This is a genomic window from Streptomyces sp. NPDC058678, assembly GCF_042714835.1.
GTDB lineage: Bacteria > Actinomycetota > Actinomycetes > Streptomycetales > Streptomycetaceae > Streptomyces.
Genome location: NZ_JBHXSG010000068.1, coordinates 1 through 46042 on the forward strand (window position 1 = coordinate 1; position 46042 = coordinate 46042).

At 69.1% G+C, this 46042-nt stretch carries 35 protein-coding genes and 2 pseudogenes; 6 read left to right on the forward strand and 31 right to left on the reverse strand.

What is annotated here, in order from left to right; genetic code table 11:
• Positions 1–50: 50 nt before the first annotated feature.
• From ACFWWR_RS39690 to ACFWWR_RS39700, 3 genes and pseudogenes are all read right to left on the reverse strand, one after another.
• Positions 51–1232, reverse strand: coding sequence for a sulfate adenylyltransferase subunit 1 (locus ACFWWR_RS39690; protein ID WP_384308632.1), 1182 nt, complete (start codon positions 1230–1232; stop codon positions 51–53).
• Positions 1233–1234: 2 nt separating this feature from the next.
• Positions 1235–2173 carry a sulfate adenylyltransferase subunit CysD gene (gene cysD / locus ACFWWR_RS39695; RefSeq protein WP_384308634.1) on the reverse strand — a complete coding sequence of 313 codons (939 nt, stop codon included), beginning with the start codon at positions 2171–2173 and terminating at the stop codon, positions 1235–1237.
• 117 nt (positions 2174–2290) lie between these two features.
• A pseudogene (locus tag ACFWWR_RS39700) lies at positions 2291–2687 on the reverse strand (phosphoadenosine phosphosulfate reductase family protein); the annotation flags it as partial.
• A 47-nt stretch (positions 2688–2734) separates the two neighbouring features.
• Here ACFWWR_RS39700 and ACFWWR_RS39705 point away from each other — a divergent pair.
• Complete coding sequence (locus tag ACFWWR_RS39705; protein ID WP_384308636.1) at positions 2735–3307, forward strand: GNAT family N-acetyltransferase; 573 nt, start codon at positions 2735–2737, stop codon at positions 3305–3307.
• Positions 3308–3312: 5 nt separating this feature from the next.
• Here ACFWWR_RS39705 and ACFWWR_RS39710 read toward each other — a convergent pair whose 3' ends face one another.
• The 13 genes from ACFWWR_RS39710 to ACFWWR_RS39770 are packed head-to-tail and all read right to left on the reverse strand — an operon-like array spanning position 3313 to position 16896.
• Complete coding sequence (locus ACFWWR_RS39710) at positions 3313–3681, reverse strand: hypothetical protein (RefSeq protein WP_384308639.1); 369 nt, start codon at positions 3679–3681, stop codon at positions 3313–3315.
• Positions 3678–5039, reverse strand: a complete 1362-nt coding sequence (locus ACFWWR_RS39715) for an alkaline phosphatase family protein (RefSeq protein ID WP_384308642.1) — start codon at positions 5037–5039, stop codon at positions 3678–3680. Before ACFWWR_RS39715 ends, ACFWWR_RS39710 begins: the two co-directional genes overlap by 4 nt.
• Positions 5021–6052, reverse strand: coding sequence for a hypothetical protein (locus ACFWWR_RS39720; RefSeq protein WP_384308644.1), 1032 nt, complete (start codon positions 6050–6052; stop codon positions 5021–5023). The genes ACFWWR_RS39715 and ACFWWR_RS39720 overlap by 19 nt, the downstream gene beginning before the upstream one ends.
• Positions 6049–6615, reverse strand: coding sequence for a hypothetical protein (locus ACFWWR_RS39725; RefSeq protein WP_384308646.1), 567 nt, complete (start codon positions 6613–6615; stop codon positions 6049–6051). The genes ACFWWR_RS39720 and ACFWWR_RS39725 overlap by 4 nt, the downstream gene beginning before the upstream one ends.
• On the reverse strand, positions 6612–7559 hold the full coding sequence (locus ACFWWR_RS39730) for a hypothetical protein (RefSeq protein ID WP_384308648.1): 948 nt from the start codon (positions 7557–7559) through the stop codon (positions 6612–6614). The genes ACFWWR_RS39725 and ACFWWR_RS39730 overlap by 4 nt, the downstream gene beginning before the upstream one ends.
• The gene (locus ACFWWR_RS39735) at positions 7556–8749 is read right to left on the reverse strand and encodes a metallopeptidase TldD-related protein (RefSeq protein ID WP_384308651.1); all 1194 of its coding nucleotides are present in this window, start codon (positions 8747–8749) and stop codon (positions 7556–7558) included. The genes ACFWWR_RS39730 and ACFWWR_RS39735 overlap by 4 nt, the downstream gene beginning before the upstream one ends.
• A 12-nt stretch (positions 8750–8761) precedes the next feature.
• Positions 8762–10000: a diaminopimelate decarboxylase family protein gene (locus ACFWWR_RS39740; RefSeq protein WP_384308653.1), complete on the reverse strand. Its 1239-nt coding sequence runs from the start codon at positions 9998–10000 to the stop codon at positions 8762–8764.
• Between the two features lie 11 nt (positions 10001–10011).
• On the reverse strand, positions 10012–11334 hold the full coding sequence (locus tag ACFWWR_RS39745) for a radical SAM protein (protein ID WP_384308655.1): 1323 nt from the start codon (positions 11332–11334) through the stop codon (positions 10012–10014).
• Positions 11335–11336: 2 nt separating this feature from the next.
• Positions 11337–12284, reverse strand: coding sequence for a transketolase family protein (locus tag ACFWWR_RS39750; protein ID WP_384308657.1), 948 nt, complete (start codon positions 12282–12284; stop codon positions 11337–11339).
• The gene (locus ACFWWR_RS39755) at positions 12281–13117 is read right to left on the reverse strand and encodes a transketolase (protein ID WP_384308660.1); all 837 of its coding nucleotides are present in this window, start codon (positions 13115–13117) and stop codon (positions 12281–12283) included. Before ACFWWR_RS39755 ends, ACFWWR_RS39750 begins: the two co-directional genes overlap by 4 nt.
• Before the next feature lie 13 nt (positions 13118–13130).
• Complete coding sequence (locus ACFWWR_RS39760) at positions 13131–14507, reverse strand: DegT/DnrJ/EryC1/StrS family aminotransferase (RefSeq protein WP_384308662.1); 1377 nt, start codon at positions 14505–14507, stop codon at positions 13131–13133.
• Entirely contained in the window at positions 14504–16384 is a 1881-nt protein-coding gene (locus ACFWWR_RS39765) for an alkaline phosphatase family protein (RefSeq protein ID WP_384308664.1), read from the reverse strand. Before ACFWWR_RS39765 ends, ACFWWR_RS39760 begins: the two co-directional genes overlap by 4 nt.
• Before the next feature lie 32 nt (positions 16385–16416).
• Complete coding sequence (locus ACFWWR_RS39770) at positions 16417–16896, reverse strand: nuclear transport factor 2 family protein (protein WP_384308667.1); 480 nt, start codon at positions 16894–16896, stop codon at positions 16417–16419.
• Positions 16897–17108: 212 nt separating this feature from the next.
• Here ACFWWR_RS39770 and ACFWWR_RS39775 point away from each other — a divergent pair, with 212 nt between their 5' ends.
• Together ACFWWR_RS39775 and ACFWWR_RS39780 are read left to right on the forward strand one after the other, a co-directional pair.
• Positions 17109–19781, forward strand: coding sequence for a radical SAM protein (locus tag ACFWWR_RS39775; protein WP_384308670.1), 2673 nt, complete (start codon positions 17109–17111; stop codon positions 19779–19781).
• A 66-nt stretch (positions 19782–19847) separates the two neighbouring features.
• Positions 19848–20321 (forward strand): annotated as a pseudogene (locus ACFWWR_RS39780) (hypothetical protein); the annotation flags it as partial.
• Here the strand turns inward: ACFWWR_RS39780 and ACFWWR_RS39785 are convergent.
• The 15 genes from ACFWWR_RS39785 to ACFWWR_RS39855 all read right to left on the reverse strand — a co-directional run bounded on the left by ACFWWR_RS39785 (position 20278) and on the right by ACFWWR_RS39855 (position 43595).
• Complete coding sequence (locus tag ACFWWR_RS39785) at positions 20278–21603, reverse strand: hypothetical protein (RefSeq protein ID WP_384308672.1); 1326 nt, start codon at positions 21601–21603, stop codon at positions 20278–20280. The pseudogene ACFWWR_RS39780 and the gene ACFWWR_RS39785 overlap by 44 nt on opposite strands.
• Positions 21600–22283, reverse strand: coding sequence for a hypothetical protein (locus ACFWWR_RS39790; RefSeq protein WP_384308675.1), 684 nt, complete (start codon positions 22281–22283; stop codon positions 21600–21602). Before ACFWWR_RS39790 ends, ACFWWR_RS39785 begins: the two co-directional genes overlap by 4 nt.
• A gap of 351 nt (positions 22284–22634) precedes the next feature.
• Positions 22635–22982 (reverse strand): helix-turn-helix domain-containing protein, encoded by a 348-nt coding sequence (locus tag ACFWWR_RS39795; RefSeq protein ID WP_384308677.1) that lies wholly within the window; start codon positions 22980–22982, stop codon positions 22635–22637.
• The gene (locus ACFWWR_RS39800; protein WP_384308712.1) at positions 22979–24106 is read right to left on the reverse strand and encodes a tyrosine-type recombinase/integrase; all 1128 of its coding nucleotides are present in this window, start codon (positions 24104–24106) and stop codon (positions 22979–22981) included. The genes ACFWWR_RS39795 and ACFWWR_RS39800 overlap by 4 nt, the downstream gene beginning before the upstream one ends.
• Positions 24107–24280: 174 nt before the next feature.
• Positions 24281–24721: a hypothetical protein gene (locus ACFWWR_RS39805; RefSeq protein WP_384308680.1), complete on the reverse strand. Its 441-nt coding sequence runs from the start codon at positions 24719–24721 to the stop codon at positions 24281–24283.
• A 264-nt stretch (positions 24722–24985) separates the two neighbouring features.
• Positions 24986–26677, reverse strand: coding sequence for a hypothetical protein (locus tag ACFWWR_RS39810; RefSeq protein ID WP_384308682.1), 1692 nt, complete (start codon positions 26675–26677; stop codon positions 24986–24988).
• Positions 26678–26686: 9 nt separating this feature from the next.
• Positions 26687–31009, reverse strand: a complete 4323-nt coding sequence (locus ACFWWR_RS39815; protein WP_384308684.1) for a hypothetical protein — start codon at positions 31007–31009, stop codon at positions 26687–26689.
• Positions 31006–33597 carry a hypothetical protein gene (locus ACFWWR_RS39820; protein WP_384308686.1) on the reverse strand — a complete coding sequence of 864 codons (2592 nt, stop codon included), beginning with the start codon at positions 33595–33597 and terminating at the stop codon, positions 31006–31008. Before ACFWWR_RS39820 ends, ACFWWR_RS39815 begins: the two co-directional genes overlap by 4 nt.
• Positions 33598–36924 (reverse strand): DUF6603 domain-containing protein, encoded by a 3327-nt coding sequence (locus ACFWWR_RS39825; RefSeq protein WP_384308688.1) that lies wholly within the window; start codon positions 36922–36924, stop codon positions 33598–33600. It lies immediately after the preceding gene.
• An 8-nt stretch (positions 36925–36932) separates the two neighbouring features.
• On the reverse strand, positions 36933–39611 hold the full coding sequence (locus ACFWWR_RS39830) for a hypothetical protein (protein ID WP_384308690.1): 2679 nt from the start codon (positions 39609–39611) through the stop codon (positions 36933–36935).
• 219 nt (positions 39612–39830) lie between these two features.
• Positions 39831–40409: a DUF4164 family protein gene (locus ACFWWR_RS39835; protein ID WP_384308692.1), complete on the reverse strand. Its 579-nt coding sequence runs from the start codon at positions 40407–40409 to the stop codon at positions 39831–39833.
• Positions 40402–40872 carry a hypothetical protein gene (locus tag ACFWWR_RS39840; protein WP_384308695.1) on the reverse strand — a complete coding sequence of 157 codons (471 nt, stop codon included), beginning with the start codon at positions 40870–40872 and terminating at the stop codon, positions 40402–40404. The genes ACFWWR_RS39835 and ACFWWR_RS39840 overlap by 8 nt, the downstream gene beginning before the upstream one ends.
• Positions 40873–40955: 83 nt before the next feature.
• Positions 40956–41570 (reverse strand): hypothetical protein, encoded by a 615-nt coding sequence (locus ACFWWR_RS39845; protein WP_384308698.1) that lies wholly within the window; start codon positions 41568–41570, stop codon positions 40956–40958.
• 73 nt (positions 41571–41643) lie between these two features.
• Entirely contained in the window at positions 41644–43008 is a 1365-nt protein-coding gene (locus ACFWWR_RS39850; protein WP_384308700.1) for a hypothetical protein, read from the reverse strand.
• Between the two features lie 203 nt (positions 43009–43211).
• A complete protein-coding gene (locus ACFWWR_RS39855; RefSeq protein WP_384308703.1) occupies positions 43212–43595 on the reverse strand; it encodes a DoxX family protein in 384 nt (127 codons plus the stop codon).
• A 171-nt stretch (positions 43596–43766) separates the two neighbouring features.
• On the opposite strand from ACFWWR_RS39855, the gene ACFWWR_RS39860 reads away from it, so the two are divergent.
• The 3 genes from ACFWWR_RS39860 to ACFWWR_RS39870 all read left to right on the forward strand — a co-directional run.
• Positions 43767–44240, forward strand: coding sequence for a carboxymuconolactone decarboxylase family protein (locus ACFWWR_RS39860; protein ID WP_384308705.1), 474 nt, complete (start codon positions 43767–43769; stop codon positions 44238–44240).
• A gap of 178 nt (positions 44241–44418) precedes the next feature.
• Positions 44419–45339 carry an RNA polymerase sigma-70 factor gene (locus ACFWWR_RS39865; protein WP_384308707.1) on the forward strand — a complete coding sequence of 307 codons (921 nt, stop codon included), beginning with the start codon at positions 44419–44421 and terminating at the stop codon, positions 45337–45339.
• A gap of 155 nt (positions 45340–45494) precedes the next feature.
• On the forward strand, positions 45495–46042 hold a 548-nt coding region (locus tag ACFWWR_RS39870), incomplete at its 3' end, for an SDR family oxidoreductase (RefSeq protein WP_384308710.1).

Sequence of the window (46042 nt, forward strand, 5' to 3'; positions counted from 1 at the left end):
GTGCGGTGAAGATTCGACACCTCCACCACACACGGAGGCCTTCGCCATGTTCAAGCCCGGTCAGCGTTAACAACGCTCGTGATCAATACAGCTAGCTCCCCGGTGCCCCGCTTCTCCAGGGTGTCGATGTCCACTCGGTACGGGATCTCCTTCACCAGGGCGCGCACGGTGCGGGTGGTGTGCTTCAACAGCACCCGGTCGCCCGGCCGCAGCGGGCGCTCGTGTAGGTGGCAGACGGTGGCCCTGACGTCCTTTGTGAGGGTCGGCAGGGGCCCGGCGGCGAGCAGGGCGCCGCGGGAGATGTCGATGTCGTCGGTGAGGCGTACAGTGATCGACTGTGGGGCCCAGGCGATGTCCGTCTGCTCGCCGAGGACGTCGATCCCGGCCACCGTGGAGGTCAGTTCGGAGGGCAGTACGGTGACGGTGTCGCCTGTACGCAGCACTCCAGAGGCGAGCTGTCCAGCGTAGCCGCGGTACTCCCCGGACTGGAGCCGAATGACGCACTGCACCGGGAAGCGCGCCGGTTCGGCGGACGGGTCGGAGCCGACCGGCACGGTCTCCAAGTGCTGCAGCAGGGTGGGCCCCCCATACCAGTCCATGTTGGCCGAGGGCTCCACCACGTTGTCCCCAGCCAGCGCCGAGATGGGGATGGCGGTGACGTTCGGCACACCCAGGGTGGCCGAGTACGCGCTGAACTCCTCGGCTATCGCGGCGAAGACCGGTTCGGCGTAGTCCACCAGGTCCATCTTATTGCCCGCCAGTACCACATGCGGCACCCGCAGCAGGGCGGCGACGGCGGCGTGGCGGCGGGTCTGCTCGACTACGCCATTGCGGGCGTCGACCAGCACCACGGCCAGTTCGGCGGTGGAGGCGCCGGTGACCATGTTGCGGGTGTACTGCACGTGGCCGGGGGTGTCGGCGAGGATGAACCGCCTCCCGGGGGTGGCGAAGTAGCGGAAGGCGACGTCGATAGTGATGCCCTGCTCGCGTTCGGCGCGCAGGCCGTCGGTGAGGAGGGCCAAGTCGAGGGTGTCCTGACCGCGGCGGAGTGAGGCGTGCTCGACGGCCTCCAGCTGGTCGGCGAGCACCGACTTGGTGTCGTGCAGCAGCCGCCCGACCAGGGTGGACTTGCCGTCGTCTACGCTGCCGGCGGTGGCGAAGCGCAGCAGCGAGGTGGCGGCCGCGGCGTCCCGGCCCGCAGGTGTGGCGACGTGGTGTAGATCGGTCGACATACTTAGAAGTACCCCTCGCGCTTGCGGTCTTCCATGGCGGCCTCGGAGAGCTTGTCGTCGGCCCGGGTGGCGCCGCGCTCGGTGAGACGGCTGGCGGCGACCTCGGCGATGACGGCGGCCACGGTTGCAGCGTCGGACTGCACGGCGCCGGTGCAGGACATGTCTCCCACCGTGCGGTACCGGACGAGTCGGCGCTCCACGGTCTCGCCGTCCTCGGGCCCGCCCCAGTCGCCAGCGGTCAGCCACATGCCGTTGCGCTGGAAGACCTCGCGCTCATGGGCGAAGTAGATCTCCGGCAGCTCGATGCCCTCGCGCTCGATGTACTGCCAGACCTCCAGCTCGGTCCAGTTGGACAGCGGGAACACCCGGACGTGCTCGCCGGGGGCGTGCTGACCGTTGTACAGCTGCCAGAGCTCGGGGCGCTGGCAGCGCGGGTCCCACTGGGAGAACTCGTCGCGCAGCGAGAAGACCCGCTCCTTGGCTCGAGCCTTCTCCTCGTCGCGTCGGCCGCCGCCGAAGACGGCGTCGAAGGCGCTGTTCCGGATGGCATCGGTCAGCGGCACGGTCTGCAGCGGGTTGCGGGTGCCGTCGGGGCGCTCGCGCAGCTTGCCGGCGTTGATGTACTCCTGCACCGAGGCGACGTGGAGTTGCAGCCCGCACGTCGCCGCAATTTGGTCGCGGTAGGCGATGACCTCGGGGAAGTTGTGCCCGGTGTCCACGTGAAGCAGGCCGAAGGGCACCGGCGCGGGCCAGAAGGCCTTTAGGGCCAGGTGCAACATGACGATGGAGTCCTTGCCGCCAGAGAACAGCAGCACCTGCCGCTCGAACTCGCCCGCCACCTCGCGGAAAATGTGCACCGACTCCGCCTCGAGGGCGTCTAGGTGGGAGAGAGTGTAGAGGTTCTTGGTGCGGTCGATGAGCGTCTTGTCCGCTGCCGTCATGCCAGTCCCCATTGCGTGGTCTCGACCCGGTGCGCCTCGGTGCGCGGCCGCTTGCCGAGCCCTCGACGGTGGTGGTCACGTCGGTCGCTCCAGGGTGGTGACTCGGAAGAGGGTCGGTCAGGTGTGTAGTCCGCAACCGATCTTGCCGGTGCCCACCGAGCGGCCAACCCGGCGTCCTCGCCCTCGGCGACCCGGCAGGTGCAGGGGGCCAGTCGATCGAGGTGTAGCCGTTTCACAGCAGCGGGTTCAGCAGCACCCTGTGCTGGGCGTCGTATGCGTCGACGTCGTTCTGCCTCCAGCGGGCGATCGGCGTGATCTTCGCCTTGCGGCGCTTGGCGTCTCAGCCGACGACCGGGGGGTTCGCCCGGGTGGGGGACTCGTCGTGGCACAGTCTGATGCCCCAGGCGTCGTACGCCATTAGCCCGCGCTGCAGCGGTTCGACCTTCAGAAGCGAGCAGAACAGGTCCGGGTCGCGGTCGTGGAGACTGTGCCCGTGCTCTGCGTTCTGCTCGGCTCACAGCACTTCCGGAGAATTCCTTGCCCGGCCGGTATCCTGGCGGTGTGGACGACAGGCACGGCACGCTGCTGCCACTAACTCCTGGCCGATGGCAAGATCTTGAGGAACTTTTCGGACCACGTGGGGCCTGCGGCGGCTGCTGGTGCATGTGGTGGCGCCTTTCCCGGTCGGTGTACAACGCCGCGAAAGGCGACGCGAACCGTGCTGCGCTGCGTGCGATCGTCGATGGTGGCGACGTGCCCGGTATTCTGATGTACGACGATGGACAGCCCATCGGCTGGTGCTCGGTGGCCCCGCGCGAGTCCTTTCCGGTGCTTGCCCGGTCCCGCGCACTCCCGCTTATCGATGACGCCGGCCAGTGGTCAGTGGTGTGTCTGTTCGTTCGCCGGGATCGACGGCGCTCCGGAACTAGCGTCGCCCTGCTCCGGGCCGCCGCCGAGTACGCTGCTGCGCAGGGGGCCACCATTCTGGAGGGCTACCCGGTTGAGCCGAAGCAGGAAGCGATGCCGGACGCCTTCGCGTGGACCGGAACGGTGTCGGCGTTTCGCTCGGCTGGCTTCACCGAGGCGGCGCGCGGCCCAACCGGGCGGCCCATCATGCGGCGATCGTTGGCATAGGGGGCTCATGAATAGCCCAGCTCCTGCAGCCGTGCGGTCACTGTCTCCAGCTCCTCCTGGGTGTAGACCTCGCCCGGGTCGGTGAGCCAGCCCATGGTCTCGAGCTCGTCGACAGTGGTTGCGGCGGATGGCTGGGAGGCCACAACCCGTGGGAGCTCCTGGCGCAGGTCGGCGAGCAGGAGGTCGACCCGCTCGGGCGCACTATGGACAACGGTAGAGATGCCAGCCTGGGCCAGGGCGGAGCAGGCCGCCACTGCGGCCTCGGCTGGGTCGATTAGCAGAACACATGGTGTGTCCCGGCTGCGCAGTTCATCCCGCAGTCGCAGAGACGGCTCCACACCGTCTCCGCCAGTCACCACTGTGAACGGCGTCACGAGGATCTCCTCTCGATGAGTGACCGACCAACCATGCTCGGCGGAATCGGCACGCCCAGCAGGTCGAGGATGGTAGGCGCGATGTCGTAGATGTCAGCCCCGTTCGGCGGCACCTGCGCGTTCCCGCCGTGGATCACCACCACGCCGTCCATCGAGTGGTTGGCAATGTCAGTACCGAGGTCGTTGTCGGTGGTGAAGACTCCGCCCTCGGCTAGTGTGCCGATCGACCGGCAGGCCAGGTCGTCGAACAGCACCAGCAGGTCGGGCGGCACGCCGTGCTGCGCCCTGTAGACCTCCGCGGGTGTACGGGCGGTGGTCTGGAGCCGCTCACCGTCACTGTCTCGGATCTCGCTGAGCCCGTCGCGGAGTTCGTCCAGCAGGGCGGGCACCGCGCTCTCGGGCACGGTGCCGAACGGCTCGCGGCCTTTGATATTGAGGCAGAGCCGGGCGTAGTAGCCGCCCTCACCCCACGCCACGGTCTGGTCCCAGTCGATGGCGTCTGGAGTCACGGTGCCGGCTGGGGTGCCGGGCAACAGCCGGAGGTAGCCCTGGTCGACCAGCCACTGGTTGACCCGTACGCCGCCGCGCATGCGCCGGGCGCCGTGGTCGGAGGCGATGATCACTGCGGTGTCCGGTGGCAGCACCGAGAGCAGCAGCCCCAGTTCGTAGTCCAAGACCTTGTAGTAGCCCAGGAGCAGACTGGTGATCTCGTTCGACTCGGTGAAGCTCGGAGGCCACAACCGGTGGTGCAGGCGGTCGGTGCCGATCTCGTGCAGGGCGAAGAAGTCCCACGGCTCGGCGGCCAGGGCGCGGGCCAGCCGGAATCGCTCACGGGTCATGGCGGTCACGTCGGCGACAAGGGAGGGCAGGGCGCGGTGCCGGAAGTCGGTGACATCGAACCGATAGTCCGGTGCAAGGTCGAGTACGCGCGTCCGGGCCGGGCTGGGGTGGGTGAACGCCGCGTCCCGGCCGGGCGCCAGGAAGTCCGACACCACCAGGCCGTCGATGGGAGGCGGCGGGTAGGTGCCGGGGACGCCGATGACCACCGAGCGGCCGCCAGCACGCCCGATGAGGTCCCACACGCGCGGTGCTCGAATGTCCCGGCTGGTTGCCATGCGTAGGCCGGTGTAGCCGTGGTCGGCCCGGTTGCGGAACCCGTAGATGCCAAGTTGCCCCGGGTCCTGGCTGCTGAGCATGCAGCTCCAAGCAGGCACCGTGATCGGCGGCAGGCATGACCAGAGAATCCCGTGCGCGCCGGTGCGGCACAGCTCGTCGATCACTGGCAGGTCTGCCCGCCACGGCCCGAACAGCAGGGCGGGCGGCACGCCGTCCAGCCCGATCAGCGCGACGCGGTCCATTGCGCCACCTCCTTCGCGGTGTTTGCCAGGTTGGCCTCGGTGATCGCGGAGAGCAACCGCTTCTCGTTGGCCAGCGTTTCGCGGCAGTGATAGAGCACGTAGGCGTCGTATGGGACACGGGCCGTGCGCAGCGATTTGACCTGCACGTCCCGGGCCGCCTGCAGGTGCTGGAGCCCCTCCTGGTAGCGCTCGACCTCGGCGGTGAGGGCGGGTCGGCCAGCGAGCGCGACGGCGTTGCGTAGCAGCACGCACAGGTAGCGGCGGCTGCTCAGTTCGGCGCGCAGCACCAGCGCCAGGGTGCGCCGCGGAATCACCCGCCAGACCTTGTCACCTCCCAGAGCGAGCAGTTGGACCAACTCGCGGAGTGCGGCTAGGCCGAAGTGCGCGTCCGTGGTGCGCTCGGTTCTGACGACCTCTGTGACCAGCAACTCGATGACGTCCTGTGCCCAACGCTGTGGGTCGGCGACCCGGAACGGCTCGACTGTGACCGTGAACCACTGAGCCGGTGCTTGCACGCCGGAGTAGACCGGCTCCAGTACCGGATTCGCCACCGCGTCCGAGTAGCGGGCGGCGTTGAGGGCGCGGCGGTGCAGCACGCCGCAGTAGGACGGCTCCCAGCAGTCCTCTACCTGTACGTGGTCGGAGTCGAGCGGCTCGACGATGATCGTCCGTGAGCTGTGCACCCGGCCGAAGGCGGGCCGGTACGGCAGGTGGTAGCTGTCGACTACGGCGATCACCGGCTCCCTGGTTTCTTGCAGGTAGACGTCCATGGCTGTGCCGGACGGATCATCGTGACGCTTGATGGCCAGCCCGCCGCGGCGGCGGAGTAGACCGAGAAGGTCGCCGTCCGGCTGCAGTGGGAAGCTGTACTCGGTGAGGTCGGTGCGCCCTCCGATAGGCAGTCCGAAACCCCAGCGCAGGCCGAGTCGCATCTGATGGGAGCGGGGGCTGCGGCGCCCGGCGAGCACCTCGATGTTGCGGTACAGCGTGCTGACGCTGGGCGTCCAGGTCATGGCTCCACCTCGGCCAGTAGGGAGATGGCGAAAACGTGCACCAGCGGGTTGACCAGCAGCTCGAGCGCGGTTATCGGCAAGCCCGGCAGCGGCAGCACCCGGCTCCACAGCACAGGAAGCAACCTGGCGAGCTCGTAGCCGCCGGGATAGTGCAGATGGCTGCAACGCAGCTGGTCGGCGGTCACCGGCGCGTCCGGGCGGACCAGCCAGCCTGGGACCGCCACCGGTACAGTTGCCACGTCGCCACCTGCCAAATGCACGCGTATGGACAGCTTCTGCGGCCCCAGCTCGCCTGTGGCGAGAAGAGCCAGCGCGTCGACCGGTCGGCTGGGCGGACCGCAGGCGATCATCTGGCCGAGTGCCTCAAGGTGGTCGGGTTGCTGCGGCGCCTTTTCGACCAGGGCATAGAACACGCCGCCGACGTTGACTTGCCCACCGAACGGCAGTTCCTCGGCAGGGAAGCTGTTGCCCCACGCGTTTAGTTCGCCCTGGGCCCGTTCGGTGTCGTAGGTGGCGCCTACGCGATCCACTGCGCTAGCCAGGTCGACACGGTGGTTGATCATCTCAGCCCCTTGCCGACGCCCAGGTCGCTGGCCGGTCTCCTGAGCAGTAGGCCGGGCGCCCAGCCGAACGACTCCCCGTCCACGGAGTCGCGGTCCAACGCCACCCGTGGCTGCTCCATCTGCCCCACGGCCGCGCCGAACATCTCGGCGGCGCCGATCTCAACGGGCAGCGGCTGGGCGATCCACCAGCGGCCACCATCCCGTTCGATGGACAGTGATGCCTGCCAGCAGTGCCCCTCGGTGTCCAGACTGACCAGTGACTCGATCCAAACCGCAGATGAGATAGCCGGTGCCGGCGGCAGAGCTGCACGCACCTTGTACTGACCGCGGCTCGTCCTGGTGGTGCGCATCGGCCGCAACCAGTGTTCGATGTGCGCGGTCCACCACGTGATCGCAGCGTCGTCCAGCCCCTCGGGCACATCGTGTGGCGGGTAGGGGGAGTGAACGCCGGCGTGCACCGAGAGCCAATCGGGGAGCGCCGCTCCGGCGTCATCGGCCAGTTCGAGCATACCGGCGGCGAGTGAAAGCACGGCAGATGGCCCGAGCACAATCGGCAACCGCAGGTCGAGGTCGTCTGGCGAGTTTGTGCCGCACCAGGGGCTGGCCAGCTCCGGGGCAAGTTCCTCGGCCAACGTGATCACCACGTCGGCGCAGGTGGCGAGCGAGTATGGGCGTTCGAGCACCCCAGCCGGCGTCTCGGTGCGTACGACGCCGACTTCGGATCGTGCGCTCTCACACAGCATCCGGGGCACCTGGGCGAGCAGCTCGTCGTGCAACCTTGCTGCTGAGGTGTCAAGGTCGCGGTCGGCAGTTGCTTCAGGCGCGGTGATCCGCACGGTCAGGCCGTCGGCGTCGGTGTCGATCCGGCAACCCCACTGGTGCTGCTCCGGCGTCGCCTCACCGATGCGCCGCACCCGGTTGACCTCCCGCCACATCGTGCTCATTCCCGGGCCCCCAGGCTGAGCGTGGACAGACGCATCGCTGGCGCGATGGTGCCGACGTCGAACAGCAACTGGCGGTCCTTGCCACACATGGCATTCGGGTTGCGCTCAGCATGGTCACCCAGCTCGACGAGGTGGGTGAACAGGTCCAGTCGGCCATCAACCTGGCCGCCGGTGAAGTATCGACCAGTCCGCCTACCCCGCTCGATGTGCTCGCCGAGCACAATGCTGGCCGAAACCTGGATTCCCTGCCGGTAGCCGTCAGCCAACCGATGGATGTACACACCGGAGCCGAGGTCGTCCACTAGTGTCTCCTCCGTCCGCTGGCCCGGCGCACACACCAAAGTGGACATGCGCGGGATCGGCACGTCCCAGACCTGTGCCGCCCTGCCGTTGCCGGTGGACGCAGTGGCCGCGGCGCGGGCGGTCGACCGGCTGTGCAACTGCGCGATCAGCACGCCTTGCCGCACCAGTTCGGTCGGCCCGAGGCTGAGCACGCCCTCGTCGTCGTGTTGGTGGTAGCCGCCGGGACCGCCGTCCGGTTCGGGCCTGTCCGCGACCGACAGGCACTCTCCAGCGATGCGGGTGAACAGCCGGTGCACTGCGGGCGCCCCGACATGCAGTGCTTCGGCGTAGTGGCCGACCGCCTCATGCAGCAGGACGGCGGCCGCCTGCGGGCGCAACACCGCAGGGGGGCGGCCGCGCACAGGCTCGGTCGCTGCCGCGAGCGCGCAGCACATCCAGGCGATGCTCTCAGCGAACTGACGGTCTCGGAGCACGTCCAGTCCGCTTCCGCGGCCGCTCACCCCAATCGGCAACGTCCGGCCGTTGTCTGTGACGGCCTGTCCAGTGAGGGCGAACACGGTGCGCACTCGCTGGGCGGCCGCGCCGGCCCCAGCCCGCACAATGCGGCCGGTGGCCACGGTCTGGTGCCGCAGTGTGACCGCCCCTCCGATCCAGGCGGTGAAGTCCAGCAGGAGCCTCTCAATCACCTCCCGGTCGGCCGGCCATGGCGGCTCGGGCACAGCTAGTCCGCCGCCCGTGCGGCCGGTCCCGGCGAACAGCCGGCTGCCGTCGCCGAGGTCGTCCCGGCCGCCGGTGAACTCGCACCGCTCGTGTCGCACCGACACCTCGCCCAGCCGGCTGACGAGAACACCCAGTGAGCGGACGTGCTCCCTGCGGCGCAGCTCCATCGGACGCTTCCTTCAGCTCGTGGTCACTGCCGTCTTGGCCAGCAGATCCACCTCGGCGGTGGCTGAGACGGCCGAGGAGGGCCCGTCGAGGATCACTTCGAGTGGCGCGTCCTTGCCGAGGAATCGTGTCACCATCGAGCGGCAGTAGGCACCAGCGTGGCCGAACACCAGGGTGTCGCCAATCTGCGGCAGCGGTAGCCGGATGCCCCTGGCCAAAAAGTCTTGTGAGTAGGTGGAGCTGCCGCAGACGTAGACCGGCCGCTCATCCGGCGGATCCAGGGGGTCGCGTCCGACGATGCCGCACGGATGCTCGGCCCGGTCCGGGTACATCAGGGGCCGCGGGAATACCGCCACAGACGCGTTGGTGCCGACGAAGACCCGGTCTGCGCGCTCCTTGACGTCCACGACGGTAACGAAGAAGTGCCCGCAGTTCGCGGCCAGGTAACGGCCTGGCTCAAGCACAAATTCCACTGCCCGCCCGACCCGCCGCTCCAACCGCTCCAGGTGGGCCCGTACCCCGCGGGTATAGGTGTCGAAGTCGAATTCCGGCTTGTCCGGCATGGCCACCCCGAACCCGCCGCCAGCGTCCAGGAACGCGATGTCCGGCAGCGTGGCGGCCGCCTCGGCCAGCCGCTCGATGCCGTCGATCAACGGGGCCGCCGGGAGGTTGGTGCCGAAATAGGAATGCACGCCCGCGATCAGCAAGCCGTGCTCGCGCGCGGCGGCAACCGCAGCGGGCAGCTCATCGGGCCGCACCCCGAAGCGGTAACCGGGGTCGTCGCGGAGGGTCGCGCCGTCGATGAACCCGACGCTCACCCGCAGCCCGATTTCATGCCCCGGTCCGGCGACCACGCCGAACCGGCCTACCTGCGCCACCGAGTCGAGCACCACGCGCACACCGAGGTCGGCGCAGTGGCGCATCTCCTCATCGACCATGTTGCTGGAGGCGTAAAGCACCCGGTCCGGCGGCACCCCGGCGTTCAGCGCCGTCTGAAGGTGGCTGCGGGAGTTGACGAACACGCCGTGCCCCGCATCGCGCACGCAGCCGATCACCTGGGGGTGATCATTGGCCATGCTGGCGAAGTAGACCCGCTTGCGCGGCAGCGGGAGTGCGCTGATCTCAGCGCACCGGGCGCGTAGCGCAGCCAAGTCGTACACGTAGGTGGGCCGGCCTTTGCCGGTGCCAGCGGCGACCACATGAGCGGGCAGCCGACCCACTCCGGTCGAAACACCGTCGGAGAGCATACTCATCAAAATTCCTTTCAGCGCGCCTGCTCGATGTGCGACCCGTGGTCACCGACGGGGACCTGCGGCTCGGCCATCACCCGCTCGCGGAACAACTCCTCCCGCCGGAGCACCGACCGGCGCTGAAACTCCGTAGCGCCGCAGCCATCGAAGGTGTTGTTGTAGACGCTCGAGTTGCCCGGGCAGCGGCTGGTGCAGAAGTACTTGTCCTCGTTGATCGGGCAGCCCTGGCAAGTCCCGGTGAAATTGTCCCAAGTGATCTGTCGGATCTCCCAGTCCTCGGAGTCCCAAATGTCCTTGAAGGAGCGCATCATCACGTTGCCCGCGCCCAGCACCTTGTTGCCCGAGCAGGTGCTGCACGGGAAGACGTCACCGCCGGAGTTGACATAGGCCAGGCCCCGGCCGCTCATGCAGCGACGTGTGGCGAACACCATGGTGAGCAGGAAGTTGAACACCTTTCCGGAACAGAGTCCGAGGCTGCGGTCCTTGATTCGCTCCCACTGCTCCTCAGCGATCCAAAATTCGGCGGCCAGATCCACGTCAGCGGTGGTGTTGGCTAGCTCGCGGTACAGTGCGCCCCGGCCCATGGGAACGAACGGCACACTGCGCAGACTTACGTCGTTGTCGATGGCCCAGTTGACGATCGTCTGCAGGTCGCGCACGTTGTCATGTGTTGTGGTGGTCATGATGCTGGTGTTGAAGCCCTTGTCCCGAATCTCCAGCAACCTCTTGGTCACATAGGAGAAGTCGCTCTCGCCTCGGTACTTGCCCTGGTCGTGGATACCGTCCAGGCTGACGCTGATGATCACGTCGTCCTGGGGAATCTTGGCGAGGACCTTGTCCGTTAGAGGGACCGCGTTGGAGGCGATGCCGACCACGAAGCCGAGTTCGTGCGCATGGTTCACGATGTCCAAAAAGTTTGGATGGATTCCCGGTTCGCCGCCAGTGATCACGACCGAGAAGACGCCCATTTCGGCCCATTCGTTGAGCAATTTATGGATGCGGGCGGTGGACAACTCCATGCTGCGGGCTTTGCCTCCCTCCACGAAACAGTGCGGGCAGCGCAAGTTGCACTTGCGGGTGATCTCCAGCCACGCCATGCATGGCGCGGTGAAGTGGAAGTTGCGCGGCACTTGGAGCGTGGTGAGCGCGTGCGCGGCGCACTCGTCGGCGGACAGGCCCGCCTGCACCAGCGGGAGGACGTCATCGCCGTACATCCCGACGTGGCCGTCGGGGAAGGCCGCCAGATAGCCGAAGTCCTCCTTGCGGTAGCGCACGAAGGGCCGCGTCTTGTCGGGCAGCGGCGTGGCGCCTCTGTAAGGCACGAGGTGCTGGAACATTGCTACCCAACCTCCGATGTTCGTTCGTCCAGGACTTGTTCAATGCGAGCGGCGAGCTGCGGACCGGCAAGACCACAGTGCGTCAGAAGCCAGTCGGAGTCGCCAGCTGGCAAGAACTCCTTGGGCAGGGTGAATCTGTGCACGGGCAGGCCGAACGGGCTGACCGCAGCCGCCACGACGTCGGCGAGGCCACCGTGCGGCGCGTGGTTCTCAATGACCGCGACCATCCCGCTGCGCGCCGCCGATTGGAGGACCGGCTCGAGGTTCGCCGGCGCCAGGACGGCGACGCCGATCAGGTCGACGTGGGTGCCGGTGTCGCCGAGCAGCCGCGCGGCGTGCAGCGCCTCGGCGAGCATGGTACCGGCGGCGACGACGGTGCACGCTGGCCGCGCTGGTGCCTGGCGCACCAGCACGCTGCCGCGGTTCAGCGGCGCGCCGGCGAGGTCACGCGGCATGCCGTGCCGGCGCAGGCGCACGTAGGCCGGACCGTCGTAGGCGATCACCTCAGCCATCAGATGCCTGGTCTGTGTCTGGTCGGCCGGTTCCACTACGAGCATGCCGGGCAGGTTGAGGATGCCGGCCAGATCGTCGTAGCTGGTGTGTGAGGGGCCGTTGCGGCCGTCCCACAGGCCGCAGTGTCCAGCGATCAGCTTGACGCTGCGGCCCGGCCAGGCCACCGAGACGGCCACCTGGTCGTGCGCTCGCCTGACTAGGAAGTTTGCGAAGCTGTGCAGCAGTGGCACGTACCCCTCGTGCGCGAGGCCAGAAGCGACGCCGACCGCGTTTTGCTCGGCGATGCCCAGGTTGAAGTACCGGTCCGGGTAGGCGGCGCGGAAGTCGGCGGTCTCCATGGAGGTCCCCAGGCCCGCATCGAGAACGACCAGATCCGGCGTGCCCTGGCCCAGTTCTACTAGCAGTTGGCCATAACTCTGGCTCGGCGGGCGGATCACTGGGCCGTCTTGCGGTGGAGGAAGCGCAGCATGGCTAGGTCCTCGGCGCCCAACGGCGGTGGATAGTGGCTCTCGGCGCGGTGTTCGAGGAACGGCACGCCACGCCCCTTGACCGTACGGGCGTGGATTAGTTTCGGTCCGCCCGGCTCCGCGAGCAGCTTAGTGAGCGTCTCCGTGGCGGCCTCGCAGTCGTGGCCGTCACAGCTCGCAGTGAGCCAGCCCATCCGCGCCCAGGCGTCCGGCAGGTCGGAGACATCCAAAATGTCCGGAGTGGGGCCGTCCTGCTGCATCCGATTGTCGTCGAGCAGCACCACTAGGTTGTCCAGGCGTAGGGCGGCGGCCGAGCGAGCGGCCTCCCAGACCTGACCCTCGTTGCACTCGCCGTCTCCGAGCAAGACGAACACGGTCGCCTGGCGACGGCGCAGCCGTGCGCCGAGTGCCATGCCGACGCCGATGGAGAAGCCTTGACCAAGTGAGCCGGTGGAGGCGTCTACCGCGTCCAGCAGCCGCTCGTTAGGGTGCGGCTCGGCGGCAGCACCACTCTGGCCGAACCCGTCGAGCACTGGCTGCGGCAGTCGGCCCAGCTCGACGAGCGCGCAGTACAGGCTGAGTGCGGCGTGCCCCTTGGAGAGCACGAACCGGTCGCCGTCGCCTGCGCCCGGGGCTGAGCGCCAGCGGTAGTGCCCGCCAAGCACCACGCTGAGCAGTTCGACGATGGACAGCGAGCTGCCCAGATGACCGGCACCGGCTCGCCGGTGGGTGGTCAGGATTCGCCAGCGGATGCGCTCGGCTAGTGAACGAAGGTCAGTCGCGTTCAAGTCCGTGGTTGTCATTGCGTCATGGCCCCTAGAACAATCTGGCCGGGTTGTCCCAGGGAGCCCTGGCATCTAGTTCTGCGGCGAACAACTCGAACGAACGCAGGTTCGCTGCCACCTTTTCAAAGCACTCGACGTACCGTGCGACCGCCTCGGGGTTGGCCACGGCCGCCTGGGTGGGGGCCCCGACGACCAGGGAGCCGCGGATCGCGTCCAGCGCGCCGGGATAGTCGTGGATGTCGTAGTGCAAATCGCCGCGGCCGTGGCAGGTCCACGGGCAGCCACGGCCGTAGCCGACGCGCCGCTGCATCAGGGCGTGGCCGGGCAGCGGCACGTTCTGGAACTCCACCAGCGGCACCCCTTCGGCGGCGAACACCTGCTTGAGCGCCTCGCGTGCCTGGTCCCGGTCGATGGACAGTCCCGCGGCCTCGGGATCGAACCGGAAACGGTACATGTGGTACACGTGCTCGACGTCCGGGATGGCCTCGGGCGGGCTGAAGCCGGGCAGGCCTGCGAGCGTCCGGTCGAGCACTGCGGCGCCCTCCCGGCGCAGCGTGTTCAACTCGTCTAGCTGGAACAGTTGCTGGCTCGCCATCACTGCGGCGAGTAGGCTGATCCTGTAGTTCCAGCCCATCGTCTCGTGCACCAGTGTGTAGTCATCGTCTACTGCAACCGCCTCGCCGAAGCATTTCAGCTGCACTGCGCGATTGCGCAACTCCCGGTCCCCTGTGATGACGATCCCGCCCTCGCCGCCGGCCGGAAGGTTCTTGCCGGCCATCAGGCTTGCGGCGCCAGCCGCGCCGATGCTGCCCACCGGCCGGCCGTGATATGTAGCACCGACCGCTTGCGCGAAGTCCTCGATGATCGGAATGCCACGCGGCTCGGTTACCGCACGGATTGCGTCCAGGTCAGCAGGCAGGCCGTGCAGGTGCACCACGAGCACGGCCTTGGTTCGCTCGGTCAGCGCCGCCTGGATCGAGTTTGCGGTCACGTTGTAGGTCAGTGGATCCACGTCGGCGAAGACCGGGATGCCTTGCTGGTGGATCACGGCGGCGACCGAGGCGATGAAGCTCAGCGCTGGCACGACCACCTCGTCGCCCGGCTCGACACCAACACCAGCGAGTGCGCAATGCAGTGCGGCCGTACCGCTGTTGGTGGCGAGTGCATAGCGCACCCGGTGGTAGGCCGCCATCTCGCTTTCGAACTCACGGACGGTGCGCAGCGCCGCCATCTCTGTCAGCAGACCGCTGCGGAGTTGGGCGAGTACGCGGCTGATGACGTCCTCGGAGATTCGCGGCCACACAGACCTCAGGGTGTAACCGCGCGGCACGATAGGCTCGCCGCCAGTTACGGCGAGCCGAGTGGCGACCGTGGACTGGGGGGCAGGGGTGTGAAGACGGGCGGTCATGCCTCCGTCCCCCCTACCGGCCCCGCATTCACCCGGTCGTTGGTGCTAGCTTCCCGGAGGATTGCGGTGATCGGGTGGCCTTGGTTATGCATGGGCGCGGGGATGCCGAGCGCGAGCGCGGCGGTCGGTGCTACATCGATCACCCGCTCGGTGCGCTGGTGGCGGTAGCCGCTCCGGAAACTTGGCCCGGCTGCAAGCAGGCGTGTCTGGATTCTCCTGTCGTAGGGCCAGAAGTGGTCGTGACCACCGGTGAACTCGCGCATCAGTCTGGTGGGGGCGAACGTCGGACCTCGGTCGTTGCGGGCCTGATAGCCGGAACGCAGGCAGAAGACCACGTCGCCGACCCCGACGCCGTTCGCGCCAAGTGCCTCGAACTCCTCTTTGCAGCCAGCCAGGAGCACCGGTCGGCTGCCACGGGCCGGATCGGTGGCAGCCAGCAGTGTCTCTACGATCGAGGCGCGCACTTCGTCCGCCGAGTGCGGCATCACGATGCCCTCAGGGTCGCGGCCCAGGGTGTTCACGAACACGTAGTTGCCCATCGCGTAAGCGGCGGTGGCCGACCAATCGACCTCCTCACCGTCGCCCTGCCAGGTAAGCAGGCCAGCCTCGGCTAGCAGCTCGTTGACCCGTACGGTCGTGTGGTGCAGATCCTGGCCGTGGTCGCCGACCACCAGCACGTCAGCGCCTGACCCGGCCGCAGCCCGAACGGCTCCGACAAGCCGGTCGCCGAGCTGGTAGGCAGAGGCCATGGCGTCCTCGTAAAAGGCGCGCCGTTCGGGGTCGAAGTCGGGGTGGCGGGGGTCGACGCCGCCCTCAAAAGCGTGGTGTGCCCAGTCGATGAAGTGGGCGTGCACCATGAAGACGTCCCAGTCCTCGTTAGACAGGAGGACCTCGCTGGCGTGGGTGAGCCAGTCGGCGTTGAGCCGGAACAGGTCCAGCAGCGTCGGAACGTCGATCTCGTCGGTGAACAGCAACGAGGGCTCGGTCTGCTCCTCGATCGGGCCGATCTCCTCGGCGTAGCGCTCCCAAAGTTCGGCTGGCACGGAGTGGTTGGCATGCTCGTGCACGGTGGTGTTCAGCAATCGTAGGCGCGGGGAGTCGAGGGAGCACTCCAAGGGCCGGACGCGGAACCGCCAGGTGGTGAGGTTGCCACGGCGGTCCGGGGCAGTGAGGCCCAGTGGCTGCGACCACTCGCCCAGCGGCGCGCTGCCGAGCAGAGTTCCCCAGTCTGGCTCAGTTGCCACCGCGACCAGCGGCGTGCCTTGGCTGCGTAGGAGAGCTACATGCAACTCAACCGGCGCCGCGCCCCACAGGTTCGGCAGCTCCCAGCGCCAATGGGCCATCGATTCGCCTGGTGGCGCGGCTCCGCTCCACGGCTTGCCGTCGTGCAACTCACGGTCGCCGCTGCGGTGCACGCTGTCGGTGACCCCAGTCGCCACTAGCTCGTGCAGGCAGTGCAGGCCCCCCCAGCCCGCCGCCCCGTCCAGTCGGAATGTGGCGGTGCCTGACGGGTAGGAAATCGGGAACTTCACCACGCAGGAGCGCAGCCCCGCACGGGTCGCGGTCTCCCACAGCGGCTCGGCGGTGCACCGCGTCGAGTAACAGCCGCTGACCCGGCGGTCGAATGAGTCGCCCGGCCGGTGGACGAGAAAGCCTTCCACGCCGTGGGTGGAGGGCCAAGCGCCCGTTGAGACACTCGCCCAGGCAACGGGCGTGGTGGCGGGGAGAGTAGAGAAGAGACTGACGTCAGCGCCGTCTCGGCGCATCGCCGCGAGTGCCGGAAGCCGGTCCTCGTCCATCAGCCGCTCCAGCCACAGCGGTGAAAAACCGTCCAGACCGACGAGGATGAGCTTGCGGGACCGTTGATTGGTCGTCACCCTTACTGTCCTCTCTTCTCTCCCGCGCCTTGTTACTTGGGAGTGCCGACCTGAGCGGCGGCGGAGGCCACGCGCTCCTCGAGAACAGTGAACTCCTCGAGGTCCTTTGCGCTCGCGGCTGCGGCCGGCACGCCGGGCAGAGGGAAAGCCGAGTTGTGCAGGTGCGCGATCTTCAGCGCACCATCTCGCAGCACGACGAGGAACGTCGCCCGAAGATTGGTGACCTGGTCGCCAACTGAAATGCGGTTGTGGCAGGTCACCAGCGCATAGTCACCCAGGATGCGAATCTCAGGTGCCATGAACTGACTGCGCCGAGTCATACCGCTGGTGAATGCCGGGGAGAAGGAGCGCTTGAACTCCTCCCGACTGTCGATCCTGACCGGCGAGGAGACGGTGAAGAAGGACGCGTCGTCGGTGAAGTACGAGAAGAACCTGTCTTCCCCCTTCTCGTACGCGTCGCGGTAGGCGTCGAGAAAACTCAGAACCGCGTCCTCGGTGAGGGCCTCGGGCATAGTGGTTACCTCCTCTAGGCAGGTATGACTGATACCAGTCATACCTGGCCAGCATCCCGCGGCTCGCCGAGACCTACACTTCATAGGCTCCGTTCGGATGATATTTCACCCGCACCGGCCGCTCATAGCGACTTCCCGTGGCCTGCGCCCTACGATTGGGAACGGTGCGTGCCTCGTTTCACGACCTCCCTCGAAGTGTAAGGAATTCCTTCATGAAGGTCAGTCTGGCGACGAGTCTCCACCTTGATCACAGCAGGATGACGCTCGACCACGAGCCCGGCGATCAGCTGCCGATGCAGAGTTTCGTTCCAACGGGTCTACTCTGCCTCAAGGCCTACGCGGACGCCGCCGGAGTGGAAGCCGATATCCGTGTCACCGAGTTGAACGGACTGATCAACGGCGGATTTATTCCCAACGACGACCTCTTCTATGAGCGGCTCACCGACACGATCCTGCAGCCGGACGACGGCATGGTCGGGCTAATGACTGACGCGGACTCGTTGCATCACACGGTGACCATGGCCCGACTGATCAAGCAGCGGTCCCCCCAGACGCTCGTCTGCCTGGGCGGCCCCGCATCCTCTCCGATCGCCGAGCTGATGCTGGAGCGATATCCATTCATCGACATGGTGGTGCGTGGTGAGGGCGAGTTGACTTTCACCGAGATGCTGCGGCGCCTCGCCGAGAAGCAGCCGCCGAGCGAAGTGAACGGGCTGACCTGGCGTACAGGCGACCAGATCGTACGCAATCCGGATCGGCAGGTGATGCCGGATTTGGATACGCTGCCGATGCCGACCTTCGAGGCGTACGGCATGGACCCGGACGCGCCCATTTACCTCGACGTCGGCCGGGGCTGCCCGTTCAAGTGCCATTTTTGCGCCACAGCCCCGTTCTGGAATCGCCGGTTCCGGATGAAGTCCATCGACCGGATCGCTGAAGAGCTTAGGTTGCTGCGTGACCGCTACCACCGCGACCACGTCGGCTTCGCACACGACATCTTCACCACGAATCGGGAGTGGACGCTGCGATTTTGCAAGCGGCTGACTGACGATTCGCTCGGCATGACCTGGGCGTGCAGCACACGCACCGACATGGTCGATCGTGAGGTGCTCGAGGCGATGGCGGCAGCCGGTTGTGTGGAGATCTACTACGGTATCGAGACCGGTTCACAGAAGATGCAAAAGGCAATCCACAAAAACCTGGACCTGGACCGCTCGCGGGACGTCGTGGCCGCCACCGCAGCGGCCGGCATCCGACCGGTTACCGGCTTCATCGTCGGTTACCCGATGGAGACACGGGAAACTTTCAACGAGACACTGACCCGGTTCTTCGAATTCCTCCAGGTCGGCGGTTACCGGGCGCACCTATTCACGCTGTGCCCGTTCCAGGACGCGCCGATGTACGCCGAAGACTACAAGATCAACCGCAGGGCGGCATACTTTGAGCCGCCACTCACCCGGTCCACCGCCGCGCTCGGGGAGGAGTTGCGCAGCACCCACCCGGACGTTTTCACCAGTCTCTACCGCTTCGACACGGCACAGATCCCAGCCAGCCTGGTGGATGGCAGCGAGGAGATCGCGTCCCGACTTGTCGTGTTGAAAGCGTTGTGGCCGAGGCTGCTTGACCACTACAGCACCCCGCTGGAGTGGTATGAGCGGTGGCTCTCTTGGATCGAGAAACACAACGCTGAGCACCGCCCCGCGACCACGCTGCCCTTCCACGGCGAGATCGACGACATGATGGACTTCGTTGAGGCGGAGCTGGTGCGGCTCGACCTGCTCGACTCGCCGCTCTGCTCTCTGCTGCATTACGAGCGGGACAAGCTACGCGCCAGCCGCGAGCTGACCAACTTCCCTGGACGGGAGTCGGAAGCTAGGACCGCCGATGACCTGACGCCGGACTCCGTGCTGATTCGTGGCTGCGACTACTCAATCAGCCCCCTCAACCACGACCTTGCGGCGCTGCTCACCACTGGTGAGGTCCGGCTGGCCGTCGGCCAGATGGCAGTGTTCGCCAAGGTCGAGGGCGAGGAACTCACCACGTTGCAGGTGGGCGAGCGGACCGCACGCATCCTCAGGAGGGCGCAGCACCCGCGCCGCATCACTGACCTGTTGAAGGGCCTCGGGGAGGACACAGCACCGGACTCCCTCATGCCCATCGTTCGCGCGCTAGTGCAGCGCGGCCTCCTGGTGCACGTCGATCACCGTGCTTTCGACGAGGGCGGTGCGATGCCAGGCTCCCGCGGTGAGCATGAACTGCAGGAAAAGTTCAACAATGTAGCCAGGGCCTACGCCTTCTACAACAATCAGATGCTCGACCACCTCAACCCGCTGATGCAGGAGTACATCGCGCGGCAGCCGCTGTTCTTCCTGGGCACGTCAGACGCCCGGGGACACTGCGATTGCACGCTGCGGGCTGGGGAGCCGGGCGTGATGCGGGTGCTCGACGAGCGTACGATGATCTATCCCGAGTACCGCGGCAATGGAGTGATGGCAAGCCTTGGCAACATCTCGGAGAACCCGCATGTCGGCGTGTTCTTCGGCGACTTCTTCCACTCGACCGTGGGCTTGCACGTCAATGGCAGGGCGCGCCTCCTAACACACGAGGATATCGTCACTGAGCTCGCTGGGCGGGAAGGACTGCTGGCTGCGGCGGCCGCGGAGGTGTCCCGCCGACTTGAGACGTGGGTGCTGATTGAGGTCGAGGAGGCATACATCCACTGCTCGAAGCACGTTCCGCTACTCAAACAGCTCGACAAGTCGGTGCACTGGGGCACGGACGACCGCGAGCGCAAGGGCGGCGACTACTTCCGCGTCCGTTTCCGGGCAACCTCAAAGCGCCCTCCGACGCCCAGATCCGCACACCCCCAGGGCGGATCGACCTAATGACAGCGCGGACGGCCGGAGTGAGGGCCAGATGACTGAGCTGTCACGCGGCCTTGTTTTGCCCCGTGGGCCGGTCGCCGCCCGGCCGGGCAGAAGGTGTCCGACACGACGACCCCCACGATGGTGCCGCTGATGGCCGCGACGCTGCTGGTCGTGGTCGCCTTTCAGGTCCCCAAGCTCGGCGCCAGCCTGGCCGATGTCGTCGCCGTCATCCCGTTCTACGCGGTGTCCTCGTAGTTCGCCGACAACGCCGTGGCCCGTCTGTTCCGCTTGGAAGGCCGGGCGATCGTGTTCACCGGCGCGACCCGCAACTCCCTCGGCGTCCGCCCCCTGGCCCTAGCTCTGCCCGACGACCTGGCCGTCGCCGCGTCGTACGTGGTTACCCAAACTCTGGTCGAGGTCGTCGGCATAGTCGCCTACGTCCGCCTCGTGCCTCGCCTGGTGCCTCGGGGAACCGGCCGGGGCCGCCCGGCGCTGACCTGCCATGGCCGACGCCTCACCGGGGCAGCTTGGCGGTGCGTTCGGGGTGGGCGGTGGTGACGTAGCGCATGGCGGTCTGCTCGGTGATGCCGAAGAGGCGCATCAGTCTGAGCGGGTCGGCACTTTCGGCTGCCTCGTTGAGGATGCGGTCTTGTCGTAGACCGCTGAGCGACAAGCCGCGGGGAAGGGCGTCGCTGAGAAGACCGATGCTGACGGCCGGGTGGTCTGGGTCGACCGCGCTCTTCTGGCTGACCAGCAGGTGTGGGTTCGTCGAAGCGGGCCACCGCTGGTGGCGGTAGGTTGTCCAGTCGGCAGCGAGTTGGTGGGTGAGTTCCTCGAGGTAGAGGGTATGTCGCAGCCGACCGCGCCGTACTTCGAGGGTGCCGCGGGATAGATCGAGGCCCGTGGTGTGCAGGTTCCGGATTTCTTTGCCGGGCAGTGCGTGAACGGCGGCGAGGGCCACGACGAGGCGGCCGAGCGATGTCGTGGCCTGATCGAGCAGCCCCATCAGGAGGTCGGAGGGGATGGACTTCGGGATGCCCTTGATGTCGCCGACCGGGAGGTCGCGGGCGGGGTTGCGGAAGATCACGCGTTCGCGCTTCAGCGCGCGGAACAGGCTGCGCAGGGCAGTGGCTAGCCCTCGGCGGGCGTAACCGGACTCCCCGCCCACGACGTCCTCCACTTCGTCCTTGGTGATCTCCCGCAGTGAGGTCACGTCGGCGGTCGTGGTCCAGGCGGTGAGGGCGGGCTGGAGGTTGGTGAGGTAGCGGCGGATGCCGTCGTACCCGCGCGGCTCGCCCTCGCGGGGGCCCTGTTCGCGCATGACCTTCACCCAGGTGCGCACCTCGCTCGCGACCGGCTCCGGCAGCGCGGCCAGGGCCGCCTCGATCCACACCTGATCCGCGTCCCGATGCAGGTCGGGGTCCTCCATCAGGAGACCGCGAATGCGCAGGAACTGGCAGACGGGCTTGGCAGCGAGGTTCACGTCGATCCGAGCGAGGTCGTACACGTCGCGCTCGAAGACGGCGGTGTCAGCGCCGAGCCAGTACAGCAGGATCGCCAGCGTGCGAGTGTTCTTCTTGTAGTCCGGCCGCTGGGCGGGGCGATCGCGGGTGAACTCCTCGACCAGGTGGCGGGCGGTCGCGGTCAGCGGCGGCTCGCCGACAGGCGTGCTCCGCAGCCGGGCCAGCACCGGGGCCCAGTCACGCCGGATGGTGAACAGCGCCTCCTGCCCGCGGCTCGTGTGCAGAGCAGGTCGCCGCTCGTCGTAGTCCGGCACCTCCGGCTCGCCGACCGGGTACGCCTCGAACGGGCCGCCCTTGCCGGTCGGCAGGGAGATCACCAGCTGTGTGAACCGCCGGGAGGCGGGGCGGGCTTCGTCGAGGAGACGGTAGGGGTGGCAGCTGCGGCAGCGGCCGTCGCGCAGGGCCAGCCCGTCGCGACCGCAACGGCAGCACCGGCCCCGCCCCACCGCTCCCGCCAGTGCCGGCACGGATCACAGACGAATCCTGCCCGCCGACCGGCGGGAATCCAGGCGTAACAGTCCGCGCACTGGCGCGGTGCCCGAGGCGGCAGCGGCGCCAGATCGGTGCTGTATGGGGTGCGTGCGGGCTGATTCCTCCTGGAAAACCGCATGGGCTCGGGCGACTCGTCCAGGAGCCCGGCCCCCAGCAGGATCAGGCGGACCGCGTCCCCGTTTGCTGGTAGGTCTCGCAGCATGGCCTCGGGGAGCCGCTCGGCACCCTCGGCCTCGCGCACGGCCAGGGCGAGGCGGACCATCTCGGCGACCTTGCGGCGCCAGCCCGCGGTCAACCCGTACTCGGCCTCCATCGACTCGATCACCTGGCGGACTTGCTCCCACTCGGCGACCGGTCGGCCGGCGATTGCGCTGACCGTGGCGTCGCTCAGCACTCTGGGCACGGTGAAGAGCGGGATTTGGCCGCGTACCTGCGCCTCCAGCACCGGCGGGTCGGCGGGATCGGCGCGCTGCTGTCGGAGCTTGGTCCACCACTCGACCCCCACACTCCGACCATTCTTGGTGGGCCGGCGCAGCGGTCGAGCCGACGCCGACCGGTCGCCGTACGTGCCGCCGACCGTGAGCTGGACCGGCCGCGGCCGCGCCTCCTCTAGTCCCAGAGCCCACGCGGCGTCTCCCTCGACCCGGATCGCCATGAGGCACGGCTTGCACAGCCCGTCCGTGTTGAGGTGTGCCTCGTGCCGGCACCGCGGGCACACCCCGCGGTCGGGGTACTTCCTCGCCCAGGGCCGGCACCCGTCACACACCCGGTACCAGTGCACCACCACCCACCCCAGGCACACTGGGCAACTCCGCGCCAGCCCCTCCCCACGATCCCCCGCCACCGGACACCACCCTCAGCTCGGCGGGAGCGAACGCGGCCCGGCATCACGACGGCCGCGCGGCACCGGCCGCACCAGGCCCGCCCCCGGCCCTTCTTCGGCGCCGACCGCGCGCTGACCGGACTCCGGCGCCGCCTGGCCCGCCGCGAGCGGCTCGGCCTGGAGCAGGTCGGCGACCGTGCAGTTCAGCGCGGCACACATCTTGTCCAGGTCATCGAGGCGCACCGTGACCGGCGTGCCGCTCCATAGTGCGGCCACCTTGCTCAGCGACGGGTTGAACCCGACCTGCTGAAAGGCGGCGAGCACCTCGGTCGGCCGCCACAGGTCCCGCTGGGCGGCCACCATCCGCAGATTCCATTTCACCGAAGGTTCCCCTTGTCCATCACCAGTCGCTGGGCCGCCCGGGAGCTGGCCGCCAGATTCGCGAGCTCCGGGTCAGCGTGCGCAGTCGCCATGTACCGAAGAGTCGTCGTTGCCCAGTTGTGTCCGAGGACCTTCTGGACCTCCCAAAGTGTCATCCCACGCTCGTAGTTGTGGGTCGCGCAGGCATGCCGCAGCAGGTGCGGAAACAGGTCGGTGACGGGGCCCGTCAGGTAGTGCGCGGCCGCGGTGTGCAACGCCTTGCGGAACGTCGAAGGCACGATCGCCGGCGCGATCGGCACGTTCAGGTCGGCGATCGCCTTCGACTTGCGCTCCGAGGGCCACAGCGGCGCCCGCGGGTGCTCCGCGTCGTCGCCGAACTCGCCCCGGATTTCCTCGATGTACCACCACAGCAGGGCACGGCCCTCCTGGAACAGGTACGCCTCCCTCGGGCGAGGACCGGAGCCCCGGGCGCCCTTGCCCAGGACGACGAACCGGCCCCACTGGCCGTGCTCCCAGTGGATGTCGCCCAGGCACACCCCGCACAGCTCTGCCGCCCGGACACCCGAGAGGTAGGCGACCTTCGTCATCACGTAGTCGCGGCAGGCGACCGCGTACTTCCGCGCGTTCGGCAGGTCCGCGCGCCACCGACCGAAGAAGTCATTCATTGCCGTTTGGGAGGGCGGGATACGCAGCCCGAAGTCACCTCGGTGACGCGGCCGGTTGAACGGGTCGATCGGCGACTCGACGGAAGCACCGAAGAGGCGCATGATCTCGCCGGCGTATCGCTGCTCCAGGAACGCGAAGTACGCGTCGAGCTTGTTGATCTTGCCGCGCAGGGTCGACTGGGCCCGCTTGCCCGGACCGGCGAAATACCGGTCGACCTCGCGGGAAGTCAGCCGCCACGGAACTGTGCCGTAGAACTCGCAGACCTCGATCACCGGCTTGATCAGACCGTCCAGCGTCGTTGGCGCCAGACCCGCCGCGTCCCGCGCCCACTGGTACTCGGACAGCGTGTCGAGGAACAAGCTCTCCTCGTCGTGCACCGAGATCCGCGCCTGGCGCCGCCGCTGAAGCGTGACCACGTCCGCGAGCCCGGTCTCCACCGATACGTCGGCCGGGTCCATCACGGCCGTCGGATCCGGAGTCGGGCGCACGAAGGTCAGCACGCGACTTTCAGAATCTGACACAAGAACGCATATTACTGCGATAGCTCGCAGATTTTGCGAGTTACTGCAGAGATCTCACACGAGCGATTCAGGACGTACGGCACCGTCATTGGCCTGCCGAGATGCGGATTCTCAGACTGTGAGCGTTCCAACGGAACCCGCGCGTACTCCACTATGGAAGACCGTGCCGTCCGGCAGGAGCTTCACCGTCCGCGCGGTAGCGCGGCCGGCGTACACGGCATTCGTCGCGGCGTAGATCGTGCCGACGTGCCCGGGCATGACCAGAACGCCCGAGGCTGTCCGGCGCGGAACTGGGTCCGCGAACGAGACGACTCCGTGTACACCCCTGGCGAGCAGGTGTTTTAGGCAGTTCGCGAGGAACCACGACTCGGAATTTCCGGGGCACTCATCCAGCAGGACGAACCGCGAGCACAGCAACGACTCGGTGTACGGCCGGAACTCCGGCAGCGGCTTGGTGAGGACGGCGGTGCTGACTGGAGCCCCGAACACGGCCACACCACAGAGCCGCCGCTCGCCGTCGACGACGTCGTACAGGCCGAACTGCACCGTCACCGCGGGCCTTATCTACAGCTGTCAAGTCTCCTCCTTGGTCTGCGGCGTGTTCGAGCCGCAGGCACGTAAGGCATATCCCCATCGGGATCTGTCGGCTGCTATGGCGCTGCCCGGGTTGTCCATGCCGAGGAGGGCTCGGTGCTGTCGAAGCTCATGAAATTTCCTGCCTCGGCCGCGACCGCCAGGTGTCTTCCAACCGCCGTCCAGAACCTGAGCCAGACCCCTTCTCGTGAACAGAGTCATTTGGCACAGTCGGGAAGGTAATCACGGCGATTCGGGCGGGCGCATGACGTCGAAGGCCAGTCCGCTGGAGGTTTCGCCTCGCCCGGCCTGGGCCCGCCATCGGGTCCACACATAGGGACGCACGCTGTCGCGGGCATGGACGGACTCGCGTAGCATCCGCACGCCTTCGCGGGAAACGACGCGGTCCGGCAGAGTGTCGGGAACCGCGGATAACAGTTGTCCACGCGGTTCGTATCCTTCGGCGCGCGTCAGGCTGACGGTGCCATCGGCCGCTGAAAGGGGGATGTAGGGGATCCAGTGCGGCGCTGGAGTCACGGACAGGGTCCACTGGAGCGGTGTGTCCGGAGGCGCGGGCCGCGGCGGCGCGACGTCCGACACGACGCTGTCGGCGCGGCGGACCGCGAAACCGTCCTCCCCTTCATATTGGGATTCGATCAGCCAGGCGGTGTTGGCCATCTCGTCGCGGACGAGCTGTCCCTCGTCCATCGGCTCGGCCACCACAGGTGAGGAGAGCCGCGCGAACAACAGCAACGACGGACGCTGGGCTTGGTCCCCGGTGAGCGTGAACATGCGCCACGCAGCCCAGGCCGGATCTGACGTCTCGATCGCGGGCGTGATCTCGGTCCGCACCCCGAAGGTGTCGAGCACGGCCAGGCCCTCCACGGTGGTGAGCGTGTCTACCGGCAGGCGCAACGGGATGACGAACATGTCGTTGCCGTACGCCAGGGTGTAGTCGAGGACGAGCAGGCGGGCCAGGTCGGCGTCGGAGGCGTCGACTGCGCCGAAGTCGATGGCGGCGTCGTCCATCTCCCACCAGCGCGGGGTCGGCATGCCGGGGAAGCGCAGGGCTACCGGGACGAGGTCCGGTGTGGCGAACGTCCGCGGCTCGGCCCCGTTCCCTGCGTGTGGGGACCGTCCGGCCACGTCGAAGGCGTGCCAGTCGAGTTCCTCGCGGGGGCCGTCGGCGGTGAGAATGTCAGTCCCGAGGCTGGGATCGTTCGTGGCGGCGGCGACCGCGTACCGGTATCCGAGTGTCCCGGCGTCCCACGACGAGACGGTGGCGGGCTCCTGAATCGTCGCGTCCAGCCAGTCGACCCAGCGTCGTGCGGCGGCGCGAACGCCGGGGGCGTCCCAGCCCAGCCTGGCGAGGCGTGCGGGGAGCGGCCAGTCCGGGTCGGATCCGCGCACCAGCGACACCAGGTCCGCGTGCATCGCCTCCCCGTCGGGCAACCGGCCGGCCATCACGTGGTATAGCTCCCGGCTGGCGGCGTCCTCGGCGGGTTCCTTGCCGATCGGATAGGTGGCGACCAGCCCGGGCAGGACGTCCGGTACACCTTCGGCCTCGAGTTCATCGGCGAGACGCACGCCTGCCGCTGCCCGGTCCCGCAGGGGCCACCCTGCGATCGAGCGCACGGGCTGGGCTTCGGCCAGGACCGCGACGGGCGGCGCGTCGCCGTCCAGCAGCACCGTGCCGGGATCTGCCACGCCGGGCCATCCCCCCGGCGGGAGGCCGGGCCGGAAGTGGGTCAGCGCACGGCTGACGCCGCGGGCCGCGGCGGTGATGGGCGCGCCGCCGAACGTCCCTAGCAGCTCACCCATCGCGTCCTGGCGCGCAAGCATCCACAGCGGGTCCCATACGCCTGCGGCGAGCGCGCCCTCGAGGTCGGTGCCGTCGTGGGGCTCGATACGGAAAAGCAGCCTGGTGCGCGTCATGGCGGTTCCTCAACTGGGCGGACGGGTGAGCCGATCCGGATCGACGGTGCCCCAGACCGGTCCCGGGTCCCGGGGCTCCGCATACGTGAGCCACGGAGTCACCAGATGATCCACTTCCAGGTCTGCGGGTGAGACCGCACGAAGCCGGGCGAGATCGAGCGCCTCGTCGACGTGGGTGAACAGGTCGTCGGCCGACCAGCGGTCATTGTTAGCCTCGGGCACGGCGATCAGCCACAGGTTCGGCGGCTCACTGACCGGCGCCTCGGCGTGGAACACGATGCCGGTCGTTTCCTCCGGGGCGGGGGTGGCGTCGACCCAGGAGTCGAGCGCCAGCCCGCAGACGCGGTCCCCGTTCCAGGCGCCGCCGACGGGTTCGTAGCTGAGCAGCGTCGTCGTGCCGCTGGCGGGGGCCGTCGCCGGCAGGCCGATGCCGTTGATCGCGGCGGCGGATCGCCCGCCCGCCCGGGCCACGAGGTCGACGAGCTCGAGCCTGGCCGCCGAGGAACGTACCCGTGCCCACCGCGCGAATGCCGCCTGGGCGCTACCGGTCTGCGCCCGCACGCCGACCGTCCACGCCGCGTCCCTGACGCGGAGCAGTGGCATCGCGATGTGGTTCCCGCCGAACAGCGTGCGGATGGCTGCCTGGGCATCTTCCACCGTGGTCGGGACGGCGCTCACGCGGCGGGCGGCTTCACGCTGTGCTGCGGCGGCCCGTGTCAGGCGCGCGTCCGCGCTCTCGTCCCAGGCAGCGGGCAGGGCACCGGGAATGCCGAAGTGATCGGCGGCCGCGAGCAGGCCGACAATCTGCTCGGGATCGCGCGTCCCGGAGTTCCAGGTGGCTAGTCGCTGCGCGAGCGTGTCGAGGCTCGCTCGCGCCGCCGTCGCCAGCGCCACCAGCTGGTCACTTTCCGCTGTCAGCGGCTCGGGGGCCTCGCCGCTGGCTCGCAGGTCCGCCGGTTCCAGTGGCCGTGCCCCGAGCGCCAGTTCGCCCACGCGGCGGGCGGCTTCGACGGCGGCGCGCACGGAAAGCCCGCCGTCGCCGTCTGCCGCCTGGACGGTCAGGGTGGCACGGTCGACGCCGAGGTGCAGCGCGAGCAGGGCGGCGAGGCGGGCGCTGAGCGCGTCGTCGCTGTCCGGAGAGGTGCCGCCCGGCGGCAGGGCCAGGTCGAGCGGTCCGACCAGGAGATCCTTCTGGCTTCGGGCGGCTGCGCTGGCGTTGAGGTCGGCGAGTGAGGTGTTGACCTGGCCGCTTCCGGTTTCGGCGACAACGTCGATGTGGTCCGGTGGTGGCAGTACGGCCGCGACCCAGGCGGCCAGCCGGGGCTCGACCGCGCTGCGGGGGGTGACAGGCCACGCCGAACCGGGCTCCGTATCACCGGGCATGATCACTGCAAGCCGTACCTGGCGTGCCTGCGCGGTGCGGGGCGTGCGCGTCACCTCGGGGTCGGGCACGCCGACAGGGGCGCCAGCAAGGAAGTCCATGGTCGCGGCAGCCCTAGCCATGTTGCCCTGAGCTATCTGGTAGATCCCTTCGGCCAGCAGTACGTCGCCCATCGCGTCCACCTCGTCGGCAAGGGCGTCGAGCGCGGCGCGCAGGTCGCTGGCCTCTTTGTCACTCAGCGGCCGGTAAGCGGGCAGGAATCCGGCGCCCACGGTGAGGTCCTCGGGGAACCCCGCCGCGGTCAGGGCGGCGTGCCCGTCCACCACTGCGGGCGCGGCGACTGCTTCCGGCTTCGGGCCGCCGTGTGTTTTGCTCAGGCGTCCGGCCACGAGGGGGAAGCGGGCCCGCAACGGGGCGATGAGTACGTGTCTGTCGGCGCGCGTCAGGGCCTCTTCCAGGTGCTGCCCGAGCAACTCGCTCAAGGATTGGCCCGTCCTGATGCCGTCGAGCAGGGCGAGGGCAGCGCGGACCCGGCGGCTGGACAGGTTCACCGCGGCCGTGCGCGCCGCCGCGCTAGATGTCTGGCCGGTCGAGCGCGCCAGGTGTGCGGAGCGCAGGACCGCAGCGGTGGCGGCGTGGGTCGGCCCTGGTGCGTGAATGTAACCGCCGTTGAGGCGGCGCCCAGCTGGGAGGAAGCCGTCCAGTACGCCGTAGGCTCCGATGCTCAGTCCAAGGTGTCCGGTTTCGCGGACCTCGCTGAGTCGTTGCCAGGCCAGGCTGGTGTACCAGGCGTCGATGCGGTGGCCGAGTCCCAGGACGGCGCGGAGCACCGGCTCTAGGTCGACCGGCGGCGTGCCGATCGAGGAGGGTGCCGAGAGCCAGCCCAGGGCGAACACAAGGTCGCGTGCCTGCGCGTATGCTTCGGCCCGCGGGTCTGTCAGGTTGGCGTCCAGCCACTCCGCGACGAGTTGGTTGCCGAGGCCGTAGTTCAGCAACCGGTCCCGCACCGTCCACCAGTCCTCGTCTTCCCAGGTGGACACGCCGCTGGACCAGCGGGGGAAGGTGGGTAGGCCACCCTGCGCCTCGGCCGCACGCTGCACGCTCACGTCCGCCGCCTCGAGCAGCGCGGCCCGGGCCAGGTGGTAGAGCAGCGGTTGCGCGCCCACGGCCGCGGGCGCGGACAGCTCACGGAGCGAGAGGCTCAGGAGTTCGGTGAGATATTCCGCCGGGTGCGCGGTGTCGGAGGTGACCAGGGGCACGGTGACGGGTGCCGTCCCGGGTGCCAGCGCCAGGCCGAGTGCACGCGCCGCTTCGGCGGGGACGCCCAACACCACTGCGAGCCGGTCCCGTGCAGCCTCCCAGCGTGGGTGCCAGGCAGGGCCGTGGGAGAGGAGTTCGGTGCTCACCGGATCAGGGGCCAGCAGCCGCAAGGTCCATGCCGTCGGCGCGCCGTCCCGGCGCAGCAGCTCCACCAGCGTACGCTCCGGCTGCCGCAGCCCCGGCTGAACGCGGGGGGAACGCGCCATCGCGGGCTCCCAGATCTCGCGCCTGAACCGCTCGGCGGCCACCACCACGGGGTTGGCACGGACCGGCGCGTCCGGCCGGGCGTGCAGGATCCGTCGCACCGGCAGGATCCCGTACGGCTGGGCCCCGGCACGCAGCGTTGGCAGGGGGCCGAGCGCGCTGACCCAGGCGCGCGCGTGATCGAACGCCGTGGTGAGTGCCGACGCGGGCACGGGAGGGCTGAGCAGGTCGGTGATCCCCGCTTGGACGGCGCGGATGAGCAGCTCCGATAGCCGGTCCGCCGCCTGCAGATCCTCGGCGTCGGCGCCGTCGACGTGCAGCAGCACACCGGTATCCAGCCCCAGGGCCCCGGTCAAGCGGGCGCCCGCCGACGTCGGGGTCAGCGAACGCCGGGCGTCGCGGTGGACGTCGGCCAGGGTGGCGGGCGAATCGTCGCGGCGTGGGACGCGTCCTCGCTCGGTCGAGGTCGTCGGGTTCGCGGGTTTCAGTACGGAAAGGCCGTCGGTGAAACGGTGGGCGGTGAGGAGGTCGCCGAGCTCGCGGCGGGTCACGTCGCCCGTCAGTCCGGCCCGGCCCCCTACGCAGGTGACGCGCCGCACCGAGCCGGGTGGCCGTCCTTGCAGGTCGACCGCAGCCGCCATGCCGGAGGCGAAGGCCTGGCCGAGGTCGCGCACCCAGGCGAGCTCGGTGTCGCCGGATCGTGGGTCGGGCCCGGCGGGGAGCGGTTCGCGCACCAGTGTGGCACTTACCCCGGTGAGCACGGCTCCGTCGTCGAAGGTGACGCGGACGTGCCAGCGGTCGGGAAGCAGGCGCGCGCGTACCCCGCGTCCCCAGGGGGCGGGTCGTCTCCCGGGATCCTTGCCCCGCAGGGCCGCCAGCCACCGCGCCCGGTTCGGCCCCGCCCGGCGCACCAGCTCGGTCCACGCGGGCAGCAGGTCCTCGTGGTCGCTGAGGCCCTGGATCCGCTGCACGTACTCGCGAATCCAGCGGGCCTCCTCATCGGTGACCAGCGGATCGTGGGCGTCGAGGTGACACTGGTCGGGAAAGATCCGCACCACTAGGTGGGTCGCGGGGACGTCGAAATCCCACCGGTCGCCCATCGGGCTCCCGGCGCGCGCTTCGAGGCGCACCGGAAGCAGGAGGACCGGGGAGCGCCTGTCGAGCAGGACGAACTCGTCGCCGTCGAGCGCTATCGCACGGAGCTTCTCGGCGTCCACGCCGACCTCGTCCAGATGCCGCGCCATGGCCGCGGCGTCGGCCTGAGCGTCGGCCAGCTCCTGGGCCAAAGCGGGGTCAGCGCCGCCCGCGGCCGCAAGGACACTCTCCAGCCGCTGTACGGCCGCCAGCAGGCCCATGAGCTGTGATTCGCTCGCGTCGCGGTCGGCACGCCGGTCTAGATATTGGTCGCGGAACTGCGGGTCGGTCATGCCGGGCTCGCATCCAGCAGGCGGTCGGCGTGCACGAGCAGCCGGAACGGCAGGCGGCACAGGGCGTGGCCGAGCACGCCGCTGGTCCCGTTCCAAGCAGGGGACAGGCCAGCGAAGGGCGAGGCGCTTTCGGTGAGCGCGGCTCTGGTTGCGTCCACGTCGAGGTGCCTGGGGGCCAGCCGGTCGTCACCGCTTCCGGCGAGTTTCACGTCGTCCCAGGACAGGTCGGTCCATGCCCGGACCGGCGCGGTCGCGTCGCGTAGCGAAGGCAAGCCGAACCGGTGTTCCGCGGCCGCCTCCTGAACGACGACGAACCAGCCGGCCCTGTGCGCGCCGGGGTCACTGCGCAGCTCCTCGACGGGCAGCGGCAGCCCGAGCAGCAGGACGTCGCCGCCGATCGCGGTCCGCATTGTGGGCTGCCGGGTCCCGGCCGTCCACGCCGCCTCGGAATCCAGCGGCACGGGCACCGGCGGGCCCTGCCCCGCCGGGAATCTCGCCTGCTGCAGGTAGACCGTGGACTGCGGGAAGCGGCGAAGCAGGGCCGCGCGGACTACCAGGACGGCGTCGACGACACCCGCGGCGAGATGGGTGCCCAGGCCGTCGTCCCAGTCGGTCAGCGGGGGCACATCGTCCGCGAGGGATGCGGCGAGCCGGTCCCAGAACCGCCGGAAGACGCTGCCGCGCTGGTCGGTGGGGAAGCCGCGCCACAGCAGCTCGCGTCCCATCTCGTGGTTCAACCCCACGAGGAACGCCTCGATGAAGGCGGCATTGGGGACGGCGAGGGTGACGGTGTCGTCCGGCAGGTCGCCCACCCCGGGCAGCACCCAGCGGCGGTCCAGTTCCGACAGCGCCCGGATCATCGGTGTGGTGATGGACGGGGCGGCCATCACCCCGTCGGGCCCCCGGAACGTCCCGGGCGGGGTGGCGACGGAGGCGGCCGCCCGCCGCTCCAGCGCCGCTCGTGGATCGAGGGCCGTGCGTATGCGGTTCGCCCGGTCCGTCACGTCGAACGGCGTGCACGGCCGGGTGGCCGCCCGGCTTCCCATCAACCGGGCAAGCGCGATCGTGGCGGCTCTGCTGGGATCGGGAAGGTCGGCAATCGGCGCAGGCAGGGTCACGGCGGCGGACGCGACGGAGGTCGGTGCCGGAGGACGCGTGGCCACCTCGGTGATCGCGACTGCGGGGGAGAAGCCCCGGTCCACCACGGGCCGCGCGATCTGCGTGAGGCGGCGGCCGATGGGACCGCGTCGGCGGATCGCGCGGCGGAACGGGGCACCGAGCAGCGCCAGCGGCGCGCAGCTCGCCTTGACGTCGCCGTACAGAGTGGTGCCTGGGGACACGAGCAGGCGGCCCGCCGCGGGCGCGGCCAGCAGCAGTGTCTCGGCCGGGGGGAGGGGGTCCAGGCGGTGTACGGCCTGCCGCGCGCCCGCGTCTGCGGCCGCTCCGATGCGGCGAAGTCGGCTGGCCGCGGCTCGCAGCTGCCCGGCCTGTTCCCAGCAGGCCGCCATCAGCTCCTCTTGATGCTCGCGCACCCACGAGACGCCGAGCGCCGCCGCCACGCGCCGCTCCGGCAGCAGGTTGAGCTCGTGCAGCCAATGGCCGGCCGGCACGTCCGCGAGCCGGGATGCGGCCGCGTGCCAGCGGCCGTATAGGGGCGGGGCGAGCGAGTCGGTGGCGTCGACGAGGGCGGAGAGCGCAGCGGCGCCCGGATACGCCGACGGGGTCGTCGCGCGCGGTTCGAGGGCGCCGTTGAGTGGCCGGGCCGGGGCGTCGGGCAGCGCTGGGTGTGCGCCGGAGACGATCAGCCGGTCCGGCGGCGGGGCGGTGAGCTCGCGGAAGGTCAGTCTGCGCACGGCCTCTTCGAACGTGCCGGGGTCACCGGTGCTGAACGACCACGAGACGTAGACGGGCAGTGTGACCGCCGCTGCGGAGTCGGTGTTCCATGCCTGGTCGGATCCGGACCCGGGCGGGGAGCCCAGTCCGGCCTGCGCACCGGCGAGATAGGTCGGCACGACGCACGCGAGGTAGGCGGTACGCGCGGCCAGACGGCGGCCGCACAGCAGCCGCGAGCGGGCCAGCCCCGGCGAGCGCAGCGTCGCGGCTAGGTCGCCGTCGGAGCTGAGCACCTCGACGTGTGCCCAGGCGTGGAGCTGGCCCCACGGCGGCAGCTGCGCGGCGTCCAGGGTCAGGCGCGGAAGCGGATCAGCAGGGGTGAGCTGCGCCCGCTCGGCGGGGACGACGATCAGCGCGACCCACGGGGCGAGGTGTCCCGCCGCGTCGGGCCCGAACGGGCTGAACATCCACGGCAAAACGGCGCTGTCGAACTCGACGGCCACCAGGTCGTCCGGCGGGTAGTCGGCCGTGCCCGGCGGCGGGACCATGCGCGCGACTGCCCGGGAATCGATCCCGGCGACGTCGCCCGGCCCCAGGACCGGCAGTGTCCCGATGTCCTCGGCCGAGGGGAGCCCGTCAGCGCTGACGGTGACGCCGAGCGACAGCGTGGGCCGCCACGGCTCTGCGGACGAGGGGGCGCGCGTCACCGCCGCGCCGACGCCGGTGCGGACGTAATCAAACAGGCGGGAGGCCATTTACGTCACCGCCTCGTAGACGCGTACGACCTGGCCTTCCGGGTGGTCGCGCAGCCGGTCGTACGCCTCCGCGGCGCTGGTCCCGTGGCCGTCCGACAGCGGGGCCAGCGACTCACGGGTGGCCAGCAGGTGGCGTTCGGGATGGACGAAAACCCGCTGGGGCCAGGCCGCGACGTACGGCTGAGTCACCGCGGCGGCGGCCCACGTGTCCTGGAGTGCGGCGGGCGGCTGCGCGGGGGAACCCGGGCGGGACCGTGTTGTGGCGCCGGTGACAACGGCTTGCTCGTATCCGCTTGGCAGCGGCACCGACGTGGCCGGGGCCGTGAAGCCGCCGAGGGCCTGCCGCTGTTCGCGTCCGGCCCGCATCTCCTCGAAGGCGGGTCGGCGAAGCTGCTGATCCTCCGGCAGATCCTCCTCAAACGGGCCGGGCGCGAACAGCTCACCCACCGGCTCCGACGGCAGCTCCGCGCCGCCAAGCCGTACCGCGATCAAATCGAGCACGAGGGGCCGGGACGGGACGGCGGCGCCGAAACGGGTGACCCGTTTTCCCAGCGGCACCTCGCGCTGGGTAACGCGCAACCGCCCGGCCGGATGTAGGACGCGCTCGTCGTCACCGGCGCCGCCACGCAGAGCGACGGGTCCCACCTCTGGAGGCGGAAGCGTCGTCACGGCGGAGGGTCGGCGCAGCGCCTCCAGCAGCCTGGCCAGCAGGTCGATCTCCGGCGGCACCAGGACCTGCTCGACACCGAACGTAAGGTCGATCGGCACGCGTACCTCTCCGATGAGGAAGAGCGACACCGAGGCAAATCCGGTGACGTGCCAGGGCTCGGGGCCGGTCAGCGTGAGCACGAGCCGGGCCTGGAGGACGGGGCGTCCGTTGACGCTGATCGACACCCCCGCGTCGAGCCGCACCGTGAAGGAGAAGGGGACGAGCGTGACCAGGGCGTCGAACCCCAGGTGACCTTCGGCCGCGATGACTGACCCGAGCACGGAGGTCGACGCGTAGACCTCGAGGTTGGCGCCCACCTGGATGGTATTGGGGGTCAGCGCCAGGTAGCTTTCCAGGCGCAGCCGCGGGTTCTCACCGCTCCCCAAAGCGATCGCCAGGCGGCGGAGGGTGGGGAAGCCGGGCGGCGGTTCGAAAGCGGGGTGGAACCCGCCGGCGGACTGGGCGAAACCGGGCTCGGGTCCCCAGCTACCACGCACGGCCATGTCACCGCTGATTGCGAACGGGCCCACCCGTGAGTCGCGCAGGGTGGCGTCGACCGAGATCTCGCCGCGGCCGAAGTCGAGTACCCCGAGCACCTCCAGGCGCAGGACTGCCACGGCGTGCTCGCGATCCGGCAACTCTGCCCGCAACCGGCCGAGCACGATCAGCTTCAGCGGTGAGGGCAGCTCCAGGATGAGCCCGGTCTCGATCTGAAGCAGGGCGCCGGGCCCCCACGTCAACTTCGCCATCACGCCGACCGTGAACCGATTGTCGGCCGCCGGGAAGAACCGGCGGATGTCGGCGATGACCTCCTTGGCCCGGGCCACCGGATCCCGGGGGAACAGCACGCTGTCCAGGCCCCCGGTGCGCACCCCCGCGGATAGGGCCTTGGTGTCCGCGCCGCGGTGGATGCCGAGCAGCCCGCCCAGCCCGGTCAGGGTGAATCCGAAGCCCAGCGGAATCGGCGGGAACTCGGCGGTGACGATGAGCAGCATCGACCAGCCGTCCGATCCGTCGGCCGCCCTCGTCACAACCAGGCCGACGGCGGTGAAGCTGAGGGCCTTGAAAGTCAACTGTGCGGCCCCGGCGTACATGCGCTGCGCCTCGTCCACGAACAGATAACCGCCGCCCCCGACCTCACCGGCGCGGATCGTCAGCCCTACCCCCTTCGGCCCGTGCGGCCCGACGCGTACGGCGGGTGCCGGGCCTGCCAGGGACAGTCCCAGCCCGACGCCGAGGGCCTCGACCGAGCCGGAGATGGGGCCGATCGCGAGGCCGACGTCGAAGGTAGCGGTGGCGGCCACGCCGTCTTCGGCGAGCGCCACGACCAGCCGGATGTCGCGCAGGCTCACGGGTCCGAGGTCTAGGCGCTCGGCGATGACGGTGTCGAAGCCGCCGCTCGCGGTGAAGGTCAGGCCGTCGCCGCCGCTCCAGCGCAGCGCCACGTCCACCGAGCCGCCCGAGCCGGAGGAGTCGGGAATCTGGCTGGACAGGAACCCGTCCAGCCCGGCGCCCCCCATGACGAGCCGCAGCCCGCGGATGGTCAGCGACAGCGAGGGGACCGGGGAGACGCCGGGCCGCACCTCGATCGCCCCGCTGACCGCCACGGTGTCGATCAGCAGCGAGGGCCCGCCCTGGGCGCCTAGCCGCAACACCGGCTGGGCGGGCGTGCCGCCCGACACCGCCAGTGAGGCCGTGGCCCCCGCCGATCCGTCGAGCCGCGCGCCATCCGCGCCAATCGACACAGGTACGGTGAACCCGGCCCCGGCCTCAACAGTCCAGTTGCCGCGCGCGCGGCTGATTTTGAGCTCGCCGACGGGCACCACATTGAGCCGCGCCCGGTCGCCGGAGTCGGCGTCCTGCTGGATGGTGATCCCGCACCAGAAACGCGCCGCGGCGCGGCCTTGGGCGGCCAGGTCGTCCGAAGTGAAGATCCACAGGACGGGGGGCGCGGTGGCGGGCGGCTCCGTGGGGACGCTCCACAGCGCCGGCACTCCGGCCGCCGTGAGCGCCTCGGCGATGACGGGGCCGAGCTGGGCCCACGCGTCCTCCGCGTTGGTGCTGAGGAACGCCTCGGCGAACGTGCCCGCCGGGTCTCTCAGCCACCTCTGCAGTTGCTCAAGGTCGACCACCACCCGGGTCGAGGCCGGTCGGAGCACGGGCGAGGCCGGGTCGCTCACCGACGCCCGCACCTCTGGCGCGGGCTCCGCACGCAGGATGCCGAGCAGCCGCAGGGCCAGCCCCACGCCCCGGTGGCGGCGGGCCAGCCATCCGGCCAGCAGCTCGCTGACCACGTCGAGCAGCAGCTGCTCGGCGGCGTGCGCGTCGGGAAGCGCGGTGGACAGCGCATCGGCGACGTCGCCCGCGGCTGACGCGGCCGCAGCCATAGCCGCGACCGGGTCCCCGTCGGCAGCCTGCTCGATGGCCGTGGCGGCCGACGCCGCGGCGTCAGCGATGTCCGGTACGCCCCCGAGCGCCTCGGGCGCCCAGCCGCAGCCCCGCAGCAGGGCGAGGAAACGGTCCACGACCGCCTGCGCGTCGGCATCCCCTCGGGGCGGCACAAGCGGCGACCACAGGTCGCGGATCTCCTCGAACAGCCACGTCTCGACTCGGTTCACGACGCCCCTCAGATCCCGGTGGTCCAGAACTGGAAAGATCCCGCTACTCGACTCGGTCGGCGTCCGAAGTCGGGCACGACGGTGTTCACCGCCTCCGTCGCCTTGATCGTGTCTTGGGGCGGCGGATCGTCTCTGGCGGGGTCGATAAGCGTGGTCACTACGGCCGCGGCGAAGGCGGGGTTGGCGGCCAGCGCTGCGGCCAGGGTCGGCAGGCCGACGCCCGCCGTGGCGGCGGCGGCCCGGATAGCGCCCTGCACGACGTTCTCGGCATTGTTCGGGAACACGCGTGCGGGCTTGTTGATGTGGTAGCGCATGAAAGCTGCGACAGCGGCCTCCGATGTGAGGATCTGACCATAGGTCGCAGGTGCTCCGGCGGCGTCGACGATGTCCGTATTGATGGCCGGGTCCGGGCTCCACCGGCCTGCGAGGGCACCCTGGATTCGCCATCGGGCCAGCCCCCATTGGGCCAGCAGCATGGCCGAGTCGGTGCGCAGGAGCCACAGCAACCGGAAGATCGAGCGCCATGAGCGCAGCCACTCCCTGAGCTCGACCTCGACCCCGGGTATCGGGCGGGAAGGCTCAGGAACGTCTTCGGATAGGCCCCACACCTGGAGAGGGGCGTTACGGATACCAGGCGCGCCGGGTGCCGCGACGGCGAAGGTGTCGACATCCAGCCCCCACGAGCCCAGCCGGGCGGCGAACTCGCCGGGATAGCGATCCTTGTAGAGGGCGAACAGCGCGCCCAGCTCCCCTCTCACCGTGGGAAGCATGGCCGCGCCCTGCGTCCAGTGGCACAGGCCAAGGGACATGCGGGCCCTGTCCCACGCGTTGTAGACGTCTAGGCGTCCCAGGCTCTCCGGATGCGTCATCGCGTAAACGACGATGAACGTCGACTCCGCCTCGGCCCGAAGCGGATCACCTGGTGGCGGGAACGGGGCACCGGCGCCGAGCAGCTCGGCCACCGAGAACACTTTCGATGCCCACGATCCTCGCGCGGGCAGCAGCAGCCCGCCTCCTCTGGGCTGGGCGTTGGGAGGCGGAGGCTGCGGTCCTCCCGGTTGGTACAACGGGTTGTCGGTCCAGCTCCCGAGCGTGACGACCTCGGGATCGCCGCGCAGCACCTCGGCTGCCGGGATATCGGCCCGGCGGAGGTGGTCGCGCGCGTACACACGTGGCCCGCTGTCGGCAACATCGTCCCACCACCACAGATCATCTTCGACCTGCTGGGTGTGATTGCCCGGCGAGGCGTGAAAGACGGTCAGCCCGTTGGCCAGTTGTAGCTGACCGCACGCCGCCTCCAGCTCGGGCAACGGATCCGTACGGTTGCTGACCGGGAAGTCGGGGCGGTTGAGCCAGAGCTGCAGCGTGTGCCGAGTGTCGCGGTCCAAGTGGCCGGTGATGCGCCCGCGGTACCGCCGGAACGCGGGCTGACGGGTCCAACCCATGGCGGAACGTGCCCGCACCCACGGCTGGGACGCCTCGATCTGGAACTCCCGCACCAGCAGGGCCAGGTGCCCCCCGAAGACAGTATCGACGTCGTCACGTCTGCCGGTGAATCCGAGACCGGGGGGAACGGCGATGTCGCTGTTGCACAAGTCCGCCACCAGCCGCGCGACGTGGCCGCCGGGGTCCCCGGGCCGGGCCTGGCCCGCGTAGGTGAGGGTCGCGTCGTTATCTCCGCGGCGCAGATCCCAGCCGCCGTAGAGGGAATCGGGACGCGCGGGCCAGGACGGCAGGGTCCGCTGCTCATCCCCAGCGTGCAACAGCACAGCTACCAGTGCCTCGGAGACCACCTTCATCGCAGCGCCGAACCAGGGGCGCAAGTGAGGGCCGTCGTAGACGAACGGGGTGATGGCTGGGTCCCTGGTCTCCGCCAACGCCCAGGCGGCCAGCTGCGACGCGCTCAGGATCCCATTGAGCGAGTCGGCCGTACGCGAGGTGCCGTTCCAGAGCAGCATCGGCTCGGAGCTCGCGAACAGGTCGAGGCGGCGGTCCGCCTGCGGGGTGTCGGGCGGATGCGGGCCCGGAGTTAGCCCGTAGTAGATCCGCATCATGTTCCCGAGGGAAAGAGACGGGTCCCGTTCGGCCCACACCGACAGGACGACCGCGTCGATGGCCCCCCGCAGATCCTCCCTGGGTAGAAATCGGCTCAATGCCCGCTGCAGCCACAAGCCTGCGTCGGCGGCGAGGTTCGCGTCCGTCTCGTCCTCGGGCTTCGTTGCGTCAAGCCGACGGCGCCGCAGCCATTCGCCCACGACATCCTGCAGCGCGCCCACCCAGGTGGTGTAGCCCGGCAGGGAGATCCCGTGCCAATAGAGCACGGACCCGATCGAGACCCAGCGAGGCACGCACAGCGCTGGCCACACGGCCGTCATTCGTACAGCCTGCCTCCGGCCAGGCCCAGGCACCTCCACATAGCCGGTGTGCAGCAGCGACGTCCATGCATCGACCTGACGAGGGGACAGTCCCATGGGCGGCACGCGACGGGACGGGTCGAGCCGCAGGATCCGAGAGAACCGGCTGGGGTGGTACATGAGAGTGAAACGCTCGACGAGATCGGCACGCACTGGGAAAGCGTTCTCAAGCACCTCCAGCCACTGGACGTACTCCTCGAGAGGCACCTGCCGAGTCCCAGGCTCTCCGGCGAACACGTTTGGGATGCCGCCCGGCGCGAGAGCCTGAGACACGACCGTTTCCTGCACCAAAGCAGCGAGCGCACCTAGTTGCATCGAATGTCCTGATACGCAAAGAACGCCTTTCCTGTCCCGTTGAGGCTAATGGGTCGAGGATGTGGCCGGTAGACCCCAACTCATCGGAATTCCCGCAGTGTTCGGCCGAAGCAGCGGGATGGGCTGCCGAACACCTCGGGCAAGCTGGACCGATCCACGAGCGCCGCCCCGCGCATGTCATTGGTTAGGAAGCAGTGCTTGACTCTCGGTGCGAATCATGCGGCGTAGGCTGGTCCGTGCGCTGGCCAGATCGTCCTCGGCTTCGGTGAGCTTGCCCGTCAGCTCCTCGATCCGGGCCAGAGCCTGGGCGAGCTGGTCCTGGAGCTTCTCCTTCTCGGCGGTGAGTTCGTCCACCCGCGTGCCGAGGTCGGCGGCACCGAGCTGGTCGAGTTGTTGTCCCAGGCTCCGGCGGACCGCCGCCTTGAGGCGATCGACCTCGGCGCGTAGGCGCTGGTTCTCCTCGCGCACGATCTCCTGCTCGACCTTCCAGCCGGCAGGGGCCTTGGCCTGGCCGCGGGCCTCGCCGCGCGCGGTGCGGGACTGGCGCAGGCGAGCGGCTTCTATGTGCTCGCGCACCCCGTCGGCGTAGACCAGCCAGTGCGAGACGTTCGCGGCGCGGGCCACCCCCGTGAAGGTGACCGGTTCCTCGTCGGCGACGAGCTGATCGACGATGGACAGGACCCTGGCGCGCTTGGCACGCGAGTCCTTCTGCCGGGCGTCGCGAAGGACCTGCGCGGGCGTACGGGACTCACTCATCGGACGTGCTCCTGGCGGGGACGGTGGGAACGGGAAGGACCGCAAGCGGAACTGCGGCGCGGACCTTGCGCAGCACCGCGGACGCTTCTTCGATATGGCGCCGCTCGTCCTCGGACATCGCGGCGAGCTTGGTGCGGATGCCGACAACGACGGACTGGTAGGAGTCGATCTGGTCGGTGATGTTGCGGATGACGAACTCGGCGGCCTGCATGGCCCGAGCGGTCTCCCGGTCTGCCTTGAGCGCGCGGATGTGATCTTCGACGGCGGGAAGGAACGAGGGGTCGGGGCGATAGAAGCCGCAGCCGGAACACGGGAACCGGATCGGGCAACTCCCGCCGCCGGCCTTCACGTTCGACGGCTCGGTGCAGTTCCCGAACGGCACGGCCACCGAGCGCGCTTCGTACGCCGTGGCCGACGAGGTCGGCGCGGCCTGCCCGGAGCGGTCGACGACGTGGAGCCGCATCGTCTCGACCGCCTTGCGGCGACGCTCGAGAGAGACCCGGTAATGGTGGAGTCGGGTATTGAAACTGCCTGAATACCCCAGGCTCACCGGTCCTGGATGTCCGGCAAGGTGGTATCCGCGGCGGCATAGAGGAACTCCAGGAGCTTGGCGTGTGCCTCGCCGTGCGCTCTATCCTGCTCTGCCCCGTGCTGCGACGTTTCTGTTTCATGGTCAACGGCGTGCAGCCAGTCGATGACTGCACCGAAATACGTCACCAGAGCGCCTGTTGCCGCTTGCGCGGCAGTGCCCATCTCGCTGGGACCTTCCATGAAAACGATGTGCTGAAGGCGGTCGAGCTGGCGCTTCTGAGTTCGTGCTTCGTTCCAGAGGCGGCGAGCGGCTTGGCGGCGCTCTTCGCGTTCTTCGGGAGGGTCGCTCTCTGCGATGCCTCCAAGTTTGATGCTCGCGTCGCTCAGCGTTCCGTGTACTAGGTGACAGCTTTCGGCGAAGGCCAGGTAGGCACTCTTGCGCGATTCGCGAAGAGCACGAGTCCATGCAGTATCTATCTGAAGGCGGGCTTGCCTCAGCTGCGTCTCGGACTGGATCTTGGCCTGTTGCTCTGCCTTCCTTCCGGTGACCCAGGCGGATGCCGTAGCGCCGACTGCGCCGACCGCGGCGCCGATGACGCCACCGAGGAGTCCTGCAAGTCCTGCGTCCATGGCGCGATTCTGGTGGCCAAGCGGTGTGCGTTGCCAGTGGGGCGCGATCATTGTGCCTGACCACTCAGCCGGGTCACTGTGGGCCTCTGCTGCCGACATCTGCAGCGTAGGCGGCCCAGTCCCCGGCTGCGGCCCGCTGCCATTTGACGGCGACGGTGATGTCGATGCCGAGGGTGCGGGCGAGGACCGCGGCGGGCAGCTCGGTCGCGAGCTGGAACAGCGCGGTCGAGCGGGCCTCCGCGAGCCGGATGCCGAGTTTGCGGAGCCGTTCGCCCATGGCCCAGGCACTGATTGGCCGGCCGGGCTGGCCTCCGGGGAAGAGCCAGGGCGAGTCTGTCCGGCCGAGGACGGCATGGCTGCGGCGAACCTCGACCTGTTGGAGGGCCAGTTCAGCGACGGGTGCGGGAAGCTCGACTGGGACCGGGCCGAGGCGGATGCGGACGGCTCCGTCCGTCTCCTCGATGCGGTCGACAGTGAGTCGGGAGATCGCAGCGGGCCACTGAGCATAGAGGAGCAACAGCAGGCCGGCGAGGCGGTCTTCGTGCTTGAGGGTGTCGTCGTGCAGCAGGCGTCGGGCGGTGGCCCAGCGGGCTTCGTCGTCCATCGGCTGCGAGGGGCCGTTCCATCGCTCGGCCGGGAAGCTGAGATCGCGGGTGATCTTCTGGGAGAGGGCCCAGCGCACGAAGTGGCCTGCCTCCTGGCGAAGACGGGCGTCCTCACTCGTCATCCAACGTTCAAGGTCGGTCTGTCGACAGGTGGCAAGGGTCAAGTTCTGGCCCTCGAGCCAGTCCAGGAGATAGACGCCCGCCCGCAGATGTTGCCGCGCGACCTGGAGCTGGTAGTACGTGGTCTCCTTGCCGCGGCTGCGACGGCGAAGCCGTCGCAGGAGGTGCCAGGTCGCGTACCGGTGCAGGATTTTCCGTCCCTCGGCCGTCGTGTGGGAGGTGACGAGGTCTTTCACGTGCCGTTCGAGACGGACCATCTGCTCGTCCCGCTTGGGCAGGGCGCCGCTGGCGACGAGGACGCTGCGGATGTGTTCGACGACCTTGCCTTCGGGGAGTTCGTCCAGGGCCTCGTGGGTGAGGGGGCGGCGGCCAGAGCCGAGGTCGGACAGGACGGTGGTGACGATGCCGCCGGAGAGCCAGCGCAGTGCGGTGGCGGCTCGTTCAGTGCTGGCCAGGGCCTCATGGAGGGCTTGAAGCTTCGGGGGTATGGAGCCCGAGCCGTTGGCGAGGAGTTCGTGGAGCCGCTGCTTGAGTGTGCAGCGAGGGCACGGACCGGAGGATCGCAGTCGTTCTGCTTCCCCGCAGGTGGGACACGGGCGCCAGAGTTCGGCGTCCGGTGCGGTGCAGGGTCCGCAGATGGGGGCTTCGGCGGTGCCGGAGTGGATGCCGCGGAGCCTCCCGCAGGAGGTGCAGTGAGCTTGGCTTCTCTGCACTAAGTCAAATGGGTGTGGCTCCTTTGGAGGGACGAGCGTACCCGGGTGCGTTCCGCTGGTGGCAGGCTCCGCCCGGGGCCCGGCGGGCGGGTGTTCATTGCTGAAGAGAGTGACGTCGTAGCCAACTCCGTTGGCTGGTAGGTATATCGGTACCACCTGGAGTGTGCCTGGCACTTCGGCGCTCGACTGATATGCGCCGGTGGTCAGCCGGTGAAGGACTCGGGGCCGAAACGGCCCCATGCGACGAAGGCAGCCAGGGCGAGGTAGATCAGGTCGCCGGCGATCGTGGCCTTCTCGCCACGGCGCAGACGCATGGTGACCGCGCAGGCAAACAGCAGAACAAGTCCGGTGGCGGCCAGCGGCACCAGCACCGGCGCGATGTCGAGCACCGCGGGCAGAATCAGGCCGACCGCAGCCAGCAGCTCGACGGCGCCGATGGCCTTGAGAGCGCCGGGGCTGAACTCCAGGACCCACTGCGCAGAGGAGCCCATCGCGGCCAGCTTCTCCTGCGGCACGAACATCTTGGAGCTGCCCACCAGGCAGACAGCGGCGAGCACCCCAGCGGTGATCCACAGCGCGACGTTCATCATCAACTCCCTGATCGAGGACTTCCGTACCCGAGACGAGGCAGCGACTCGGCCTGTGACATGCCCGAACCCAGACAGCGGAGAGACGTGGGTCACACCGTTCCGTGTCACAGGAGTGAGGGCCGCCTCGTCTTGGGGGTGAAGGCATCGACGAACGTGGAGGAGCACACGATGGACGCGCGATTGAACTACTTCGCCAACCCGGCCGCCGGCAAGGCCCTCAAGTACTTCATGTCGGCTGGCCGGGAGCTGAAGGAATCGCCGCTGCCGGCCACGACGCAGGAGTTGGTGGCGCTGCGCGTGAGCCAGATCAATGGCTGCGCGGTGTGCATCGACATGCACACCAAGGAAGCCGCCGCGGCCGGCGAGAGCCCGGTGCGGCTGAACCTGATCGCGGCCTGGCGGGAAGCGACGGTCTTCACCGCGGCCGAGCGCGCCGCACTGGAGCTGGCGGAGCAGGGAACCCGGGTCGCGGACGCGGCCACCGGGGTCAGCGACGACGTGTGGGCCCGCGCCGCTCAGCACTACGACGAGGAGCAGCTCACGGCCCTCGTGCTGCTGGTCTCGTTCATGAACACGGTGAACCGGCTGAACATCATCACCCAGCAGCCGGCCGGCGACTACCAGGTCGGCCAGTTCCACTGAACCACCACCGCACCCTGGCCCAGGTCAGGCCCGCCGGGGCCAGGACGCCGTGGTCAAGGCGGGCAGGGCGGTCGCGGCACGAGCGTTGTCTGCTCCACCCACACATCGAATGATCTTCGAAGGATGCCTCGCCGGCGCGGGTCCGGCCGGGCACACAGACCGCAAAGGGGGAGTCGGCGTGGGCAAGGTCGAGGAGTTCGAGGAACTGCGGCCGCTGCTGTTCTCGATCGCGTACCGGATCCTGGGCAGCGTGGGCGAGGCTGAGGACGCGGTGCAGGAGACCTGGCTCCGCTACGACGCCTCGACCACCCGGCCCGTGTCGGCCAAGGCGTTCTTGTCAGCCACGGTGACCCGGATTGCGATCGACGTGCTGCGCTCCGCCCGGGTGAGGCGGGAGGAGTACGTCGGGCCGTGGCTCCCCGAGCCGCTGCTGGACGATCCGTACCAGGACCCGGCCCGCGCGGCGGAGCTGGCCGACTCGGTGTCAATAGCGGCGCTGCTGCTCCTGGAGCGGCTCAGTCCGCTGGAGCGGTCGGTGTTCGTGCTGCGGGAGGTCTTCGCCTTCGGCTTCGTCGAGATCGCTGCCGCGGTGGGGCGCTCAGAGGCGGCGTGCCGGCAGCTGCTCGTACGGGCACGCCGCCACATGCACGAGGGACGGCCCCGGTTCGAAGCGGACCGCCAGGAGCGGCAGGAGCTGGCGAGGCGGTTCTTCGAGGCACTGACGCAGGGAGACGTGGACGGACTGCAGAATCTGCTGTCCGCCGACGTCCAGCTCATCGGGGACGGCGGTGGCAAGGCACCGCAGCTGGCCAGGGCCGTCGCCGGCGCCGAGAACGTGGCCAGGCTGCTCGCCACCGTCTACCCGCTCATGGCCCGGATCGACATCACGTTCGAACCGCACGAGGTCAACGGCCAGCCGGGCGCGCTCTTCCGCGACCGCGACGGCAAAATCCTCCACATCCTCGCCCTCGACACATTCGACGGGCAGATCCAGACGATCCGCGCGGTCATCAACCCCGACAAGCTCAGCCACCTCGGCCCGGTCGCCGACGCCTGGGCCGTCGACCAGGAAGTGAAGCAGACCCGTAAAACCCAGTGATCTCCCGACCAGCCTGACAGGGCAGGACCGGAGGTTTCAGTGCCGCATGCCGATGATCCTGGCGCACGGCTCGCCCGTGACGTCTTCCCGCGACACGAACCGCGATCATCCACCGCGCAAGATCGACTATCGACACACCCACGAGGGGTTCAGTCATGATCCTGATCACCGGGGCCACCGGCGTCGTCGGCCGGGAAACCGTCCGCCTCCTGGTCGAGGGGGGAGCGGAGGTCGCCGCTGTCACCCGCGACCCGCACGCCGAATTCCCCGCGGGTACACAGCTCGTCCACCCCGCGAAGGTTCCCACCATCGACGGCGTGGAGGCCATCCTGCTCAGCCCGCGTGCCGTCGGATCCGCCGCTGTCGACCTGTTGGCCCGCGCCCGCGAGACGGGCGCGGCAAGGGTGGCCGTACTGTCCTCCGTGACCGTGCAGTACCCGGCTGGGCACGCACGCTTCCGGCAGCAGTTCCACGCGGTCGAGGACGCAGCCAAGGGGAGCGGCCTGGACTGGACGATCCTGCGCTGCGCCGATTTCGCCGCCAACACCCTGGCCTGGGCCGGGCAGATCCAGGCGACCGGGACCGTACGGGGGGCATACCCGCACGCCAGGACCTCGACCGTCGACGAGCGTGACATCGCCGCGGTGGCCGCCCTCGCCCTGACCCACCCGCAGCACCGCGGTCAGACGTACCTGCTCACCGG

Coding starts and splice junctions, on each gene's coding strand:
- ACFWWR_RS39690 (WP_384308632.1), bottom strand. CDS start 1,232: ATGTCGACCGATCTACACCACGTCGCCACACCTGCGGGCCGGGACGCC.
- cysD (WP_384308634.1), bottom strand. CDS start 2,173: ATGACGGCAGCGGACAAGACGCTCATCGACCGCACCAAGAACCTCTAC.
- ACFWWR_RS39715 (WP_384308642.1), bottom strand. CDS start 5,039: ATGGACCGCGTCGCGCTGATCGGGCTGGACGGCGTGCCGCCCGCCCTG.
- ACFWWR_RS39720 (WP_384308644.1), bottom strand. CDS start 6,052: ATGACCTGGACGCCCAGCGTCAGCACGCTGTACCGCAACATCGAGGTG.
- ACFWWR_RS39725 (WP_384308646.1), bottom strand. CDS start 6,615: ATGATCAACCACCGTGTCGACCTGGCTAGCGCAGTGGATCGCGTAGGC.
- ACFWWR_RS39730 (WP_384308648.1), bottom strand. CDS start 7,559: ATGAGCACGATGTGGCGGGAGGTCAACCGGGTGCGGCGCATCGGTGAG.
- ACFWWR_RS39735 (WP_384308651.1), bottom strand. CDS start 8,749: ATGGAGCTGCGCCGCAGGGAGCACGTCCGCTCACTGGGTGTTCTCGTC.
- ACFWWR_RS39740 (WP_384308653.1), bottom strand. CDS start 10,000: ATGAGTATGCTCTCCGACGGTGTTTCGACCGGAGTGGGTCGGCTGCCC.
- ACFWWR_RS39745 (WP_384308655.1), bottom strand. CDS start 11,334: ATGTTCCAGCACCTCGTGCCTTACAGAGGCGCCACGCCGCTGCCCGAC.
- ACFWWR_RS39755 (WP_384308660.1), bottom strand. CDS start 13,117: ATGACAACCACGGACTTGAACGCGACTGACCTTCGTTCACTAGCCGAG.
- ACFWWR_RS39760 (WP_384308662.1), bottom strand. CDS start 14,507: ATGACCGCCCGTCTTCACACCCCTGCCCCCCAGTCCACGGTCGCCACT.
- ACFWWR_RS39770 (WP_384308667.1), bottom strand. CDS start 16,896: ATGCCCGAGGCCCTCACCGAGGACGCGGTTCTGAGTTTTCTCGACGCC.
- ACFWWR_RS39775 (WP_384308670.1), top strand. CDS start 17,109: ATGAAGGTCAGTCTGGCGACGAGTCTCCACCTTGATCACAGCAGGATG.
- ACFWWR_RS39800 (WP_384308712.1), bottom strand. CDS start 24,106: ATGGACCCGGCCGACGTATCGGTGGAGACCGGGCTCGCGGACGTGGTC.
- ACFWWR_RS39810 (WP_384308682.1), bottom strand. CDS start 26,677: ATGACGCGCACCAGGCTGCTTTTCCGTATCGAGCCCCACGACGGCACC.
- ACFWWR_RS39815 (WP_384308684.1), bottom strand. CDS start 31,009: ATGACCGACCCGCAGTTCCGCGACCAATATCTAGACCGGCGTGCCGAC.
- ACFWWR_RS39820 (WP_384308686.1), bottom strand. CDS start 33,597: ATGGCCTCCCGCCTGTTTGATTACGTCCGCACCGGCGTCGGCGCGGCG.
- ACFWWR_RS39835 (WP_384308692.1), bottom strand. CDS start 40,409: ATGAGTGAGTCCCGTACGCCCGCGCAGGTCCTTCGCGACGCCCGGCAG.
- ACFWWR_RS39840 (WP_384308695.1), bottom strand. CDS start 40,872: ATGCGGCTCCACGTCGTCGACCGCTCCGGGCAGGCCGCGCCGACCTCG.
- ACFWWR_RS39845 (WP_384308698.1), bottom strand. CDS start 41,570: ATGGACGCAGGACTTGCAGGACTCCTCGGTGGCGTCATCGGCGCCGCG.
- ACFWWR_RS39855 (WP_384308703.1), bottom strand. CDS start 43,595: ATGAACGTCGCGCTGTGGATCACCGCTGGGGTGCTCGCCGCTGTCTGC.
- ACFWWR_RS39860 (WP_384308705.1), top strand. CDS start 43,767: ATGGACGCGCGATTGAACTACTTCGCCAACCCGGCCGCCGGCAAGGCC.